Annotated in this window: 48 protein-coding genes (1 of these 48 running past the window's edge); 23 read left to right on the top strand and 25 right to left on the bottom strand. The window is 68.3% G+C overall.

Going from position 1 to position 57,671, the window contains the following annotated elements; all coding sequences use genetic code 11:
• Positions 1-811, bottom strand: partial view of a low temperature requirement protein A gene (locus tag P4R38_RS13150; protein ID WP_277192520.1) — the 5' portion only. It extends 428 nt beyond the left edge of the window; only the first 811 of its 1,239 coding nucleotides appear in the window; the start codon lies at positions 809-811; its stop codon lies off the left edge, out of view.
• 49 nt (positions 812-860) lie between these two features.
• The gene (locus P4R38_RS13145; protein ID WP_277192519.1) at positions 861-1,904 is read right to left on the bottom strand and encodes a hypothetical protein; all 1,044 of its coding nucleotides are present in this window, start codon (positions 1,902-1,904) and stop codon (positions 861-863) included.
• A gap of 67 nt (positions 1,905-1,971) precedes the next feature.
• Between P4R38_RS13145 and P4R38_RS13140 the strand changes: the two genes are divergently transcribed.
• Together P4R38_RS13140 and P4R38_RS13135 are read left to right on the top strand one after the other, a co-directional pair.
• Positions 1,972-2,394 carry a MarR family winged helix-turn-helix transcriptional regulator gene (locus tag P4R38_RS13140; RefSeq protein WP_277192518.1) on the top strand — a complete coding sequence of 141 codons (423 nt, stop codon included), beginning with the start codon at positions 1,972-1,974 and terminating at the stop codon, positions 2,392-2,394.
• A 130-nt stretch (positions 2,395-2,524) separates the two neighbouring features.
• Positions 2,525-3,334 carry an HNH endonuclease family protein gene (locus P4R38_RS13135; RefSeq protein WP_277192517.1) on the top strand — a complete coding sequence of 270 codons (810 nt, stop codon included), beginning with the start codon at positions 2,525-2,527 and terminating at the stop codon, positions 3,332-3,334.
• 96 nt (positions 3,335-3,430) lie between these two features.
• Here P4R38_RS13135 and P4R38_RS13130 read toward each other — a convergent pair whose 3' ends face one another.
• The 3 genes from P4R38_RS13130 to P4R38_RS13120 all read right to left on the bottom strand — a co-directional run bounded on the left by P4R38_RS13130 (position 3,431) and on the right by P4R38_RS13120 (position 5,477).
• Complete coding sequence (locus P4R38_RS13130) at positions 3,431-4,576, bottom strand: RNA polymerase sigma factor (RefSeq protein WP_409201265.1); 1,146 nt, start codon at positions 4,574-4,576, stop codon at positions 3,431-3,433.
• On the bottom strand, positions 4,573-4,980 hold the full coding sequence (locus P4R38_RS13125) for a YciI family protein (protein WP_275236824.1): 408 nt from the start codon (positions 4,978-4,980) through the stop codon (positions 4,573-4,575). The genes P4R38_RS13130 and P4R38_RS13125 overlap by 4 nt, the downstream gene beginning before the upstream one ends.
• 209 nt (positions 4,981-5,189) lie before the next feature.
• Positions 5,190-5,477: a hypothetical protein gene (locus P4R38_RS13120; RefSeq protein ID WP_275236823.1), complete on the bottom strand. Its 288-nt coding sequence runs from the start codon at positions 5,475-5,477 to the stop codon at positions 5,190-5,192.
• Positions 5,478-6,062: 585 nt separating this feature from the next.
• Here P4R38_RS13120 and P4R38_RS13115 point away from each other — a divergent pair.
• From P4R38_RS13115 to P4R38_RS13070, 10 genes are all read left to right on the top strand, one after another.
• Positions 6,063-6,518 carry a DUF6507 family protein gene (locus tag P4R38_RS13115; protein ID WP_277192516.1) on the top strand — a complete coding sequence of 152 codons (456 nt, stop codon included), beginning with the start codon at positions 6,063-6,065 and terminating at the stop codon, positions 6,516-6,518.
• Positions 6,515-8,422 carry a restriction endonuclease fold toxin gene (locus P4R38_RS13110; protein WP_277192515.1) on the top strand — a complete coding sequence of 636 codons (1,908 nt, stop codon included), beginning with the start codon at positions 6,515-6,517 and terminating at the stop codon, positions 8,420-8,422. The genes P4R38_RS13115 and P4R38_RS13110 overlap by 4 nt, the downstream gene beginning before the upstream one ends.
• Positions 8,423-8,809, top strand: coding sequence for an Imm7 family immunity protein (locus P4R38_RS13105; protein ID WP_277192513.1), 387 nt, complete (start codon positions 8,423-8,425; stop codon positions 8,807-8,809).
• A 223-nt stretch (positions 8,810-9,032) separates the two neighbouring features.
• A complete protein-coding gene (locus P4R38_RS13100; protein WP_277192512.1) occupies positions 9,033-9,491 on the top strand; it encodes a hypothetical protein in 459 nt (152 codons plus the stop codon).
• A 364-nt stretch (positions 9,492-9,855) separates the two neighbouring features.
• Positions 9,856-10,278, top strand: coding sequence for a ribonuclease HI (gene rnhA / locus P4R38_RS13095; RefSeq protein WP_277192540.1), 423 nt, complete (start codon positions 9,856-9,858; stop codon positions 10,276-10,278).
• A 224-nt stretch (positions 10,279-10,502) separates the two neighbouring features.
• Complete coding sequence (locus P4R38_RS13090; protein WP_277192511.1) at positions 10,503-11,396, top strand: peptidoglycan DD-metalloendopeptidase family protein; 894 nt, start codon at positions 10,503-10,505, stop codon at positions 11,394-11,396.
• A gap of 75 nt (positions 11,397-11,471) precedes the next feature.
• Positions 11,472-12,377, top strand: coding sequence for a peptidoglycan-binding protein (locus P4R38_RS13085; RefSeq protein WP_277192510.1), 906 nt, complete (start codon positions 11,472-11,474; stop codon positions 12,375-12,377).
• A gap of 268 nt (positions 12,378-12,645) precedes the next feature.
• Positions 12,646-13,809, top strand: coding sequence for a hypothetical protein (locus P4R38_RS13080; RefSeq protein WP_277192509.1), 1,164 nt, complete (start codon positions 12,646-12,648; stop codon positions 13,807-13,809).
• A gap of 174 nt (positions 13,810-13,983) precedes the next feature.
• The gene (locus P4R38_RS13075) at positions 13,984-14,607 is read left to right on the top strand and encodes a hypothetical protein (RefSeq protein WP_277192508.1); all 624 of its coding nucleotides are present in this window, start codon (positions 13,984-13,986) and stop codon (positions 14,605-14,607) included.
• 149 nt (positions 14,608-14,756) lie between these two features.
• Entirely contained in the window at positions 14,757-15,509 is a 753-nt protein-coding gene (locus tag P4R38_RS13070; RefSeq protein ID WP_277192507.1) for a hypothetical protein, read from the top strand.
• An 11-nt stretch (positions 15,510-15,520) separates the two neighbouring features.
• On the opposite strand, the gene P4R38_RS13065 is transcribed toward P4R38_RS13070, so the two are convergent.
• Together P4R38_RS13065 and P4R38_RS13060 are read right to left on the bottom strand one after the other, a co-directional pair.
• Positions 15,521-16,795: an ATP-binding protein gene (locus P4R38_RS13065; RefSeq protein WP_277192505.1), complete on the bottom strand. Its 1,275-nt coding sequence runs from the start codon at positions 16,793-16,795 to the stop codon at positions 15,521-15,523.
• 161 nt (positions 16,796-16,956) lie between these two features.
• Entirely contained in the window at positions 16,957-17,985 is a 1,029-nt protein-coding gene (locus P4R38_RS13060) for a restriction endonuclease (RefSeq protein ID WP_277192504.1), read from the bottom strand.
• 88 nt (positions 17,986-18,073) lie between these two features.
• On the opposite strand from P4R38_RS13060, the gene P4R38_RS13055 reads away from it, so the two are divergent.
• The 5 genes from P4R38_RS13055 to P4R38_RS13035 all read left to right on the top strand — a co-directional run bounded on the left by P4R38_RS13055 (position 18,074) and on the right by P4R38_RS13035 (position 25,888).
• Complete coding sequence (locus P4R38_RS13055; RefSeq protein ID WP_277192503.1) at positions 18,074-18,811, top strand: hypothetical protein; 738 nt, start codon at positions 18,074-18,076, stop codon at positions 18,809-18,811.
• Positions 18,812-18,954: 143 nt separating this feature from the next.
• Entirely contained in the window at positions 18,955-20,523 is a 1,569-nt protein-coding gene (locus P4R38_RS13050; protein WP_277192502.1) for a type I restriction-modification system subunit M, read from the top strand.
• The gene (locus tag P4R38_RS13045) at positions 20,520-21,722 is read left to right on the top strand and encodes a restriction endonuclease subunit S (RefSeq protein ID WP_277192501.1); all 1,203 of its coding nucleotides are present in this window, start codon (positions 20,520-20,522) and stop codon (positions 21,720-21,722) included. Before P4R38_RS13050 ends, P4R38_RS13045 begins: the two co-directional genes overlap by 4 nt.
• A gap of 3 nt (positions 21,723-21,725) precedes the next feature.
• A complete protein-coding gene (locus tag P4R38_RS13040; RefSeq protein WP_277192500.1) occupies positions 21,726-22,796 on the top strand; it encodes an ATP-binding protein in 1,071 nt (356 codons plus the stop codon).
• A gap of 11 nt (positions 22,797-22,807) precedes the next feature.
• On the top strand, positions 22,808-25,888 hold the full coding sequence (locus P4R38_RS13035; protein ID WP_409201264.1) for a type I restriction endonuclease subunit R: 3,081 nt from the start codon (positions 22,808-22,810) through the stop codon (positions 25,886-25,888).
• A gap of 59 nt (positions 25,889-25,947) precedes the next feature.
• Here P4R38_RS13035 and P4R38_RS13030 read toward each other — a convergent pair whose 3' ends face one another.
• The 10 genes from P4R38_RS13030 to P4R38_RS12985 form a co-directional block, all read right to left on the bottom strand.
• Positions 25,948-29,265 (bottom strand): DEAD/DEAH box helicase, encoded by a 3,318-nt coding sequence (locus tag P4R38_RS13030; protein WP_277192498.1) that lies wholly within the window; start codon positions 29,263-29,265, stop codon positions 25,948-25,950.
• On the bottom strand, positions 29,262-31,061 hold the full coding sequence (locus P4R38_RS13025) for a phospholipase D-like domain-containing protein (RefSeq protein ID WP_277192497.1): 1,800 nt from the start codon (positions 31,059-31,061) through the stop codon (positions 29,262-29,264). The genes P4R38_RS13030 and P4R38_RS13025 overlap by 4 nt, the downstream gene beginning before the upstream one ends.
• On the bottom strand, positions 31,061-32,248 hold the full coding sequence (locus tag P4R38_RS13020; protein WP_277192496.1) for a DUF6361 family protein: 1,188 nt from the start codon (positions 32,246-32,248) through the stop codon (positions 31,061-31,063). The genes P4R38_RS13025 and P4R38_RS13020 overlap by 1 nt, the downstream gene beginning before the upstream one ends.
• 150 nt (positions 32,249-32,398) lie before the next feature.
• Positions 32,399-33,061: a hypothetical protein gene (locus P4R38_RS13015; RefSeq protein ID WP_277192495.1), complete on the bottom strand. Its 663-nt coding sequence runs from the start codon at positions 33,059-33,061 to the stop codon at positions 32,399-32,401.
• A 9-nt stretch (positions 33,062-33,070) separates the two neighbouring features.
• Positions 33,071-33,865, bottom strand: a complete 795-nt coding sequence (locus P4R38_RS13010) for a J domain-containing protein (protein ID WP_277192494.1) — start codon at positions 33,863-33,865, stop codon at positions 33,071-33,073.
• Positions 33,862-34,647 carry a hypothetical protein gene (locus P4R38_RS13005; RefSeq protein WP_277192493.1) on the bottom strand — a complete coding sequence of 262 codons (786 nt, stop codon included), beginning with the start codon at positions 34,645-34,647 and terminating at the stop codon, positions 33,862-33,864. The genes P4R38_RS13010 and P4R38_RS13005 overlap by 4 nt, the downstream gene beginning before the upstream one ends.
• A gap of 154 nt (positions 34,648-34,801) precedes the next feature.
• Positions 34,802-36,448 (bottom strand): hypothetical protein, encoded by a 1,647-nt coding sequence (locus tag P4R38_RS13000; protein ID WP_277192492.1) that lies wholly within the window; start codon positions 36,446-36,448, stop codon positions 34,802-34,804.
• 537 nt (positions 36,449-36,985) lie between these two features.
• A complete protein-coding gene (locus P4R38_RS12995) occupies positions 36,986-37,462 on the bottom strand; it encodes a hypothetical protein (RefSeq protein WP_277192491.1) in 477 nt (158 codons plus the stop codon).
• On the bottom strand, positions 37,459-39,090 hold the full coding sequence (locus tag P4R38_RS12990) for a hypothetical protein (RefSeq protein ID WP_277192490.1): 1,632 nt from the start codon (positions 39,088-39,090) through the stop codon (positions 37,459-37,461). The genes P4R38_RS12995 and P4R38_RS12990 overlap by 4 nt, the downstream gene beginning before the upstream one ends.
• Before the next feature lie 56 nt (positions 39,091-39,146).
• Positions 39,147-39,536 (bottom strand): DUF6507 family protein, encoded by a 390-nt coding sequence (locus P4R38_RS12985; RefSeq protein ID WP_277192489.1) that lies wholly within the window; start codon positions 39,534-39,536, stop codon positions 39,147-39,149.
• 317 nt (positions 39,537-39,853) lie between these two features.
• Between P4R38_RS12985 and P4R38_RS12980 the strand changes: the two genes are divergently transcribed.
• Both P4R38_RS12980 and P4R38_RS12975 read left to right on the top strand, forming a co-directional pair.
• The gene (locus P4R38_RS12980) at positions 39,854-40,468 is read left to right on the top strand and encodes a DUF6318 family protein (RefSeq protein WP_277192488.1); all 615 of its coding nucleotides are present in this window, start codon (positions 39,854-39,856) and stop codon (positions 40,466-40,468) included.
• A 170-nt stretch (positions 40,469-40,638) separates the two neighbouring features.
• Complete coding sequence (locus tag P4R38_RS12975; protein ID WP_277192487.1) at positions 40,639-41,397, top strand: hypothetical protein; 759 nt, start codon at positions 40,639-40,641, stop codon at positions 41,395-41,397.
• 158 nt (positions 41,398-41,555) lie between these two features.
• Here P4R38_RS12975 and P4R38_RS12970 read toward each other — a convergent pair whose 3' ends face one another.
• From P4R38_RS12970 to P4R38_RS12945, 6 genes are all read right to left on the bottom strand, one after another.
• Positions 41,556-43,214 carry a RecQ family ATP-dependent DNA helicase gene (locus P4R38_RS12970; protein ID WP_277192486.1) on the bottom strand — a complete coding sequence of 553 codons (1,659 nt, stop codon included), beginning with the start codon at positions 43,212-43,214 and terminating at the stop codon, positions 41,556-41,558.
• Between the two features lie 156 nt (positions 43,215-43,370).
• The gene (locus tag P4R38_RS12965; protein WP_277192485.1) at positions 43,371-45,254 is read right to left on the bottom strand and encodes a gamma-glutamyltransferase family protein; all 1,884 of its coding nucleotides are present in this window, start codon (positions 45,252-45,254) and stop codon (positions 43,371-43,373) included.
• A 204-nt stretch (positions 45,255-45,458) separates the two neighbouring features.
• On the bottom strand, positions 45,459-46,265 hold the full coding sequence (locus P4R38_RS12960) for a hypothetical protein (protein ID WP_277192483.1): 807 nt from the start codon (positions 46,263-46,265) through the stop codon (positions 45,459-45,461).
• 244 nt (positions 46,266-46,509) lie between these two features.
• Positions 46,510-46,827, bottom strand: coding sequence for a protease inhibitor I42 family protein (locus P4R38_RS12955; RefSeq protein ID WP_277192539.1), 318 nt, complete (start codon positions 46,825-46,827; stop codon positions 46,510-46,512).
• A gap of 2 nt (positions 46,828-46,829) precedes the next feature.
• Positions 46,830-47,333, bottom strand: coding sequence for a hypothetical protein (locus P4R38_RS12950; protein WP_277192481.1), 504 nt, complete (start codon positions 47,331-47,333; stop codon positions 46,830-46,832).
• 29 nt (positions 47,334-47,362) lie between these two features.
• On the bottom strand, positions 47,363-48,496 hold the full coding sequence (locus P4R38_RS12945; RefSeq protein ID WP_277192480.1) for a C1 family peptidase: 1,134 nt from the start codon (positions 48,494-48,496) through the stop codon (positions 47,363-47,365).
• 250 nt (positions 48,497-48,746) lie between these two features.
• On the opposite strand from P4R38_RS12945, the gene P4R38_RS12940 reads away from it, so the two are divergent.
• The 3 genes from P4R38_RS12940 (at position 48,747) to P4R38_RS12930 (ending at position 52,672) form a co-directional block, all read left to right on the top strand.
• Positions 48,747-50,594 (top strand): sialidase family protein, encoded by a 1,848-nt coding sequence (locus P4R38_RS12940; RefSeq protein WP_277192479.1) that lies wholly within the window; start codon positions 48,747-48,749, stop codon positions 50,592-50,594.
• Positions 50,595-50,704: 110 nt separating this feature from the next.
• Complete coding sequence (locus tag P4R38_RS12935) at positions 50,705-51,253, top strand: GNAT family N-acetyltransferase (RefSeq protein WP_277192478.1); 549 nt, start codon at positions 50,705-50,707, stop codon at positions 51,251-51,253.
• 39 nt (positions 51,254-51,292) lie between these two features.
• Positions 51,293-52,672, top strand: a complete 1,380-nt coding sequence (locus tag P4R38_RS12930; protein WP_277192477.1) for an FAD-dependent oxidoreductase — start codon at positions 51,293-51,295, stop codon at positions 52,670-52,672.
• A gap of 260 nt (positions 52,673-52,932) precedes the next feature.
• On the opposite strand, the gene P4R38_RS12925 is transcribed toward P4R38_RS12930, so the two are convergent.
• A complete protein-coding gene (locus P4R38_RS12925) occupies positions 52,933-54,705 on the bottom strand; it encodes a CHAT domain-containing protein (protein WP_277192476.1) in 1,773 nt (590 codons plus the stop codon).
• An 837-nt stretch (positions 54,706-55,542) separates the two neighbouring features.
• On the opposite strand from P4R38_RS12925, the gene P4R38_RS12920 reads away from it, so the two are divergent.
• Entirely contained in the window at positions 55,543-56,163 is a 621-nt protein-coding gene (locus tag P4R38_RS12920) for a DUF5317 family protein (RefSeq protein ID WP_277192475.1), read from the top strand.
• Positions 56,164-56,527: 364 nt separating this feature from the next.
• Here P4R38_RS12920 and P4R38_RS12915 read toward each other — a convergent pair whose 3' ends face one another.
• Complete coding sequence (locus tag P4R38_RS12915) at positions 56,528-57,643, bottom strand: S8 family peptidase (protein ID WP_277192474.1); 1,116 nt, start codon at positions 57,641-57,643, stop codon at positions 56,528-56,530.
• Between the last annotated feature and the right edge of the window lie 28 nt (positions 57,644-57,671).

Below are 57,671 nucleotides of genomic sequence, written 5' to 3'. Positions count from 1 at the left end.
TGACGAAGTACGCCCACCACATCCCGAATGTCAGCACGACGCCGGCCGCGAGGACGATCACCGCGTCGGTGCTCCAGCCCACGTCCGGGTCGTGCACCAGCGCGGACATGGCCGCGACCGTCCCGAGGATCGTCTCGCCGAGCGTGATGATCACCAGCAGGCTGTACCGCTCGGCCACGTGGTGGGCGTGCCACGGCGTCCCGGTCAGGCGGCTCTCGGCGAGGTACGGGCCGGCGAGCTCGACCGCGGCGGGTACCGCTGCCAGCGCGAAGAAGCCGCCGGTCGACAGGTGCGGCACGAGCAGCAGCACCCACAGCACCTGCCCGACGGCGAGCGTCAGCACGTACGCCATCGCGCAGCGACGGCGAGCGGGGTCCTGCCGGGCGGCGCGCAGCCACTGCCCGATCAGGGCGACCCGCATCACGACGTAGCCGACGATCATCACGGTGCCGTCGAACTCACCGTGCGCGAACCCGGCGAACAGGTTCGGCAGGCCCAGCGCCATGACGATGACGCCGCCCATCTGCACCATCGTCAGCACTCGGAAGGCCCAGTCGTCCGTGTCGTACGCCGACGCGAACCAGGAGAAGTTGATCCACGCCCAGCAGATCGCGAAGACCGAGACGCCGAACGCGGCGAGCCCGCTGCCGACGTGGTGGGACGCCAGGGCGTGCGCGAGCTCGTTGCCGGCCTGCCCGAACGCGACCACGAACGTCAGGTCGAACAGCAGCTCCAGCGGAGTCGCGGCGCGGTGCTGCTCGTCCGGGTCGCGGCCACGCATCGGGATCAGCCGGTGGGCTGGGGTCGGCATGAGTCCGAGCCAACCACGCCCGCACTCGGATGCCGAGGGGTTCGGCCCCTCAGACGGCGACGTCCTCCTCGAGCTCCTCCAGGGTAGCGGCGTCCAGCTCCTCGCGGGTGGGTCGGGCGGCGACGGTCGCGCGCCGGCGCTCGACGGCGGACCCGATCGCGAGGCTCACCAGTCCGAGGGCGAACCAGCCGACGAGGATGGTGAGCGGGCCGGCGATGCTGACGTCGGGCAGGTACATCACCTGCCGCACGGACTCCACGAACCCGGAGCCGATCCAGAACGAGTGCAGCCACCCGAAGAACGCCGGCTGCATCGCGGGCGAGAAGACGCCGCCGCTGGTGGTGAAGTTCAGCGCGACGAAGACGGCCGAGTAGACCAGCGTGCTGAACCGGCCGATGAGCGGGTGCAGGCCGACGCCGATGAGCAGGACTGCCTCGGAGTAGAGCACCGACAGCCCCCAGACGGCCGCGGAGTCACCGGCGAACATGCCGAAGCCGAACCGGGCGACGAGGAAGCTCAGCGTCGGGATGAGCGCCCCTGCGACGGCGGCCAGCGCGGCGCGGCGGCGCATCGGGTGGCTCGCGGCGGCAGCCCCGATGGCGATGGACGTCGCGTACGAGCCGACCGTGAGAGCGACCAGGAAGAAGAAGCCGTTCTGGCCGGCGGGGTCGTTGTCGGACACGGGCGCGACGTCGACGGTCCGCAGCGGTACGCCCTGCTTCAGTGCGACCGCGGAGCCGATCTGGCCCACGACGCTGCGGGTCGTGTCGGAGGCGCCGGACGCGGTGAGCATCTCGGCGGAGGCCCTGCCGGGGACGTACGCGCCGGAGATGTCGAGGTTCCGCAGCTGCTGGGTGGCCTGGTCGACGGTCGGCACGATGCGGACGTCGACCTCGTCGCCGAGCTGGTGCTCGAGCCCGGCGGCGATGGGCTGGACCTGCTGGGTGGGGCCGACGACGGCGAGCGGGACCTCGTGCGGCGACGGCTTGTGGAACCCGCCGAGGTAGGCGACCGCCATCACCAGGCCCATGAGGATCGGCACGGCCACATGGGAGAGGACCGTCCTCATCGGTACGGGATGCTGGTTGCTCACGCGGGTGCTCCTTCGGGGGGTGTGTTCTAAAGTTGACCTATACAACTTCTAGCACGAAAGGGCGACGATGGCCAATCGGGACGGTGCGGTCGAGGACCTGCGCGTCGGACTCCGCGAGGTGTCGCGGCGGCTCCAGCGCGAGTGGGGCGAGCGGATGCCGGACGTCACGTTCGCCGAGTCGACCCTGCTCAGCGCGGTACAGGCACACGAGCGCGCCACGATGGTCGACGTCGCCCGCGCCCTCCGTATCGACAAGTCGACCGCCAGCCGCCAGGTGGCCGCGCTGGAGCGCCGCGGGCTGCTGACCCGACAGGCGCTCGCGGGTGAGCGGCGCGCCCAGCTGCTCGTGCTGACTCGCGACGGTACGGACGTGCTCGCCGCCGCCAGCGATTCGTGGCGTGAGTCGATCCGGCAGCGGGTGGATGGATGGACCGACGACGAGCTGTCCCAGTTCGTCCGGCTGCTGCAGCGGTACAACGATCACGCGTGAAGGGCAGCCACCGCGGCGCGCGGGCCGACCTCCGGTGACGTGACGTACGTCGCGGGTAGGGTCCGCGCGTGGACCATCGCCCCCTTGCCCCCGCCGTCGTCCGGAACGCTGCTCCTGCCGGAGCGCGGTCATGAACCGCAGGACGGTCCGGATGCTCGGGACCGCCCTGATCGCAGTCGCTTTCGCGGCCGGGTGGGCCCACCAGAACGACAACGGCGGCACCGTGCAGGACTGGTTGAACCAGGTCACGGACGGCAGCTCCGCCGTGGCGAACAGCGTGAAGGAGGGCGACGGCCCCGCAGGAGGCGACGGTGGTCGTGCCGGGACGAGCGTCGGCGTCACGCCCGCGCAGAAGGCGACCGCCCAGACCCAGCTCCGCGGGCTCAAGGTCCTGCCGAGTCGGCCGAAAGTCGCCGGGTACGAACGGGACTGCGCCCCGAGCCAGGGCTGCGTCTTCGGGCCGGCGTGGCACGACGACAACACCGCGCCGAGCGGTCACAACGGCTGTGGCACCCGCGACGACGTGCTGCGCGCGCAGCTGAAGAACCCTGTGATCAAACAGGGTTCGCGCTGCACCGTCGTGTCCGGCACGCTGAACGACCTCTACACCGGACGGACGATCACGTTCGAGAAGTCGAAGGCGCAGGCCGTCCAGATCGATCACGTCTACCCGCTGGCCCGGGCGTGGGACTTCGGCGCCTCCTCCTGGCCGATCGAGAAGCGGCGCAGCTTCGCCAACGACGTCGCCGCGAACCTGCTCGCCGTCGACGGCCCGACCAACACGGGCAAGGGCGACCAGGGCCCGGAGGAGTGGCTTCCGCCGAACAAGGCGTACCGCTGCGGGTACGCGGTGAAGTACATCGGCTCGGCCACGAAGTACGGCCTGGCGATCGACCGCGGCGACCAGCGCGTCCTGCAGCAGTCGCTCGCCGCCTGCTGAACCGGCGCATCACCCGCCCAGACGACTGCGACATTCGGGTCCGACCGCCTTGCAAGTGGGTCAGATTCGAGTGTCGCAGTCGTCTGGTGAGCGGGTCTAGGCGCTCGGGGACCAGTTGAGCCGGGCGGCCTGACGGGTGAGGTGGTTGACCTCGGCCTGGTTGGTCGCCGCGCGGGCGGCGTCGGCGTACAGGCGGGCGGCGGTCGTCCGGTCACCGGCCTTCTCGTGCAGGTACGCGGCGGCGGCGGTGTGGCGCGGTGTCGTCGGGTCGACCTGGGCGAGAGCGGCGAGCCCGGCGAGCGCTCCGTCCGCCTCGCCGACCGCGACGGCACGGTTGAGCCGGACCACTGGGCTGTCGGTCAGCGCCGCGAGCTCGTCGTACCACTCCACGATCTGCGGCCAGTCGGTCTCGGCGGCGTCGAGCGCGTCGGCGTGCAGGGCGGCGACGGCGGCCTGCGCCTGGTACTCCCCCAGTCGGTCGCGGGCCAGGGCCGCCTGCAGGACGGCGACGCCCTCGGCGATCCGGCTGGTGTCCCAGCGGCTCCGGTCCTGCTCGGCGAGGGGTACGAGCGCGCCGTCCGGCGTCGTCCGCGCGGCGCGGCGGGCGTGGTGCAGCAGCATCAGCGCGAGCAGGCCGTGCACCTCGGGCTCGTCGACGCCGGCGGCCAGGCGGCGGGTCAGCCGGATCGCCTCGGCGGCGAGGTCGACGTCGCCGGAGTAGCCCTCATTGAACACCAGGTAGAGCACCCGCAGGACGACGCCGACATCGCCCGGCTCGTCCAGCCGGTGCTCGCTGATGGTGCGTTTGGCGCGCGAGATCCGTTGCGCCATGGTCGACTCGGGCACGAGGTAGGCCTCGGCGATCTGCCGCGTGGTGAGGCCTCCGACCGCGCGGAGGGTCAGCGCGACCGCCGACGTCGGGGTCAGCGACGGGTGGGCGCACAGGAAGTAGAGCTGCAGGGTCTCGTCGGTGCCGCTGACCGGTCCGGGCTCGGGCTCGGTCTCCTGACGCAGCTCGCGCGCCCGCCGCGCTGACTCCGACCGGGTGGCGTCGAGGAACTTGCGCCAGGCGACGGTGACCAGCCAGCCCTTGGCGTCGCGCGGCCCGTCGGTCGCGGTCAGCAGCTGGACGAGCGCCTCCTGCACGGCGTCCTCGGCCGACGCGAAGTCCGCGCCGCGCCGGACCAGGACGCCGATGACCTCGGGGATGAGGTCACGCAGGTGCTCCGGGGCGATGCTCACTCGGTGATCGTCGGGGGGTTGCCGAGGAACGGCCGCAGCTCCAGCCACTCGTGGATCGGCTTGCCGTCGGCGCCGGGCGCCGCGGACAGCTCACCGGCCAGCGCGAGCGCGCGGTCGTAGGAGTCGACGTCGATGACCATCCAGCCCGCGATGAGGTCCTTGGTCTCGGCGAACGGGCCGTCGGTGACCGGCGGCTTGCCCTCCCCGTCGTACCGGACGAAGGTGCCCTCCGGCGACAGCGCCGCGCCACCGACGTACTCACCCGACTCGCGCAGCCGGTCGGCGAAGTCGTCCATGTACGTGCAGTGCGCCTGGAACTCCTCGGGCGTCCACTCGTCCATCGGCACGTCGTTCACGGGCCTGGGGTTGCCGCGGTAGTGCTTGAGCAGCAGGTACTTCGCCATCTCGGTTCCTCCTGGGTCTGCCGCGGGCCGGTGCCGCAGCTCGTACCGGGGACGCAGCCATCCTCGCGTTCTCGACATCGCCCGCGAAGACTTTCAGCGGGTCGCGTTTGAGGCCTGCTGGGTGCCGGTGCATCATGAAGGCAGAGCCGGTGACAAGAGGTCCAGGGGACCGCTTCTGGGAGACCAGATAGCCGGCTCGCACCATGCCCTCATCCGGTGGGATCCCACGGACGGTAGAACGAGCGCAACGACGGCTTGATGCAGGCTTCGTGCCACTTCACCGGCTTGCCGAGCAGCTCGCGCTGAGTGCTCCACAGGCCGTAGTCAGCCACCTGGATGCCCCAGGAGCTGGGCGCATCCCAGACGCACGCGGTGACCGACCGTCCTTCGGCGATGTCGGTGCACACCGCGCTGACCGCCTCGTAGATCGCATCGCGCTTGGCGTTCGTCTGCAGGTGACCCGCGATGTAGAAGACGTCGTCGCCGGGCTGCGACACCTGCTTCAGGATGACCTTGGCGTGCAGGTTGGACCGCGAGCTTGTAGAGGTGGACTGGGCCCTTGCGCCTGACGGCGTCGTATGCGGCGTCCTTCTTCAGGAAGGTGGCGTCGAGGCGCGGACGCTGCCGCTTGATGACCTCGAACATCTGAGCGCGGGTGCCGTTGCTGTCGTTCTTTGCATGCAGACCCTGCCGAAGTCGTACGCCACCGGCCTCCAGTGACGTCCGAAGTTGGAACCCCTCCCAGATCTGATCGCGATGGTCGTCGACATAGGTGGCCGTGCCGATGCCGAAGTAAGCGGACTGACTGTCGTAGCCGAGATCCCCGGTCTCGTCGGCGTACATGTACACGCGAGCCACGTTGCTGCCTCCCCCTGAGAACGACGCCGCTTCACGTCTATCAGGACGCGCCCGGCTGCGGGTGGTTGGCAGGTCGAAGATCTGTGGCGGAACCGTCCTCTCGCTGTTCCACGTGGCCCGTGGAACTCGTTATCCAGAGCCAGGTCGGGTTATCCACAGGAACCAATGCTGTTTGTCCACAGGTTCGTTCGTGCACCCCGTGGCGCACTTCGGACCTGCGCAGAATGGGCGAGCCCGCGGCGCTCGGGGAGGCCGCACCGACCGTACGTACGCGCATCTGGGGGTCAGCCGTGACGACGTGGGACATCGACGCGACGACCGCGCTGGGCATTCTCAACCGCGCCGGCACGAGTGTGGGCGAGTACAAGACCACGCTGGACGCACTCGACCGAGCCCTCGACTGCGTCGCCGACAGACTCGGCAACAGCGCACTCGTCCGTACCGGGGTCGGGCTCCTCGGTTCGCGGGTGGTCACTCCGACGGGTACGGCGATCCGAGGGGCGAGCGGGTCGGCGGTGGCCGGCACCCGGAACGCGGTCGGGCACTACCAGGGCGGGCAGTACGACATGGCCGCGCTGGCCCAGCGGCGGGCCGCTGGCCTGACGACCCCGGCGGAGCTGCCCGGCCGGCGCACGGGCGGAGCGCTGCGGCGTCCTGGTCGCGAGGTGGTCGAGCGGTGAGCCTGGCAATCGGGGGCGTCGCGGAGGTCGACGACGGACAGCTCATCCGCGACGCGGTGGTCGACCTGCGGGAGGCCGCGGGCGCCGTCCTCACCCACGCCGGCAACATCAAGCGGGCCTGGAGCGGGCTCGCGACCGCCTACCACGCGCCCGAGCAGCAGCTCGTGCTGCGCGCGATGGACCAGCCCGAGAGCAGGGCGGCCACCCTGCGGGACGCCGTCGGCAAGGCGGCCAAGGCGCTGAACACGTACAGCTGGGAGTGCGACCGGCTGAGTGGTGTGCAGACGCGGCTGGTCGCCGACCTCGTGACGTTCGATCTCGACCGGCAACGCATCCAGGCGGCGAACTCCGGCGACGGGTCGCACCAGACCGACCTGCTGAACAGGGAGAATGCGCTCGAGGGCCGGCTGAACCGGTTCCACGCGGACCTCGACCTGGCGCAGATCATCTGCCGCAACGCGATGAACGACCTCTGGGGCGAAGACGACTACCAGCGCGTCGGCGAGACCCATGTCTTCGACAAGACCGTCTACGGGTTCACCGGGGACGGTTACCACCAGATGACCCGGGCCGGTCGCACGCCGTGGGGCGCGCCGACGATGTGGCGGGACATCCACCCCTCGGTCATCCGGTTGCGGCAGAGCCAGGGGTCGCTCGAGAGCGGCAAGCAGTACGCCGACGCCTTGCTCTCGCTCAACGGCACGTACGGCCCGGGGAGGCAGGCTGCGGCGGGGTCCGGGTTCGCCCAGACCGGCCTGGACCTGCTCGTGTTCTCGGCCCAGATGAGTGGTATGCGGGTCGATCCCGCGGGCGAGTCGCGCGGACGGCTCTTCGGGATGCTGAAGTCGATGGTCGGCGTCGACACGGCGCGGACCGACCCGAACGGCACGGTCGGCGCGCTGTCCGTCGACCTGCTGCTGAGCCTGTCTACCGGCGGTGGAGGTTCAGCGGCGAAAGCGTTCCTCGAGACGGCCAGCCTGTCGCTGGCCGGGCGCGCACCTGCTCAGGCGACCCGGATCTCCGCGCTCGCGAGTGCCGACCGCGCGCTGACTCGTGGCGCCATGTCGTTGCTGCAGCCCGTGCCGGAGGGGACGTTCCGCGGGCTGGCCGACGCTGCGCGCGGCCGCTTCACTCCGCCGACCCAGCACTTCGCCGGCCGCGAGTTCGCCGCGTTCGGTGGGGATACCCGAGGCGCCATCTCGACCGAGATGCACATCCTGCATCAGGAAGCGACGGAGCCGGCGCACGGTTCGTCATCTCACGGGAGCACCGAGACGGCCGGCGGTCACGGATGGCCCACGGCTGAAGGCGCCGACATCCCGGGACTGGACGCGAATGAGCATGCCCGACGAGTCGGCCACCGCGTCTATGAGTTCGACAGCAGCAGAGCAGCAGACGAAGCGATCGCAGGCAAGCCGCCCCACGCCGAGCTCACCTGCCACGGCCTCAAATACTTCACGGATGAGTCCGGGGCTGTCGTCAGGACGCAAGGCTTCACCGGCGGCCACTGGATCGACGTCTCGGTGGGGTCCCACAGCGGAGCGCCCGGCCATGCGGACAGCCTCGGACATCTGGTGAAGGACTCGACACGAGACGCTGCCGCAGACTCCCTGGCGGCTCGAATGGAGGGCGTGTCGCGTGTCAAATTCAGCGACGGCCCCGCAAATGAATTCGACGTCGTCTCGAAGGATTATGTGGTGCAGTCAAAGCCCGCAAACTTTAGAATTGGCAAAGACTTCCGCGCTCAGGCGAAGGCGACGTTCGAAGTATCACTGGCCACAGGGCGGCGGCCATATTTTCATTTCGAAGGGACGCCAGATCGCGACGTCATCCGCGCGCTCGAGCGATATGCAGACAGGTACGCGATAGATTATGTGCTCGACACTGTTCCCTTGGGAGGATAGATGGTTGACGTTCACGGATGGATCGTTCTGTCCGACTCGACGTACGAGTCGGACTGGGACGCGGTGGACCCCAAGATCGAAGAACTCGCGGCATGGGTTGAGTTGCACCTGACCTGGGCGACCAAGGCTGCCTTTGACAATGTTGGTGGAGTTCGTGTGCTCACGTTGCATGCCGTCGCAAACCATGCCACAGCAGAGTTCGATTCTCTTCTTTCACTCGTACGGAGAATCGCCAAAGAGTTGCCTGGGTCGCATGGACTACTCCATTGGCGTGACGACGAATCACCCCTCGGAAACTCGTACAAGGTTTACGTTGTCAGGCGTGGACTTCTTGTTGAAGAGGCCGACCCATTCTTCTCGCCATGCAATCCGAAGATCGAGGACTGACATGTAAAGCCCGTCGATCGTAGATCTTCTCGACACGGCGTTCGTCGCGCAGTCGACATCGGAGAAGTGGGAAAATTGTTCGCGACCAGGTCTCGCGAAACTACTCAGCAATATCAGGGGGAGGGCGGAAACAGCGCTACGAGACGGAAATTGAAAGAGTTGTCTGGGTGTTCAAGATCGACAGCGGACGCATCGTTCAATTCTTTCCCGTGAGGAGCTTTTCTTGATTGACGTAGAGACACTGGTGACAAGAGACGGCGTCGCCTTCTCTGCAATTGATGAGCCGTTCGACTATGGATCCGAATGGTTGTACGTCAATGGTGCGATACGGCTCATTGCCGATGGAACAACGCTGCTCGACGAATCTCTCTGGGACGAAGTCGGACAGCTGTGGTCGACTATCGGTGATTCTCTGGACGGGCTCGAGTCATCGAAGCAGACTTTCATGGAGTTGCCGGGGCAACCGGTGGACGTTGTCTTCGAGCGCGACGGGGCCGACGTCGTGATCAGAGTTCTCGTCGACCCGATTCGGGAAGCGAGGGTTGACCTGATGGAGTTGTATCGTGCGCTGGGTCAGGCCGGGACGATGTTCTGGGCGCGCATGAAGACTGCTTTTCCGCGGGATGAGGCGCGATTCGATGAAGAAATCGAGCGACTGGGCCGCTATGCGGGAGGCTGGTGATTGACTCGCGGACGGTTCGTCGAATGTCCGAGTTGCGGCCAAGGGGCGGTGGAGACGAGGAAGATTGTGGCAACTGGCGAGGCGATCCAGGTGTGCGATGAGTGCGACGCCACGTGGCCGTCTGGCGTCGATCCGAGCACGCCGGACTTCGACGACCTCCGTCTCTTCATGTTGAAGCGTGGTCTGTCGGACGACTGGTCCGAGCTCGCGTACGACGACGACCCAGCGTCGTCCGGGAGATGAGAGGTGGGCTGCGGAAGCCCTCACCCCCCGTCCCGGTCCAGCCCTCGTCGTACACGCGCCGGCATCGAGCGCGCGCACGGATAGGGTGACCGCCGTGCCTGCCGACCTGCCGATCGTGGAGATGTGGACCGACGGAGCCTGCAAGGGCAACCCCGGTCCGGGCGGCTGGGGTGTGCTGATGCGCTCCGGCGCGCACGAGAAGGAGCTGTGCGGCGGTGAGGCGCTCACCACGAACAACCGGATGGAGCTCACCGCCGTCATCGAGGGCCTGCACGCCCTCACGCGCCGCAGTTCGGTCACGCTGAACGTCGACTCCACGTACGTGATGAAGGGGATGCAGTCCTGGATCCTCGGGTGGAAGCGCAACGGGTGGCGCACGTCGGCCAAGCAGCCGGTCAAGAACGTCGATCTGTGGCAGGCGCTCGACGCGGCGGTGGCCGGCCATGACGTCGCCTGGATCTGGGTCAAGGGCCACGCCGGCGACGCGGGCAACGAGCGCGCCGACGCCCTCGCCAATCGCGGCATCACCCAGCTGACCGCCTGACGCTCCGGCCCGCCCGCCGCTGTCAGGGTTGTCAGACGCCTGTCAGATCCGGGATCTGACAGGCGTCGCGTGGTCTGTCAGATCCGCGTCATTCCGGGGTCTGACGTCCGCTCGCGTTGTCAGGAGCGCTCCGGCTGGTACCGAACAGGGGTCTCGGCTCGTCACCGTTCTGCCATTGCCCGACGTGGTCGTACGTCCGGGCATCCGAGCGAAAGGAACGATCGATGCCGATCATCAAGCACCGCACTGCAGCCGGCCTCGGCGTGCTCGCGCTGACCGCCGCCACGTTCACGGGCCTGTCCATCTCCTCGCAGGCGGACGCCGCGGGGCGTAACGGCGCCTGCGAGAAGGGCGAGTTCTGCTACAACTTCAACTCCGACCTCAGGGGAGCCTGGTCCGACTTCACCGGCTCCGTCGGCGACTACGGCGCCACCCAGCCCGGCTGCTACGAGTTCAAGGGCAAGGGCAAGAAGGGCGCCGGCAAGTGCGTCAAGAACAACGCCGGCGGCTTCTGGAACCGGTCGTCCAAGCCGGTGACGGTCTACTTCAACTCCGGGTACGGCGGCCGCTCGGCCACCCTCAAGCCCGGCGCGAAGGGCAAGCTGCCCGCCGCGGTCTACAACAACAATGCCTCCCACCGCATCGGCAAGGGCGGCGGCGGTAACCCGCCGAGCGGCAGCAAGCGCATGTCGCAGGCGCTGTACGTCGGTGGCGGCGGCCGGCTGACCTGCAAGTTCGACGGGTACACCAGCCAGTCGGGCCGGCACGAGGGCATCGACTTCGCGAAGGGGTACGGCAGCTCGGTGCGCTCGCTGGTGAGCGGCACGGTCATCCGGGCGGGCGGTGACAGCATCGCGACGCTGGCGATCTACCTGCCCAAGGAGAACAAGACCGTCATCTACCTGCACTCCAACCCGAAGGTGCGGGTGGGCCAGAAGGTGACGCGCGGTCAGGTCATCGCGACCGAGGCCCGCAACGGCGCCGGCTCGATGACGCACACGCACGTCGAGTACCGCCCGGGCAAGCACCCGTACGCGTCCAAGAGTGTGAACGACCCGCACCTGGACAACCCGGACCCCACGCGGTTCTGGAACGCGCACGGCTACGTCGAGAGCTGACCGGACCCACCCCGTACGGCGGGCGCGTCGGCACTCCCGGCGCGCCCGCCTTCTCGTGCAGGAAGGACAACGACCATGAGCACCACCGATAACACGTTCAGTCGCCGCCGGCTCCTCCAGATCGCCGGGGTGAGCGCGGTCGGCGCGACCGCCGTGGCGGTCGCCGGCCCTGGTCAGTGGGCGAGCGCCGAGGCGGCGCACACGATCATCCCGCGGTCGAGGTGGGGGTTCACCGGCTGGCAGGCCGGCGGCCCGCCGCGGCTGGACAAGGGTGCCATCACCCACTTCGTCGTGCACTACCACGGTGCGACCGGGGGCGGCGACAGCGGAGCGCAGGTGCCGCGCAGCATCGACCGCGAGCACAAGGCGGACCCGAACAACGCGGGCATCCTCTACAACTTCGTCATCACCCAGAGGGGCGAGATCTTCGGCGCCCGCGCGTACGAGTTCAAGTCCGGGGCGACGCACGGCGCGAACGACTTCTCGATCGGCGTGCAGATCCACATCAGCGGCAGCCAGAAGCCGTCGAAGGCGGCACTCGCGTCGCTCGAGTGGCTGTACCGGCACTCGCACGCCGCGATGGGTAAGAAGAAGGCGCTGCGGATCACCGGCCACCAGGACCACACCGCGACCGCCTGCCCCGGTGGTCCGCTCAACCGCTGGGTGGACGGTCGCGGCCAGGAGCTCTACCGCGAGATGGCCAAGAAGCTCGGCAGCGGCGGCGGCTCGTCCGTGCCGCCGTACCCGGGCGCGTCGGCGTTCAAGGTCGGCAAGCGGCACCCGGCGGTGAAGACGCTCGACCAGGGCCTCATCCGCAAGGGCTACACCAAGCACCACGACGGCGACGGGTACCAGGCGGGCACGCTGTTCACCCGGTACACGCGGGCCAACGTCCGCGACTTCCAGCTCGCCCAGGGCTGGACGGGCTCGGGCGCGGACGGCTACCCCGGTCCCGAGACCTGGAAGCGGCTGCTCTCCTGACCGGGCCCCGCCGGTCGAGTAGGGCCGAACGAAGTGAGCGCCTGTATCGAGACCGCGGGTCCCCACCCGTCTGTCGAGCCGGATCACACCTCGCCGGTCGAGCCAGGCCCACACATTCGCCGGTCGAGCCAGCCCACACATTCGCCGGTCGAGCCGGGCCGAACGAAGTGAGCGCCCGTGTCGAGACCACGGTGACCGCGCGCGGTTCCCGCCCCACAGCCGCGCCTGCCCTACGGTCGCTGCTGACGCCGTACGTCGAGAGGACACGATGGACGCCAACCGCCGCCAGCTGCTCAGGGGAACCCTGCTTGCCGGGTTCGCCGCTGCCCTGACGGCGTGCAGCGACGACGAGTCGCCCACCGCATCGCCGCCCTCGGGCGGCGCTGGTCCCGCCGTCGCAGACCGTCCGGAGCGCTCTCTCGCCGGTCTGCTCACCCTCGTCCCGGACGCGGCGGAGCAGCGGCGCCGCGTCGTGCTCAACCGGTACGACCCCGCCTGGACCGCCTCCGGCGCCGACCGCGCCGCGACCGGCGACGCGCTGGACGACGCCTCGCTCACGTTGACCAACGGCTCGCGCAGCAAGGTCGCTGTGCAGGCGAGCACGTTCTTCGGCAGCCCGCGGATGCGTACGAGCGGGGTGCAGGTGGCCGTCGGGTACGACCCGCGCCGGCTGACCGCCGACATCACCGCGGGCGCCCCGCCGAACGTGGTGCAGGTGGCGCGCGGCTCGTTCGACCAGGGCGCTGTGCAGCAGGCGGTCCGGGCGTCGGTCGGCGCGAAGGCGTCGGTGGTCCAGCTCGCCGGAGCCTCGGTCGTCCGGTGGCTCGACGACCTGCGCATCGACGTCGAGCTCGCCGGCAAGGCGCCGTTCAGCGACATCGGCCAGGCCGGCCGCGTCGCCGTACCGGCTGCCGGGACACTCGTCCTCGCGCGCACCGACGCGGCGGTCACGGCACTGATCAAGCGGACGCACGGACGCGGGCGCTCGCTCGCGCAGAACGCGGGGCTGAAAGGCGTGGCCGACGCTCTCGACGGTGCGGGCGTCTTCTCGGCCGTGCTCAGCACCGAGCGGGTCACCGCCGAGTCGCTGACACGCGGGCGCCGGCCCTCGTCCCCGCCGTCGGACGGCGACGTCGCCCAGCCGCCGTACGTCGCGTACGGCATCGGGCAGGCGGTCGACGGCGGGCGCAGTGTGCTCGTGGTGGCCTTCGCCCAAGCCGACGACGCGGCGGCCAGGACCGGGGTCGAGCGGCTGAACGCGATGGTGGGCAAGGGTCAGTCCGCGGCCACCGCGCGGCCGTGGTCGCAGCTGCTCACGTCGCCGCAGGTGAAGGCGGTGGGCCGGGTGGTCGTCGGCCGGTTCGTGGTCGAGAACCCGAGGCTGTGGAGCGGGATCGAGCAGCAGCGCGACAGCCTGCTCCTGTCGACCTGAGACCGCCGGACCGGTCGCGCGCTTCGAGGGCTGTGGACAACGGCGGCGGGCCATCGGCGTTCCAGGCAGGATCGGGGTGTCGCGGATTTGGTCCGGCCCGCAACACCCCACGCGCGCCCGGGGGTCGGGATACTCGCGACGGCATCGACCCAGAATCCAGGGGGACCCTGACTCATGCTGTCTCGTTCTGCGCGCACCACTGCTGCCGCTGCCGTGCTGGCGGTCGCCTCGGCCGGCGTGCTGTCCGGTTGTGGCGGCGACGACGCGAAGGCGGGTGGCTCGCCCACGGCGGCTTCGTCGTCGAGTACGGCGTCTACGGCTAGCTCGTCGGCCGCGCCGGCGACGTCTTCGGCGCCGTCGTCGAGCGCTCTCGGACCAGGCCTGCCCGGCGTCCCCGCGAACGCCCGCGCCAACACCACCGACGCCGCCATCGCCTTCACCAAGCACTACATCCAGAAGATGGTTCAGGTCGGAGCGAAGCCCCAGAAGGGCGTCATTGAGCCCTACGGGTTGGCCGGCTGCAAGGCGTGCGACGGCTATTCCGACTACATCGGACGCCTGATCCAGGATCGCCAGCACGAGTCCGGCGCGGTCATCACCATCGTCGATGGCGAGCGGATCACCGGTGAGAAGGGCGTGGTCGTACGGACGACATTTGACCAATCCACCTACCGCATCGTCGGGTCGGACGGCTCTGCGGTGCGCACCGTTCAGAAGCAGCGCTTTGGAGTCGTCTACTTCCTGCGCTGGACTGCGGGTGGGTGGCGCGTCGCTGAATCGAAGTCGACATCGTCATGAGGCGGGCCTTGGCGGCAGCCGCGTCACTGGTGATCGGCGCGGTTGGCCTAGTCGTGGTGCCAGCGAGCGCTTATGCGCTCGGCACTCCGTGTGACGGGCGCGCGTGCACCGGCAGCGGTGGGGTGTACGTCGGCCTACGGGAGAACCACGTGTTCGAGAAGAAGGGCGCGTGGAAGCCGGAGGGGCGTCCGGCTCCGAAGAAGCCCAAGGTCGTGCCGTACGAGTACACGACGACGATGGCGTGCATGGGTGCTCGGCCGGGCCAGGCCAGCGGCGAGCTCGGTTGCTCGCAGGCGATGTCGTACTGCCAGACCACGGTGAACCGGCCGAGCACGTATACGCGGGTGTTCCGGCGGCTGCTGGGTCCGAACAACCAGAAGTCGGCGTGGGAGCAGGTCGGTGACACGTGCTGGCCGGAGAAGGTGCCGGGCAAGAGCAGGCCGCAGCTGACGATGGCGATGATCAAGGAGGCGTGGACGCACACGCCGTTCGCGAAGCCCACCCTGTCGATGCAGCCGGTGGGCAACCGCACGTTGGTGACGTTGCCGACGTACTTCCAGGTGTCGTGGCCGGCGGCAGGCAACGAGCCGGACGAGGTGCGGTCAGTGACGTTGGTGGGTCAGCGGGTGGAGATCCGGCCGCGGTTCAAGCAGGTCCGCTACACCTTCGGCGACGGCGCGAGCATGACGACACAGTCGTTGGGCGGCCCGTACCCGACCGGCGACGTCACGCACGCGTACGCGGGTGCGGGCACGGTGACTGCAGGCTCGACGGTGACGTACGGGGGCCAGTTCCGTCTGGGCGGGGGTGCGTGGGTGGACGTGCCGGGCACGATCGACATCGCGGGACCGTCGCAGCAGCTGCAGGTCCTGACCGCCAAGAACCGCCTCGTCAACCAGTAGCCAGCGACGGGTCAGGCGCCGATGGATCCGAGAGGAACGACGCCGATGCCGTCCCTCCGGCGATAGGCGTTCGGTCCGGTGTAGATCACGATCGCGTCCAGCAGGGAGTCGCCCAGCCGGTCCGCGAGCCACCGCAGGTGCTTGGTGTCCTGATCCGCCACCGTCGTCGCGAGCTTGACCTCGACGGCGAGCACCTTGCCGTCGTCGCGGACCACGACGAGATCGATATCGTGATCACCGTTGCGCGTGCGTAGATGTCCGACAGCTGCGTCCGCGGCTTGCGCGACGACCCGTACGCAGAGCGTGGCAAGTGACTCGAACAGGCGGCCGAGCATCGAACCTGCCTGCGGCCCGAGGGGTTTGCCGTCGCCGTCGAGCAGCGCGTCGACGGACAGACCGAGTAGTCGTGCGGCGAGGGCCGGATCAGCGAGGTGGTGCTTCGGAGTCTGGGCAAGACGGCTGAGCGGGTGGCCGGACGGCGTCCACGCGGGCACCGGATCGACCAACCACACCTGGGTCAGCGCGTCTCTGTAGGCGATGCTCGTGCTACGTGACGGCTTGTCGCTCTGCCCCGGTGTCGCCGCGTCGAGCAGGTTCGAGTAGCTGGCGGTGGAGGACGTTGCGGCCGCGTACGCGCGCAGCCAGGCGAGCATCGCATCCGGCTTGCGCACGGTGATCCCGGTCTCAGGGACATCTCTGTCGACGGCGTTGCGCAGGTAGGAGTCGAGCTGAAATCGCAGTGCGCGTGCGCTGAGGTGTCGCATGCCGGGATAGCCCGATCGGACGATCTCCTCGACGTAGTCGACCAAGCTCAACGAGCACAGTCCGTCCAGCGGCGGACGACGCCCGGTCAGCAGCTCGCGCGTGCTGACGGTCGGTGTGGTGACGCCGCGTTCGGTCAGTGTCATCGGGCGCATTCGTAGTCGTCCGATACGTCCGGCCCCCGAATGGGCGGTGGCACCTTCCGCTGGGCTGGCGCTGCCCGTGAGCAGAAACTGGCCACCGGTCGGGTCCGCGTCCACCGCGCGCCGCACGACATCCCAAACCTCCGGAACCTTCTGCCACTCATCGACCAGCAGCGGTCGGACGCGCCGCAGCAACAGCTCGGGGTCAGCCTGCATCGCCTCCCGGTTGGTCTTGGAATCGAGCTTGAGCAGTCCGTCGACGCGCTCCTCAGCTGTCGTCGTCTTGCCAACCGCCTTCGGGCCGTCGATCGCGATAGCGGCGATGTGCTCGAACAGGTCGTCCAGCTCGTCGTCGACAATCCTTCGTACGTAGGTGGACATGTCTGTACGCTACAACTAGCAGACTCTCTGCAAGTCAATCAGCAGAACTCGTAGCCGGCGAAGAGCAGCCCTGAGACGAGGCAGCCCGGATCGTGGTCGTCGTGGTCCTGCCCCGAGAGGCCGACGGCTAGGTGCCCGTGCCAGGGCCCGTGCCGCAGAGCTCAGCCGGCCTCGGGGGACTGGTCGACGACCAGGACGCGGCGGAGCGGGATCAGTGAGCGCCAGCGCGACGGCAGGTCGTCATAGTGCTGGAGGGTGAGGGCAGTGATCTCGGCGGCTGAGAAAAGGCGCAGGTTCTGCCGCTCGCGCTCCAGGTCGGACGCCTCGCGGCTGTAGCTGCCGAGGGTGACGAACAACCCCGCCTCGCTCGACGCGAGCGTGCCGATGAGCTGCTGCACCTCGGGCCGGCCCTGGGTGCTGGTCGTGTGCTTGCACTGCACCTTGATGATCGGGGGCTCGAGTCCGAGCTTGTCCTTGTGGGCGATGACGTCGATGCCACCGTCGCTGGTGAACCGGGTGACGCGCGCCTCGTACCCCATCGCGACCAGGAGATCCGCGGTGAACTGCTCGAACTGCTCGTGGCTGACGTCCTTCAGCAGCGTGCGGATGATGAAGTCGCGGGTGTGCTGGTCGATGCGGTCGGCGTTCGGCTGGTCCTGCGCGACGGTGTCGGTGACGACCTCGGCATCGGTCGTGGTCGCAGCCGTCTCGGGAGCCGGCGGAGTGGTGCCGGTCCGGAGGAACTCGGCGAAGACGTCCTCGTGCTTGCGGACCTGGAACAGCGTGAGCGCCGAGCCGATCTCGTACAGCGCGGGCTGCGGGAACTCGCCACGCGCGACGCCGACGTCGGTCCAGCGCACCCGTCGACGGTGGCGGTGCTCGCTCACGTCCGGGTGGTACTCGTACTCGCCCTCGATGACGCCGAAGTTGATGGTGCTGTCCGGCTTGTACGGCGCGACGACCACGTCACCCGCGCGCAGCTCGAAGGCGAACCGGCGCAGCATGCCCGCCCAGACCGGGATGGCGCCGGCCTTCGCGGACGAGTACGCCTCGGCCAGCGCAACCTTGATGCGCTCGCGGTCGTCGCCGATCGCGGTGAGATCGCCGATCCGGTCCCAGCCGACCGAGATGAACCCGCCGTCGACCGTCTCCGCGCCGAGCGCGTCGTTGTGGATCCCCCACATCGTCATGGCCGTCCCCCTTCGTCGCCGTGCTCGGCTCAGCATGCCGTACCTGGAAGTCCCCACGTCCGGCTGTCGTGCGAACTACCGTCACACCATGACTGACTCGATCGAGTTCGTGCTGAACGGTCGTCGGCATCGGTTGAGCCGCGAGCAGGTCGAGCAGGGACTGGCCGGGGTGAGCCCGGAGGGCATCCAGAAGCACGCCGTCCGAGTGAACGGGACGTGGTTCCCAGTAAGGCAGGCATTCGAGATCGCGCTCAAGGTGCCGCGCGCCCAGTTCATCTCGCACGCGGCGCGTCGCCACCTCGGGGCTCTGGGCTTCGAGCTGCGGGGCAAGATCGAGGCGCGGGACGAGGCGGCGGCCGTCGTGGCGGCTCAGCCACTTTCGCGCCCGGCCCAGCCCGACGAGAGCTGGCACACCGAGGCCAACGTCCAGGCGGCGGTCGTCGCGTTCCTAGCGGCGGACGGCTGGCGCATCTTGTCGGTCGCGAACACCGCCTCACGTGAGCGCGGCACCGACATCGTCGCAGCGCGCGACGGACAGACCCTGGGCGTCGAGGTGAAGGGTTTCCCGAGCAAGGCGTACGCCGACCCCGCGCGAGCCCACGAGACGAAGCGCGCTCAGCCCAGCACGCAGGCCGGTCACTGGTACGCCGGCGCGGTGCTGTTCGCCATGAGGCAACGCAACCGGGAGCCCGAGTGGCGCAGCGTGATCGCGCTGCCGGACTTTGCGCGCTACCGCAGCCTGTACGCCGAGACCACCGGCTCGCTCGAGACGCTCGGAATCGAGGTCTGGTGGGTCAGCGAGGACGGCACCGTCGCCGTCGGGTGACGCCAGGACGCGACGGCCGATGCGCCGCCGCCAATCTACGGAACGCGTGCTCAGCCCCTCAGGGACGCTTCGCGTGGCTGGGACCCGGTCACGATAGCGTCTGCCCCACCCATTGCACCGGCGGCCGCAGGAGACCTTGCTTCATGAACCCGACCACCAAGGAAGCCCAGCGAGCTGAGCTGCACAAGACGATCTGGAAGATCGCGAACGACCTGCGCGGCAGTGTCGACGGCTGGGACTTCAAGAGCTACGTGCTCGGCACGCTGTTCTACCGCTACATCTCCGAGAACCTGACCGCGTTCATCAACGACGAGGAGCGCCGTGCCGGCGAGGCCGCGTTCGACTACGCCGCCCTCCCGGACAGCCAAGCCGAGTTCGGTCGCAAGGACACGGTTGTTGAGAAGGGCTTCTATATCCTGCCGTCGGAGCTGTTCGCCAACGTCCGCAAGCACGCCGCATCCAACCCTGACCTCAACGAGACCCTCCAAGCGGTCTTCAAGAACATCGAAGGGTCGGCACTGGGCGCCGACAGCGAAGACGACATCAAGGGCCTGTTCGACGACCTCGACGTCAACAGCTCCAAGCTCGGCAACACCGTCGCCAAGCGCAACGAGAAACTGGTCAAGCTGCTCGACGCCATCGGCGACCTGCCGCTCGGCAACTTCGCAGACCACACGATCGACCTGTTCGGGGACGCCTACGAGTACCTGATGCAGATGTACGCCTCGCAGGCGGGTAAGTCAGGTGGCGAGTACTACACCCCGCAGGAGGTCTCCGACCTGCTGGCGCGGATCACCGTCGTCGGCAAGAAGACGGTCAACAAGGTCTACGACCCCGCCTGTGGTTCCGGCTCGCTGCTACTAAAGTTCGCCAAGGTGCTCGGCAAGAACAACGTCCGCAACGGGTTCTACGGTCAGGAGATAAACCTGACGACCTACAACCTGGCGCGGATCAACATGTTCCTGCACGACATCAGCTACGAGCACTTCGACATCGCCCACGGCGACACTCTGACCGACCCGCAGCACGAGGATGACGAGCCGTTTGAGGCGATCGTGTCCAATCCGCCGTACTCGATCAGGTGGGACGGGGATGCAAATCCACTGCTGATCAACGACCCGCGCTACTCGCCAGCCGGCGTCCTGGCGCCGAAGTCGAAGGCCGACCTGGCCTTCACGATGCACATCCTCAGCTGGCTAGCGGTCAATGGCACCGCCGCGATCGTCGAGTTCCCCGGAGTGCTGTACCGCGGCGGCGCGGAACGCAAAATCCGCCAGTACCTGATCGACAATAACTACGTTGACACCGTCATCCAGCTGCCGCCGGACCTGTTCTTTGGCACCACTATCGCGACGTGCATCATCGTGCTGAAGAAATCGAAGAAGGACAGCTCGGTGCTGTTCATTGATGCCAGCGGTGAGTTCACCCGCCAGGGCAACAAGAACAAGTTGACACCCGAGCACCAGGACAAGGTCCTCGACCTGTTCACCGACCGTGAGGACGTTGACCACCTCACGAAGCTGGTCAGCAACGAGGACGTCGCCGCCAACGACTACAACGTCGCGGTTTCCTCCTACGTCGACCAGAAAGACAAGCACGAGGTTGTCGACATCGCGGAGCTCAACGCCGAGATCGCCCGCATCGTCGTACGCCAGGAGGAGCTGCGGTTGTCGATCGATGAGATCGTGGCTGACCTGGAGGGCGCGAAGTGAGTCGGATCGATGATCTGATCGCGGAACTTTGCCCTGCAGGGGTTGGGCGTAAGCGGATTGGCGACATTGCCGTGAACAGTGATCGGCGCCGCAAACCAGTAACACGGTCTGCACGGGAAATCGGACAGTATCCCTACTACGGCGCGAATGGCATCCAGGATTACGTCAAAGATTACATCTTCGACGGTACGTTCCTCCTAATAGGTGAGGACGGCAGCGTCAAGACAGCAAATGGAAAGCCAGTTCTAAATTGGGCAACTGGAAAAATCTGGGTGAATAATCACGCGCACATTTTGCAGGCGCGGTCAGAGGATGAGCTTGACCTCAGGTATCTGTACTTCGCTCTCCAGGCCGTGGATATATCTCCGTACGTCACGGGTGGCACGCAACCGAAGCTTAATCAGGCGAACATGAACATGATTGAGGTTCCTGTCCCACCTCTCGAAGTCCAGCGCGAAATCGTCAGAATACTGGATCAGTTCGCTCAGCTGGAGGTGGAGCTGGAGGCGGAGCTAGACGCCGAGCTGGAGGCGCGGCAAGTTCAGTTTGACTATTACCGAGACACCCAGCTGACATTCCCAGAATCGCCACGGCTTCTTCTAGGCGACGTCGGATCGATATTCGGAGGCCTCACAGGCAAGAGCAAGGCCGACTTCGCGAACGGCAACGCGCGATTCGTGTCGTACGTCAACGTGTTCAACAATATCGCCGTCAACACTCGGGCCGATGACTTCGTCCAGGTGAGGGCACACGAGAAGCAGCGCACCCTTCAGCGTGGCGACATCATCTTCACGGGCTCATCGGAGACGGCCGCTGAAGTGGGCATGTCCTCAGTCGTGACAGCCGAGGTCAGCGAGCCCCTCTATCTGAACAGCTTTTGCATCGGGTTCCGACCAACCGATGACGACCTGATTGATCCCGACTTCGCCAAGCACCTCTTCCGATCGGACGAGATGCGGAGGCAGATCGTTCGTACCGCCAGCGGCGTCACTCGATTCAACGTGTCGAAGGCTCGGCTCGCGCAGGTCGAGATTCCAATTCCGCCGAAGGATGAGCAGCGTCGCCTTGCCGGTCTGCTCGACAGTTTCAAGGCGCTCGTCAACGACATCTCAACCGGGCTCGCCGCCGAACGTGGTGCCCGTCACAAGCAGTATGAGTACTACCGGGACAAGCTCCTGACCTTCAGCGAGATCGGCTAAAGCATGAATCATCACGAAACGATCGAGAGCCTGGCCGATGATGTATTGCAGGGCTTAGCCAGTTCGCGTAGCGGCTTGATTTACGCGTCAAACACGGTCGGTAAGACAAGGCTGGCGCAGCACCTGAAGGATCGCGATCCGGATGGTGTTGTGCTCTACAACTCGTCCGTTGAAGACGTATTCACGTGGGATAACGAACGAGTCGTGCTCCAAATGAGTGTAGTAGAATCAGAGCTATTAGAGATTATTGCGACACAGGGTCTCGATGGCGCGATCGTTAAAAATTTTCAGGCTTTCACGAGCGATAAAATCGAGCCAAGGATTGACTTCGAAAGTGGTGAGATTAGCTTCGGAATACACACGGGTGACGACCGTGCAACTGACGGCATCAAGATATCTCGCGCAGAGGAGAGCATTTTTGTCTGGTGTGTCTACTATTCGGTTCTGAGCGCCGCGATCGATACACTTAGCGATAGTCCCGATCTGCGTATATCGGCGGACTATGACAATCTAACGCTCGCTGTAATTGATGATCCAGTTTCGTCTATGGACGATGCGCGTATCGTCACGGTTGCGCTTGCTCTGGCTGATCTTATTAAGCGCGCGGCAACTCTCAACTTGAAGTTTTTAATAACAACGCACCATGCTCTGTTCTTTAATGTGCTATTCAATTCCTTTCGTTGGTCTAAGAAGGACCAAGCGTACATGCTTCAGCGCGGACCCACGTTGGGGTGGGTGTTGAAATCGCAGCCGCACGATTCGCCTTTCAGTTATCACCTCGGGATAGTCAAAGATATTGATTTAGCGATCTCCGAGGGTACGGTTCAGCGCAGTCATTTTAATCAATTTAGAACGCTCCTCGAAAAGACGGCAAATTTCCTCGGTCATACGGGGGGCTGGGGCGATCTGCTCACCGGACCTGACGCGGACCTGCTGACAAGGGTCTTAAACTTATATAGCCACGATCGGTTCTCGGATCTGGATCCTTCCTTGGTTTCTGAGGAATACATAGATGCTTTGAAGGGCGAGTTTCAGGAGTTTCTGAGGCTATTCAGGTGGGAGCGCACAGCATGACGGGTCAGCCCGTGAAGTACGATTCGGTCGCAATCAGTGCCGAGAGCACGGTGGTCGCGGAGTACATCCCGGAGCCAAGCGACAGCGCGTCGTATCAGTCCGAGGCAGCCCTGGAGCAGCAGTTCATCGCTCTCCTCGAGTCGCAGGCCTACGAGCGCCTGACACTCACATCCGAGGCCGATCTGGTCGCGAACCTGCGTACCCAGCTCGAGGCGCTCAACCACGTCACGTTCTCGGACGCGGAGTGGAAGCGGTTCCTCAACGAGAAGATCGCGGGCAAGAACGACGGTATCGCCGAGAAGACGGTCCGGATCCAGGAGGACCACGTCCAGCTGCTGACGCGGGACGACGGCTCGACCAAGAACATCTCCCTGATCGACAAGAAGAACATCCATAACAACCGTCTGCAGGTGCTCAACCAGTACGTGGTCGACAAGGGTGGCGAAGGTGGCGGGACGTTCGCCAACCGCTACGACGTCACAGTGCTCGTCAACGGTCTACCGATGGTCCATATCGAGCTCAAGCGGCGCGGGGTTGATATCCGTGAAGCGTTCAATCAGATCAATCGGTATCAGCGCGACAGCTTCTGGGCCGGCTCTGGCCTGTTTGAGTACGTGCAGCTGTTCGTGATCAGCAACGGAACACTGACCAAGTACTACTCGAACACGACCCGCGATCAGCACATCAAGGACGCGAATAGGACCAAGAAGCGGGGCAAGCAGACCTCGAACTCGTTTGAGTTCACCTCGTGGTGGGCCGATGCGACCAACAAGCCGATCCGCGACCTGACCGCCTTCGGGAAGACATTTTTCGCCAAGCACACCATCCTGGCGATCCTGACCCGGTACTGCGTGCTGACGAGTGATCGGATGTTGCTCGCCATGCGTCCGTATCAGATCGTGGCGACCGAGCGGATCCTTCAGAAGGTCGAGGTCTCGACCAACTACAAGACGCTCGGTTCGGTTGCGGCGGGTGGGTATGTCTGGCATACCACCGGCTCTGGCAAAACGCTGACGTCGTTTAAGACAGCGCAGCTGGCGTCGAAGTTGCCGTCGGTCGACAAGGTCCTCTTCGTTGTCGACCGCAAGGACCTGGACTACCAGACGATGCGCGAGTACGACCGCTTCGAGAAGGGCGCGGCCAACTCCAACACCTCAACCCGCGTCCTGAAGAAGCAGCTCGAAGACCCGGGTGCGCGGATCATCATCACCACGATCCAGAAGCTCGCAACGTTCATCAACGCCAACAACGGCCACTCGATCTTCGACGGCCACGTCGTGATCATCTTCGACGAGTGCCACCGCTCGCAGTTCGGCGACATGCACACCGCGATCACCAAAGCATTCAAGAAGTACAACCTGTTTGGTTTCACCGGCACACCAATTTTCGCCGCCAACGCTGGGAGTGGCGGCAACGTCAACCTGCGCACCACCGAGCAGGCGTTCGGCGACAAGCTGCACACCTACACGATCAAGGACGCCATCACCGACAAGAACGTTCTGCCGTTCAAGATCGACTACATCAGCACGATCAAGGTCGGATCGGTCATCGACAAGGAAGTCTCGGCGATCGACCGCGAACGCGCCCTGCTGTCGCAAGAGCGGATTCAGAAAGTTGTTGGCTACGTCCTGGAGCACTTCGACCAGAAGTCGAAGCGGGCCAGCGGGTACACCCACTCGATCATCACCAACGTTGCCGAGATGGCCGGCCAGCGACGCGGCGCCGTTGAGGAGCTGAAGCAGGCGCAGCGGGTCAAGGGCTTCAACGCGTTGTTCGCGACGGCTTCGATCAAGGCGGCTCAGCTCTACTACAACCAGTTCCAGATCCAGCAGATGGACGTGCCCAAGGACCGACAGCTGAAGGTCGGGCTGATCTACTCGTATGCGGCAAACCCTGACCTTGAGGACGGTGCGCTGGACGAGGAAGACTTCGACACATCCGAGTTGTCCGGTGATGCGCGCAGCTTTCTGGAAGATGCGATCCAGGACTACAACGACATGTTCGGCACGAGCTACGACACCTCGGCCGACCGGTTCCAGAACTACTACAAAGACCTCTCCTTGAGGATGAAGAACCGTCAGATCGACCTGGTCATCGTGGTCAACATGTTCCTGACTGGGTTCGACGCCACCACGCTCAACACCCTGTTCGTGGACAAGAACTTGCAGTCGCACGGCTTGATTCAGGCGTTCTCGCGCACCAACCGGATCCTCAACTCGGTCAAGGTAGCGGGCAACATCGTCACGTTCCGCGACCTGGAGGAGGAGACCAACGACGCCATCGCGCTGTTCGGCAACAAGGACGCCAAGGGCATCGTCGTCCTCAAGCCATACGGCGATTACTACAGCGAGTACGCCGAGGCAGTCCAGAAGCTGCTGGAACAGTTCCCGCTCGGGCACGTCATCGAGGGCGAGGCCGCACAGAAGGAGTTCATCCAGCTCTTCGGCATGATCCTGCGGCTGCAGAACATCTTGACCTCGTTCGACGAGTTCGAGGGCAACGAGATGCTCACCGGGCGCCAGAACCAGGACTACCGCAGCGTCTACCTCGACCTGTACGCCAACTTCCGCAAGGACACGACGCCGGAGAAGGAGTCGATCATCGACGACGTAGTCTTCGAGATCGAGCTGATCAAGCAAGTCGACATCAACGTCGACTACATCCTGATGCTCGTGCAGAAGTACCGCGACGAGCACGGCGACGGGGACGACAAGGAGATCCGCGCCGAGATCAGCCGCGCTGTTGACGCCAGCCCGAGCCTGCGCAACAAGCGCGACCTCATCGAAGACTTCGTCGACCAGGTGTCGCCGAAGGGCGAGGTCGACGACGAGTGGCAGACCTTCATCGCAGCCCGCCGCGAGGCCGAACGCGAAGCGATCATCACCGAGGAGAGCCTCAAACCCAAGGAAGCTCGGAGCTTCATTGAGTCGGCCCTCCGCGCCGGAGCCGTGCGGGCAACCGGCACGGCCATCACGGAGGTGCTCCCGCCAGTTTCGCGCTTCTCCCCTGATGGTGAGCGCGCGCTGAAGAAGCAACGCGTGCTCGCGCGGCTCTCCGACTTCGTCGAACGCTTCATCGGGCTCGGCTCCTGAGTCCTACCTGGGCGCCCCGGCCGGGGTGGCATCCGTCGTGCGGGCTCTTCGATGCTTCGTCACACGCTGTGCAGCTCGTCGCCTGGCGGGGTGAGGTCGATGCGGAGAGCAGCGACTCCGTCCTCGCTCAGCTGGCGCTCACGCAGTGCGTTCACCAGGTCCTCCTGGCGCGGCTGCCCCAGCGCGAGCCGGTATAGCGCGACGTCACGCCGCACGCTGTCGTACCTCGCTCCGTCCGTGCTGAACGCTAGCGGCGCGACGTGTCTCTCGATGCGCGCCGGCCCGGGAAAGACCCAGTCGGGCGTGAAGTCGCCGTACGTCTCGCGGAACTCCGTCGCCACCGAGTACGCGCGCGACCAGGGATTACCCGAGTCATCCGCGAGCAACGCCTTCCCGTGCCGATCGGCGATGTTCTTGCGCACCGCATGCCCGCGAAAGCGGTCGACCCGTCCCTCGCGCTGCTCGAAGTCGACCGGGTTGGCGGGCGTGTTCCAGTGGAAGATCGAGTGACACCACCAATGAAAGTCGATTCCTTCCTGCCCCACCGATGTCGAGGCCAGCACGAACGGCCAGAACGGTGAGTTGAACGCCGCCCGCACCTCCGGCTGACGGGCGTCTCCGTCCGCAGTCGCCTGCCGGGCGCCGTACCGCAGCGCGAAGCCCACACCCATCGGGATCGGTTGCTGCAGGTTCTGTACGTCGAGCGCCTGGTAGGGCACGCCACGCAGGCTGATCGACCGCCCTGCTCTGTCGATCAGCGCCGCCAGCGACTCGTCGGTGAGGGGCTGCCCGCCTCCGTCGGCCCAGAAGTGCAGCAGCCACTCGTCCAGCACCGCCTCGAGGTTGCCGTCGGCGGCGTACTGCAGGACCTGGCTCCAGTACGGCCGCCGAGAATCGCCCCGTGGATCGACAAGCTTGGTGACGTCCGGACGGTTGAACAACGAGCGCAGTCCGTCAGCCAACGTTGCTGCGGCGCAATGGATTCCGTCTTCGGTGACCTCTGCACCTCCCGCGGCCTCGGCGAGACGCCGGATGACGCGCAGGCTGATGCACCCAGGAGCAAAGAGCGCGACCCTTGCCAGTACGTCGAGGTCGTCTTCACTCGGCGCCGCGCGTGGCCCGTCCAACGCGTTCGCCGCTTGACTGACGTGCTGCTGCACACCGCTGCTCTGCACGGCGTCAGGATGGTCTCCTTCGTCCGACGGGGTCGACGAGCCGCGTACCGTCCGGAACGCTTCGACGACCGGATACACGCCGTCCGCAAGAGGCACGTCCTCGCTGCGGTCGACGTCGTCGATGTCGCCCCCGATCCAGTTCGCGCGGTCGCTGAACGCGACGCGCCAGACGTTCGGCCGCAGCGCGCCCTCGTCCGTGAGGTCAGTGTCCGAAGCGCCCTCGTCGCCGTCCGTGCTCCCGTAGGTGTCACGCAGCGCGTCCCGGACCACGGCGACGGCTTCAGGCGAGGAGAGTGCACCATCGTTCGCGCGTGCGAGCGCGCGCGGATCGCCCAATGACGCGAGGCGCGTCAGCGGCCACATCACCAGCAGCGTCGACATCCTGCCCGGCTTGCCGGCGCGCATCGGGAACGACAGCCCCTGTGGGATTCGAGCGCGAGCCTCTGTCGTGTTCGCCGTGTAGCTCGTACCTTCGGCGATGCGCCGCTCCGCCTCGTAGCTGAGGACCGACGCCACCGCGGTCGGCGTCGCCTGCCACGACGAGAACAGCAGCCGCTTCGTCATCGTCTGCGCGACCTCGTCTGCGTACACGCCGCCAGGCTGGAGGTACGGCAGCGACGGCGGCATCCAGAGGAACCGCCACCACCCCTGGTCGAGCGTGTCCCCGACCAGAGCACGCATGCGGGCGCCGCCGGGATCGAGTGGCTTGAACGCGCGGACGCCCTCCACCGAGATCGCCTGAGCGGCCCTGAGAGCCGACCGCACCTGCGCATCGTCGTCTTGCGTGCGCTCGTCCTGGAGCCGCGTACCCAGTCGGTATCCCTGGCAGAAGGAGGCGAAGTACGGAGCGCTCTTCCAGTACTCCGGCGTGACCAGCCCGTGGTCGCGCTCGTGCGAGACGAGGTCTGCGACGCGCTGAATTGCCACATAGCCGCTGAGATCGGACGCCGAGATGTCGCCCGCCACGCGAACGCACTCACGTGTTCCGGCCTCTGCGGTGATCACCGGCCGCTCCCAGCGGCTCATCACCTTGCGCAGCGAGTCGCCGAGTGCGCCGCGGACCTGCTCGACGTCGCGGCCGGAGCGCAGGGCGTCACGGTACGTGGCGAAGTCGCGCCTGATCTCGTCGACATTGATAACGGGGCGGTCCGCGCGCCCGAGGAAGTTCAGGAGGGCGTAAAAGTCGTCTGCGTGGTTCTCCTCCTCCTCGCCGTACGTGAACGGCTTGTACGGCGTCGCAGAGAGCAGCAGAACGCGCGCGTCGGGGTAGACGAACAGGTGATGGGCGAGCTCGCCCTGCGGCGTATCGGGGTCGAGGAGCATCCGGAAGCGCTGGAACTCATCCAGGATGATCAGGTCGGGCTCAAGCGTCGCGACCGAGCACTGCGCGAGCGTGGCGCGCAGCTCGCCCGTCAGGTGCGCCACGCGGTCCCACAGGTCGTCCGGCATCTTTCGCCGGCCCTCGAGCTCGTCCAGGACGCGGTCGACACGGGTCAGCAGACCGTGACCGCCGACGAGCGGGCGAGATCGAACGGCGCGGATGAACTCCGTGACGATGCGCGGATCTGGGCCCGACTCGCCGATTTCTCGGCGCAGGTCGCCGACGTATCGGTCCCTGAACCGTTGGCGGGTGGACACGCTTCCTTGCAGCATCAAGTACAAGGCGGACTCTCGCGGTTTGGTGAGCTGGCCGTGCTTCTTCGTCAGCGCCTCGACCAGCATCAGGAACACCATGGCGCGCTCTTCGCCCTTGCCCGCGCGGTTGCCGTGATCGAAGGATGTGCCGGGCGTGAACGACACGAGGTTCACCGGCTTCTTGGTGTTGCGGTCTGCGCTGCTCGCCAGCGTGCGAGAGTGCTTGGCCAGCAACGTGAGGCGGCTCGGGAACGCCGTCTCGCGTTCACCGGTGACGTTGAGCCGATTGAGGTTCTGCTTCGCAAGGTCGGTGTTGGAGCAGACATAGACGATGTCGATGCGATTGATGGATGGGTCATGCTCGAGCCGCTCAATCGTGCGAGCGATCACTCCCTTGGCGACGATGCTCTTGCCGAGTCCTGTCTCGTCGGCCACCAGAAAGTGCCTGCTGAGGGGCTCGTCACGGTCGTCGCCGTGGAAGCGGCGCATGACGTGGTCGACCGTGCGTCTCTGGAAGGTGGTCAGGCCTGCCAACACGGAGTCGGCGCTGAACGGACGAGCACTCATGATGCGCGCACCTGCCCTCTCGCCTCCCGCACCGTTTCCCAGAACGCCTCCCACCCGTCGGGCATCAGGGCGCGACCTCCATCTGTACGGCCGAGGCGGCGCATGATGTCGTCGATGCTGTCGATCGCCTGCGGGTTGCTTGCCAGCGCTTGCAGGACCATCTCGAGCTCGCCCGAGCGGCCAGCCGTCCAGGTGCCATCGGACTCTGCTTCGCTCGCGTTAGCAAACTCGGCGAGCACGGCAGGGTTCCCAAAATCGAGCAGCATCCGAATCAGCCGCATGAGCTTCTCCGGCGTATCGATCTGGCGGGCGATGACGTGGTCGAGCCGGTCCGTCGGCTCGCCGACGAGGTCGGCGACGACCACAGTGGAGACCTCGACACCCAGCGGTGCGTTGACTCGTACGGTGACGAACGCCGAGACGTCCGGTGTGGGTACGTCATCGAACTCAAGGTGCGGCGATGTGCCGAGATCGACGGACTGCTCTCGACCTGGGCGGCTGAGGAGGCCGACCTGGCAGGCCCAGTCCTTGCGGAGCGGATATGCGCCGGCCGCTGTGACCGTCAGCAGGTGGTTGGCCCCGGCGCCCGGCATCACCGTCACGGTGTGCTCCAGCGCTGCGATGGTGCGTAAGACGTACTCGACCTGAGCCTCGAGTTCGTCTCGGTCGCTGAGCGTCTTGCCGCCGGTCGCAGGATACGCGCTGATGAGCTTGCGCATCGGGGCCTCAGGTCCGAGCAGCGAGTCGATGCCTAACTCCTTGGTGGGGCCGACCATCTCGACCATGAGCTCGATGTTGTCGGCTAACGCGGCCGAGGTCGCGTTTGCCGAACCGATCAGGATCCGGGCGCGGGACCACCGGCTACCGGCGGGCTCGAGGACGACCATCTTGGCGTGCAGATCCGCTCGCATGCCGGCGAACACGGGCTTGTCCTGCGCTTCGTCGACGTCATCCGGACTCGTTGGAGCGGTCCCGGCTGCGGGGTCGAGGACGTACGTGGTCAACCCCGCGAGGGTGTCCGGGTTGAGCATGTCGAGCTGGTCCGGGCGGGCGACGAGGTGCCGCTCGTCGGCGTGCTGCGCGATCGTCTCGATGCCGAGGTCGTTGACGAACGGCGAGATGACGCACGCGCGAGTCGCCCGCCAGTCGAGCGGCGTGCGTCCGGGTGCCAGGTGGTGGAACTCCAGCGACTCGATCCCGTCCGGGCGCTCCCACTCGACCAGACGAACGTCATCGGCGAGCGCCTCGACCGTTGCGCGCCGGTCGGCAGACAACCCGTTGGTGCGCGAGAGGTACTGGATGAAGGAGTACAGCCCGTCGTTGCTGTCCTGTCTTCTCGTCGCGACGCCGGCCGAGTCGAGTCGCACGACGAGGTCCCACGAGCTGTCGTGCGTCAGGTTGCGGCTCATCACCAGAAGCCGGTACGCCGGCGTGCCGGCGTCGTCGACGAACTTGAGCAGCCACATCTTCGGGTGGAAGAGCCCGCCGCGTGGCGGGGCGATCTGGTGGACCATCGGCTCCAGGAACGTCACCAGGTCAGGTGCCTGCCGCGGGACGCCGATCATGCCGGCCTGGCAGAAGATCGTGACGCGGTCCGCCGCGCGGCGGATGGACTCAAGGAGCACCACCGGGTCGGAGGTGCCGTCCTCGAGACCGAACGAGGTGAATGCGAGCGGCGGGAGGAGTGCCGCGGTCAGGTCAAGGGTGAACGTCGTCGCGACTGCAGCCTCGACGTGCGAGCCCTGGGGCGGACGCAGCCCGTCGAGCAGCAGCTCGCGGAGAGTGGGGTCGAGCATCAGGCGTCTAGCCCTTCGAGGATGTCGCGGACGAGTACACGGATGGTCGCCCAGCGATAGTTGAGGCGCCCGACGGCCGACTCGCCAGACCATGTCTCGAGCATCTTGTCGTTGGTGAGGCGCGACTGCTGTCCCTTACGGCGCTCGCGCTCGGCGACCAGGTCGCGCATGGACTTGTTGTCAGCGACCTGGTCGACGCCGTACTCGCGGAGCAGGCGGATCCACTGCTCGACGAAAAGCCTTGTCAGATACGGGGGCTGGCCTGCCTGCTCGACATACGACCACATCTCGTCCAGGTCCCATGCACCGAAGCCGGCGTGGTTCCCGATGTCCTCGGCCCAGCCGTCGAGGTATTGGCGGTACTCCTCGACGCGGCCGCTGAAGCTCGTGAGTCTTGCGCTCTCGCACCGCTCGGCCACGAGCAGGTTGTACACAAGGTTCGCGCCTTCCATAGCGAGGCTGAAAAGGCCAGCCTGACGCACGTCGGGCCGCGCCGCGAGGCCCGGGACCTCCCACGGGCCACGCCTGCCTTCCAACAAGTGAAGATCGACATCCGGCGCCATGAGGTCGGCGAGGGCAGTGTCCGCACACGTGGCGAGGATGCGGTCGCGGAGCCATTCGGCCTCACCGCGCGTAAGAGCGAAACCGCCGTGGGTGGTGAATGGGAACTCCTCCGGTGCCTGAGGCAGGTCCGGTTGCCAGTCGGCGTCGGTGCGGTGCTCGAGCTCGGTTGCCATGTCGTGGGGCCGGGATGGCTGGCCGAGGAGGCTCATACTCGAGCGCGGGGTGATGCCCCACCGCGTGAGCGTGCCCCAGTAGATGGTGCTCGGAAGGTTACGGACTTCGCGCCCGACCCGACGGCCGATCACTCCAGCGCCCGTCGCGGGTTCCTCCCGGATGAGCGTCTCGACCAGATAGCGCTCGGACCGTGCCGCGGCGGCGATGTGCTCTGGGCCGCGCCTACTGGCGGCCGAAGGCGCCTGGAAGCACCAGGGCACGAAGAGGCAGTACCGCGCTCGCGTGAGCAGGACGCTGGTGCCTGGGAACAGCAAGTTGCTGAATGCGTCGCGCACCGTGCCGATGCCGAGCTCGTCCCGGCTCTCCAGCTGCGTGAACAACCGCGCGATCTCGTATGCCTGTCGCCGTTGCTCCGCCGACGTGTCGAGCCAGGCGATGGACGATGGCATGCGTTGGCCCTCCCGGAATTAGCGCGGCGAACGTTCGAAAGTCTATGGAAGACGGGCCAACTGCGAGGGGTTCCAGCTCAGCGCATCGTGACTCGGGTGCGGGACGGGGATGGGGCGATGGTGGGAGTGTGCAGCTCTCGTACGCCCTCGTCAGCTCGCGCCGCGCGGGAGGCCGTAGCTGCTCGCCCGGGCGCGCTCGTACCAGCCCTGCGGCACCCACGTGCGCGACACGTACTGGGGGTGCTGGGCGTGGCAGCGCCGGGCCCAGATCGTGAACAGCAGTGCGGCCCAGACGCTGTCGACGATCCAGGAGACCTGTCGCCCGTCATCGGTGGAGCCGGTGAACTGCATCTGGTGCGACGCCATGAGCTGCGCTGTCGTCATGGAGCCGTAGTCCCAGACGAAGAATTTCGCCGCGGTCTGGAAGCAGGTGCGGTGGGTGGTGACGTGCAGGTGGCCACTGCTGATCGGTGTCCAGCGCGGGACGGCTGCGGCTGCGGCTGCCCGCTTCCTCCGCGAGTTGCCGGCGATCTGCGATGCGGCGACTCCGAGGGTGAGCGCGGCGCCGAGACCTCCACGTGCGTAGAAGAAGCTGCTGTTGTGCATGTACGTGCCGTCGCCCGCGGCGAGGAAGTCGTACAGCGTGAACGACCCCTGAGCCAGGACGCGCTCGCCGTCCAGCAGCGGGAACGTGGTGGCGAGCCGCGGCCGGCGGTGGAGGCTGCCCTGGTCGAGGGCCGCGTTGATGTCGACGGTGTGCCAGATGGCAGCGTCCAGGTTGCTGAGGTCTGGCTGGTTCGGCGGCTGACGCATGCGACTCCCCTACCGTGCGGCATTTCGTGCGACCTGGCGTGCCCATGCCTCGACGGTCCAGACGTACAGCACGACCCAGATGCTCGCCATCACCGTCATGACCCAGCCGCCATCGACGAGAAGGAACAGAACACCGACCTTGAAGATGACCGCAGCGAAAATGACGTAGCCCTTGGTGATACGAGCCGACAGTGCGCGAGTTCGAGCCACGGTGTAGCCGATGACCCACACAGGCACGAGGAACATGCCGCTGCTCAGGGATGACCAGTCCGAGTTCAGGATCGACTCGCCGACGATCTCCCCGATCGTGTACGCGATCAGCAGACCCAAGGGCAGCAGGGCCCACCCGCGCGGACGACCCAGCCGAGGGAGAGGCGCGCCGTACGCCCCGCCCGGCTGCGACCAGGTGTGGGTCGGCATCGGTGGCCCCTGCGGCCACGCGGCCTCCTGTGGGCGGTGGCCGCCCCAGTCGTCGACGATCTCCGGCGAGCCGTCCACGATGACGTCGTCACGTGCCGTGAACGCGTCGTCACCGACTTCCTCACCCCAGTCGTCCTCTGGCAGGACCGACTCCTCCACGGGGTCGGGGTCAGCATGGACGGCGCGGGCCGAAAGCCCGTCGTCGTACGCGCGCCGACTGCCCGGCGTACCCAGTGCCTCCCACGCGCGGTGCAGCTCCTGGGTTCGGACGACATCGCCGCCGTCGCGGTCGGGATGGGCGTCCCGCATCTGGCGGCGGTACGCCTGGCGGAGCTCGGACTCGGTCGCGTCGGGCGCGACACCGAGCACGTCGTAGTGCGTCATCGGCCCAGCTGCGGTCGGGACGCCGGGGCATCGAGAGCGGGCTGTTCGGCGAACGCGTACGTGCGCTGTTCGACCTGCCAGTGCGTCGCGCCGTGCAGGAGGCTGCCCACCACGACGATCGCCTCGCGCCCGTCCAGCCTCAGCGCGCTGACCCGATGGGTCGGTGTGATGCTCCCGCGGTTGAGCCGAACCGCCTCGGCGATGAAGTGCTCCGGCGCGGGCGCACGACCCATCACACTGCGCCGCACCGGCTCCGGCAGGAAGGCGAGCTGGCTGAGCGCGCGCTCGTGTGCGCGGCTTGGCTTCTCGGTCGCACCGGTCGTGGCCGCGGCACCAGCCGATGCTTCGGCCCGAACGTGAAGGTCGATCGCGACCTTACCTAGCCGGCGACCGACCGGACCGTGAGGCCGGTAGGTCGTGGTCGTCGCAGGGCCGTACGGTCCGGTCACACCCATCGTTCCGTTGGCGCGAGGCGCAAGCGGCTGCTCCTGGACGGCGACCAGGATCTGGTCCTCCGAGGCGCGGAAGCCCACCCGCCGTCGGAAGTACGCGTTCGGATCCGTTTTGCGCCGCCGTACGAGCCCGTCGTCGCTGACCGCGTCGGCGAACCCGGCATCGGACCGGCCGAGCAGCGGCGCCATCTCGACGAACTCGATGACCGTGCCTTCCCAGCGATCACCCTCGGGCGCGCGCCCGGCGCCGACCGCCGTCTGAGGGCCTCGGCCCCGCGGCGCTGGGCGGTTGACACCGCGCTCGCGACGTCCGTGAATCAGTTCCCCCACGCCAGACTCCCCTTTGTTGGTGCAGCTCCCCATCCGCCGTGTGGATCGTACGCACGCTCGCCGACGTGGTGTGGCTTCCGAGGTGCGGCTTGTGGACAGCGGCTCGACTCGCTCGGGAGGTGTGGATAACGGGCGCCTCCGGGTCGTCAATCGTTCAGCCGGCGGGGATCGAGACGGACACCACCATCGGCTGGGCGAGCTTGAACGGCTTGGTCAGGATGCCGTCGGTGTTCACGCCCTTGACCGAGCCGCTCGGCTGATACTTCACCGTGCCGGTGGTGAAGTTCTCGGGCACCTTGAACACGACGGTCGAGTCCGAGCCGGCGTCGGCCTCCTCGGACACGCGACCCGCGCCGGTCTCCAGCCAGTACGCGGATCCGGCGACCTGGAAATCGGTGTCGGTGTCCGGCCGGTTGGTCACCGGGACCTCCAACCACGCCTGACCCTTCGGAGCCCACCCCATCCGGGTGTCGAACGGCGTCAGAAAGACGACCGGGACACCGCCGCCGAACGTGGCCGTCTTGTCGTACTCCTTGTACTCGGGGTCGAAGCCGACCTTCACCTCCTGCGAGGGCCACGTCACGTTGGTCTGCTGCTGCAGGTTCTTTCGGGTGTTACCGACCGTCGACACCGACCCGGTCGGGGCGCCGCCGGTGAGCGGGAGGGACAGCGCCTGACCGTCGACGGTCGCTCTGAGGCTGGCCGCCTGACCGTTCGCGGACGAGACGAAGAGGACGTACGACTGCCGCTCCGCACCCTTCGAGCAGGGCAGGCTCTTGCAGGTGATGGCGACGGTCGTCTGCTCGGACTCGTCGCCGTACGAGGTGTCCTCGCCGATCGTGGCGCCGTGGACGGACAGCCGCTGGCCCCCGACCGAGATCGACAGGCTGGTGGAGGCGTCCTTCGCCCGGGAGTCGGTGCTGTACCCGTAGCTCGTGCTCGCGTTCGGGTCCGGGTACGGGCCGCCCGGCTCGATCGTGACGCGGTACGCGCGCAGCTGCTGGCCCTCCGCGGCACGTGACGGCACCGCGGGAGCCGACGGCACCGGTGCAGGCGCCGTCTCGGTGTCCGGTGAGTCGGACTCGGACCAGCCAGTGTCGTCGTCGGCGGGTGTCGGGTGGTCGATCATGCCGGGCACGGTCGTGGGCTGGGCCTCCGCCTCGACCGTGATCGTCGCCGACGGCGTGACGAGGCGAGCGGGCGAGGTGAGGTTCTTGAAGGTGAAGCCTGTCTGCTGGCCCGCCTCGGGCAGCAGCGCCGCGTAGTCGCGCAGCGTGGACTGCGGGGCTTGCGGCTCGGCGAGCTTGCTGCCGTCGCCGGGGGTCGCGCCGTCGGGCCGGACGAGCAGACCGGGGTCGACCGTCGTGCTCTGCTGCACCCCGTTGCCGAGGACGGCGTTCGACTCCGTGGCGACGGTCGCGAGCACCGCGGGATCGTCCGTGGCCATCACGCTCGCGTCGTAGGTGTCCCAGACCTGCGAGGCGCTGCTACCCGCGCGCCGGATCGGCCCGCAGAACACCTTTGGCACGACGGTCTCGCTGCCCGCCGACTCCCGCCGGAAGAAGCACGAGGAGGAGTCGGACACCGACGCCGACTTGGCGTCGATGGCCGCCTGGTTGACCGAGAGGAACTGGGAGCGCGCACCGTCCAGCAGTGCCTGCGGGTTCGTCACCTCTGATCCGCCCATCACCACCTTCTTGATGGTGCGCGCGTCGTGGTCATCGCCGCCGCACGCGCTGACGCCGGCGCCGAGGGCGACGGCGAGCACGGAGGTCTGGAGTCGCTTGCGCGCGTTGAGCATCGTGAGTGTCCCCCTGGTTGAGCTGACCTGGCGCGAGCCACAGCCAACGGTCGTCGCCGCTCCCGTGGGTGCGTGGACCTCGATCCTTGACCAAAGCTTGACCCCGCAGCCACCCTGAAAACCGTTGATAGGCAACAGGGTCCGACACCAGGAGGCAGCACCCAAAGCGGCTCGGTCGGGCACGATCATGCCCGAGATCACACGACTGGACCCCTGCCCATCCACAGCTGTGGACAACTTTCACGGACGGTTCGACGTTCCGGGCAGGATCGGGGCGTCGGAGATTGGTCGGGCCCCAAGACCGCACGTCGCGCGCGTCCTCGGCGCACTCACGGCGGCTGAGACCCAGACTTCAGGGGGCTTCTGACTCATGCAGTCTCGACCTGCGCGTACGGCCGCCGCGGCTGCCGTCCTGGCCGTCGCCTGCGCCGGCGTGCTGTCCGGCTGCTCCGAATTAAAGGTCTCCGGCTACGAGTCAGCAGCTACAGGTCGTGCCGGCAAAAAACCGTCTGCTCGACCAGCAGTTGCATCGGACGGTCACGCTGATCGAAGATCGCGCGCACGTTTCACGAAGCCGCGAGATCGCTCGATCTCCCACTGCACCCGATCGGCATCCTTGGGGTACTCCTCCAGCATGCGTTCCCAGAACTTCACACCGCCGCGGCCGAACAGCTCGTACAGATCGGATTCGCCGACGACGGCACGCCGTCCCGCCTCGCGCTCCAGGCTGACATCGATGTACCGTTCCCGAACTCGCTGAAAATTCAGGTAAAGTTCTTGCCCAGGGAAGCCCATTCGGATGTGATCCGTGGTCACCAACTCGGAGAGGGCTCCACCCAGAGCGGTCCACAGGAGGCCGACTTCATCCCAGGTCTCATCGTCCAGGACGACAACGCCGCCCAACTCGAGGTCGATGGTGCCACTCAGCGCGTACCAAGAGTGCTTGCGCGGCAGGGAGTCCGACAGGTCCGTGAAGGTTTTTCCGTCGACGGTGAATCGCGACGCGATCTTCATAGTGATTTCTCTTCCGGGTAGAACATTCTGATGTATCCGTTGTCAATCGCCATCACCCATGTCGCTCCGTCAACCCGGGCCTTCAGTTTGCGGTAGTCGCTTCCGGTGGTGGCGATAATGTGTCGGTTCGCGAAGAGAGTCGCCCGAATCAGTCGCTCCATCTCTTGAAGTGAGGTCTCGGGGTCCACAAATGACTGACGCTTCTTGACGCTGCCGTCCCAGTACTGAGGATGATGCCGTGCAAGGAAGTGGTGCATCCGTTCGCGCGTTAAGGCAATGGCGTCGTGTCCCACGGTGACGTGCATCCCGTCCCAGTTCTTCAAGACAGCGTCCAACGCCGTCGTCCGGGCCTTGACGGTCTTCCTTGCGTACACGCCCGGGTCCAACCTGCCATGGGTCGGCCCTGTACGGGTGTCCGGGCGCGCAGCTGCCGCCGGCTGGTCGGCCTGGTGGAGCCAGACGCCGTCGTGCTGCGTGGGGCCGGCCGGGGTTCGCCAACCGCTGCCCGCTGCCGCGTGAGCGGGACGCGGACCGGAGGGCAGCCGCTCGCTCAGGTGCGCGACCTGGTCAAGGGATCGCGTGTTCAGACGCCCCGCGCTGCTGGCCAGTGCGCGCTGCGCCGAGGCGAGCCGCTCGATGGAGGTGGCTCGCGCGGGCAACCGCCGGGCCGCCGCGCTCAGCGCGCCCTTGAACGCCGTCCGACCGGCGACGGCCGTGCCGCCGGTGGCGTACGCGCTCAACGCGTCGGGCAGGAAGCCGCCCGCGGTGTAGTACGGAGAGGTGCCCCATGTGTCCCAGCCCACGCCGGCCTTGGCCGTGCTCCAGAGCCGGCCACGCGCCTCGCCCGCCGGGCCGACGCCGAGCAGCGTGGCCGGCAGGGCGGCCGGGTTCGCCACGGTGCCGAGGTCGGTGGTCAGCTGCCACAGCCCGGACCAGGCGGCTCGCGACTCCCTGGTCGTGCCCACCTGCGCGAGGTCGCCCACGAGTCCGACCAGCCCGACGACGCTGTCGGCACCTCCCCGACCGACCAGGTAGACCTGGGTGAGCGTGCCGGCGTGCTGCCACGCGGCCGGTGTGCCCCACGGGGTGTCGCCGGCACGCGCGAGCTGCCCGTACCCGTCGGCGGTGAGTCCGTACACGGTCGGGTCGGTGACGGTGGTCTGACCGACGGGCTCGTAGTGCGCGCCGACGGAGTAGAGCCGGCCGAGCGCGTTCGCGCAGGTGCGTTGCGCCTCGTCCAGGTCGGCCTGCAGCTGGTTGCACCGGTTCAACAGCGCTTCTTCAACGGCGAGCCGGCCGAGCTCGTCGATGCCGGTCCAGCGCGCGGCCTTGTCCAGCAGTGAGCCGCCGTGATCCTCGGGACGCGCGTTGTGGTCGCGAATGTCCTTGGCCAGCACGGATTTCGTGCGGCGCAGCTCGTCGCAGCGATTTGCGTACGTGATCAGCGCGGACCCGGCCTTGCGCGCGAGCGACTCCGCGTCGCGCGCGTGGGTCTCGGCGGGGCTCATCGCCTGGAGGACGAGGTGCTGCTCGGGCGCGTGATAGCTGTGCGCCAAACCGGTCCACCCGCGGGTGATCGTGCCGGCGTGGGTGTGGATCGCACCGGCGGCTTCGGTCAGGTCGATCACGGCGTCGCGGATCGGCTGGCCCGCATCGATGGGCGGCAGCCCGCACTCGGTCAGACTCACTCGGGCGCCTCACGGCCGGGGCGGCGCAGGGCTTTCGGGGTCGTACGGCGTGAGCCGGGCGGTGTGGGGCAGGGCGCGAGTCCGGCGTTGCGCTGGGCGTCGGCGGCCATGTCCAGCTGGCCGCGCTCGTAGAACCCGATCGCGGCGTTCGTGCCGCGAATCGCGCTGCCGGTCCTCCCGGCGACCTCGTCCAGGTGCGGCACGACAGCGGAGGTGGTGAGGTCCGACAGGGCCTTGGCGACCAGCGGGCTGTACGTCAGCGCCGATCCGAGCGTGCCCGTCGCCGTCTCGTAGCCGCGGAACTTCCCCTGGTACGCCAGCGCGCTGGTGGCCGCGCGGCTCACGACGCCCAGTGCGTCGACGTGCGCGATGTTCCACTGCGTCATGCCCTGCCCCCGTCATGCCGCGCGTCGGTGCTGTCGGGTCGATCCTGGGCGAGGTCACGACGTCGCGCGCGGGTCCATCCACAGCTGTGGATGACGCGAACCTCGTTGGTCCTGAACGCCTAAGGTGCACGGCCGGCCCCTGCCGACCGACCGGCTCACCTGTGGACGACTCGCACGGGGTGGTCGGCATTCCGGGCAGGATCGGGGCGTCGGGGATTGGTCAGGCTCGCAACACCCCACGTCGGGTGCGGGCTCGACATACTCACGACGGCTTAGACCAGATCTCAGGGGGCTTCTGACTCATGCTGTCTCGACCCGTGCGTACGGCCGCCGCGGCTGCCGTCCTTGCCGTCGCCTGCGCCGGTGCGCTGTCCGGCTGCGGGGGTGACGCGGACGCCGGCGGCTCGCCGACCGCCCCCTCGTCGTCATCGAGTACGCCGCTGGCCACCTCGACCTCGACCGCCGTACCCGCGAGCTCAGCCGCTCCCACATCGAGTGCGTTGGGGCCCGGCCTACCCGGTGTTCCGCCGGACGCTCGCGCCAACACCGAGCCCGCTGCGATCGCCTTCGCCAAGCATTACTACGACCAATTAAACCGGGTGCGGATGTCGCCCAGCGCTGGCTTGCTCGACGGGTACGGCCTAGGAACGTGCAAGCCGTGCTCGGGATTCGCCGCCAACGTCAAAAAGATGGCCTCATCGGGTGAGCGAAATTCTGGGCCGGCCGTGCGCGTTCTTGACGCCCGGCGCCTGACCGCGGAGCGCGGCATGATCATTCAGGTCGACATTGACCAAGAACCCGTCTCGGTCCTCGCCCGTGACGGTTCAGTGGTTCGGAGCTACCAGTCAGTGAAGGGGGTCCAGACCGTCGTCTTCCTGACCTGGTCGGACGGGGGCTGGCGAATTGCGAACATTCAGATCGGAACAGCATGAGAGATGCAGCGCCGTTACGCTCTCGGTTGCTATTCGTCCTCGTCCTGCTTTTTGGATGCCAACTCTTGGCGAACATCCCAACCGCAGTCGCCGACGACTGCGGTGACGGTGGCGTGATCGTTAGCTGCGTCCGAAACGGCGGGGTACATGTCGGGCTCCGACAGGACCACGTGTTCGAGAAGAAGGGTGAGTGGAAGCCAACGGGTAACGGCAGCGGCAAGGGAACGGGGGAGCCCATGCTGGTGCCGTATGAGTACACGACAACGCTGGCGTGCGCGAACGCCGACCCGGACGATCCCGATGCGTTGGGCTGTGCGAACGCACTCACCGCGTGCACGACAGTCCCGAACGCGACCGGCCCCTACTCGCGCGTGTTCCGGAGGCTGCTCGGACCTGGCGGGGACAAGTCCAGCTGGGAGCTGGTCGGTGACACCTGCTGGCCGGAGAAGGTGCCCGGTGACAGCAAGCCGCAGCTCACGATGGCGATGATCAAGGAGGCGTGGTCGCACACAGCGTTCGCGAAGCCTGCCTTGTCGATGCAGCCGGTGGGCAACAAGACATTGGTGACGTTGCCGACCTACTTCCAGGTGTCCTGGCCGACCGAGGGCTTTCAGCCCGACGAGGTGCGGGCGGTGACGCTGCTGGGGCAGCGGGTGGAGGTCCGGCCGCGGTTCAAGCAGGTCACCTACTCCTTCGGCGACGGCGCCTCGACGACGACCACCTCGCTCGGTGGGCCGTACCCGACGGGTGACGTCACGCACGCCTACGCCAAACCGGCCACGGTGACGGTGTCGTCGACCGCGACGTACGGGGGGCAGTTCCGGCTTGGCGGCGGGGCCTGGGTGGATGTGCCGGGCACCATCGACGTCGCCGGCCCGACTCAGCAGCTGCAGGTGCTCGCGGCCAAGAACCGGCTGGTCAACCAGTAGCCGGCCGAGTCTCCCTGTGACTCACGGGGTCTCGATACGCGCCTCCGCACGCTCCGGCGCTACTCGACCAGCGGAATGGCAAGCTCCGGCGCTACTCGACCGGCGGAATGGCAGGCGCCTCCGCGCGCTCCGGCGCTGCTCGACCGGCGGAGCAGCGGCTACCGGACGGTGAGGAGGTCGTTGTCGACCACCGCCTGGAGTGACAGCGTCCGGTAGCCCTCGCGCTCGAACAGCACCGTCAGCCGGTCGTCCTCCGTGCCGAGCACGACGCCCTCGCCCCACTCTTGGTGCAGCACAGGCGTGTTCGTCGGGAACACCTCACCCGCGCGGTCGACCTCGGGCACGTCGTCGACCCCGCCCTCGCACTGGTCGCAGTGGCCGCACAGCTCTTCCAGCTCTTCACCCAGGTAGCGCAGCAGGAACTGTCGCCGGCAGCCGGCGGTCTCCGCGTACCCGCGCATCATCTCCACCCGCGTCTGCGCGACCCGCTCACCCGCGTCGGCGATCTCGACGGCGAGCCGTACGGCCTCGGCAGGCTTCACGTCGCTGGCGAAGGCCCGCGACCGGCGTACCCGGACGACTCCCGCCTGCTCCAGCAGGTTGACCGACTGGGTGACCCTTCGCGGCGAGGCGTCGATGTCGCGACGCAGGTCGGCCGTCCGGACGCCGTCGGAGCCGGCCTTCCGCAGCGCGTGGTAGACCGAGCGCAGCGTGTCCTCGTCGCCGCCACCGCCGGCGTGGAAACGGTGCAGCCCGAAGTCCTCCGGCCGGTAGAACAGGATCGCCTCGGCCGGCTCGCCGTCGCGGCCCGCGCGCCCGACCTCCTGGTAGTAGCTGTCCACCGAGTCCGGCACGTCCGCGTGCACCACGAACCGCACGTCCGCCTTGTCGATGCCCATCCCGAACGCTGACGTCGCGACCACCACGTCCGCCGAGCCGCTGGTGAAGTGCTCGTGCGCCGCCTTCCGCTCCGACGCGCGCATACCCCCGTGATACGCGACCGTCTTCAGCCCGCGCTCGGCCAGCGCCTCCGCGTACGCGGTCGTGTCACGCCGCCGGGAGACGTACAGCAGCCCCGGCGTCGGCAGCCCCGCGACCGTGTCGAGCACCGCGTTCCGCTTGGCCGCCTCGTCCATCGAACGGCGCATCTCCAGGCGGATGTTCGGCCGGTCGAAGCCGCGGACGATGACCAGCGGGTCGCGCATGCTCAGCCGCTCGACGATCTCGTCCCGCACCAGCGACGACGCGGTCGCGGTCAGCGCGAGCACCCGCGGGCGACCGAAGCGCTGCACCGCCGCCCCGAGCTGCAGGTAGTCCGGCCGGAAGTCGTGCCCCCACGCGGTCACGCAGTGCGCCTCGTCGACGACGAGCATCACCGGCCGTAGCGCCGCGAGCCGCTCGACGACCTCATCCCGGGCCAGCTGCTCCGGCGCGAGGAACAGGACGTGCCGACCGCCGCCCTCCAGCGCCGCCCAGATCTTGTCCGTCGCGCGGACGCCCTGCGTGGAGTTGAGCGTGGACGCGGTGACGTCGGCCCCGAGCCGACCGATCGCCTGCGCCTGGTCACGCTGCAGCGCGATGAGCGGCGACACGACAATGGTGAGCCCCTGGAGCAGGATCGCCGGCAGCTGGTAGAGCGCCGACTTGCCGTGTCCCGTCGGCATCACCGCGAGGACGTCGCGTCCGGCCATCGTCGCCTCGAGCGCCTCGCGCTGACCTGGCCGCAGCGTGCCGAAGTGCAACGTGTCGCGTGCTGCCCGATCGATGTCGAACTCGACGTCCTCGACGAGGATCGCCGAGGTCTGCTCAGACGGCACGAGCCGCGTCCTGGTCCATCACGCGGAGAACTTACCCGGCTGCGGGGCCAGTGATGCGCCAGTACGCCGAAGTCGAGTCTCCCTGTCCCGCACCGGGTCTCGATACGCGCCTCCGCAAGCTTCGGCGCTACTCGACCAACGGGTGTGCCGGGCCTGTCAGCTCGGTATCACCACGCGGGCGGCGCCGCCGTCGCCGCGGACGGTCTCGGCCGCCGCGACCAGCCGGCTGCCCTCGAATCCGATGCCGGACGCGTTCCCGATCCACGTCTGCGACGACAGCCGGTGCCCGCGTGCCGTCAGCGCCTGCCCGACGGGCGAGGTCGCCAGTCCGAGGTCGGCGCCCTCGGACGAGCCGTTGCGCGAGCTCAGCCGCGGAGCCGCGATCGCGTCCACCAGGTCGAGGTCGCGGTCCAGGTACCCCACCAGGATCTGCGCCACCGACGTGATGATCGTCGCCCCGCCGGGCGTCCCGGCCGCCACCACCGGACGCAGTCGACCACCGTGTCCGCCGCCGTGCCGACCCCGGCCGCCGCCGTCCGAGGAGAACACGATCGACGGGCTCATCGACGACCGCGGTCGCTTGCCCGGGCCGGGGAGGTTCGGGTCGGGCACGCCGGCCTGCAGCGGCACGAAGTCGAAGTCGGTCAGCTCGTTGTTCAGCAGGAACCCGTACCCCGGCAGCGTGATGCCCGACCCGCCGGTCTGCTCGATCGTCAGCGTGTACGCCACGACGTTGCCCCACCGGTCTGCCACGTTCAGGTGCGTGGTCGAGCGGCCCTCGTTCGGCGCGCCCAGCTGGCGCCCACCACCGGGTGAGCCGGCGGAGTCGCCGTCCGGCGAGCCGAACGGCACCGGCCGAGCCAGCGCCCGATCGGGGTTGAAGAGCAGGGCCCGCTCGCGCGCGTACGCCGGCGACAGCAGCTCGCGGACCGGGACGCCGCGCACGTCGCCGACGTACCGGTTGCGGTCGGCGAACGCGAGGGCGGACGCCTCGGAGAACCAGTGCAGGTAGTCCACCTGCGACAGGGAGGCGACCGAGCGGCCGGTGCGCGCGGCGAACGCGTCCAACAGGTTGAGGATCTCCCCGACCGCGATGCCGCCGGACGACGGGATCGACATGCCGCGCAGCTCGTACCCGCGGTAGCGACTCGTCGTCGGCTCCTGGATCGGCGCGCGGTAGCGGGTGATGTCCCGCAGCCGCATCTCGCCGCGCAGCACCGACACGCCCGGCGCGGTCGTCGGGTCGGTGACCTCGTCGACGATCGCCCGCGCGATCCGCCCGTAGTAGAACTCGCCGACACCGCGCTGCCGGATGAGCCGATAGGTGTCGGCCAGGTCGACGTTGCGCTGCGTCGCGCCCACCGCCGGCACCTGCCCGCCCGGCAGGTAGACCCGTACGGTCTCGGGGAACGTGCGGAAGCGCGCCTCGTTCTGGGCGGTGAGGCTCCGGTAGTACGCGTCGACCACGAACCCCTCCCGCGCCAGGGCCTCCGCCGGAGCGAGCAGGTCCGCGAGCCGCCGCGTCCCGAACCGCGCCGCCGCGACCGCCCACGTCATCAGGGTCCCCGGGACGCCGACGCTCTTGCCCGAGCTGACCACTGTGTCGAAGTCGAGGGCGTTGCCGTTGCCGTCGGTGAACTCGGTCGAGGTGTACGTCAGTGGCGCGGCCTCCCGGCCGTTGATCGTGTACGTCCGCCCCGACCGGGCGTGGTGGAACACGAAGAAGCCGCCCCCGCCGATGCCGGAGGAGTAGGGCTCGGTGACGCCGAGCGTGGCGGCCATCGCGACCGCGGCGTCCGCGGCGTTCCCGCCGGCGCGCAGCACCCGGATGCCCACGTCCGCGGCGTACGGGTCGACGCACGAAACGGCGCCGCCGGTCCCGATCGCCTCGGGCACCTTGACCGGTTCGCGGACCACAGCCGGCGGCATCACCGCCGGTGCCGCCGCGTGTGCGGGTGGGCTCGCGGTGCCGAGCGCGGCGGCTGCACCGCCCACGGCTCCGGCGAGAAGGACCGATCGTCTGCTGAGCTGCGCGTCCATGGGGGTGGCTCCTTGGCTCGGGGTGACGGCCCGGCGCCGGAGCCCAGCCCGCGAGGAACCAGTCCTCGGTGCCGCGGTGCTGCCACCGTACGGCGCCGGTGCCCTCGCCACGCCGAAGCGCACCCCGCGGATCTCGTCTGCCCGGCCGTGCATGGAGTGCCGGACAGACGAGATCTGCGGCAGGGACAGCCGGTCGGGCCGGGGCTAGCGCCGGGGTGGCGTCATCTGACGCGGCAGGCAGACGTTGGCGAGGTCGGTGCCGCGCTCCACGAACGTCGCCTCGCACCAGGCCTGCGCGGATGCCTTGTCCGGCAGGTCGAGGTCCAGCAGCGCCACCCAGGTCAGACGGTTGCCCTGGGAGATGCGCTTGCCGAAGTGGTCGTCGCGCACGATCCGCACCTGACCGCCGAACCGCGGGTCGCTGATGACGTTCTGGAACCGATTCCAGATGTCCACGGCGGTGAACGGCGTCGGCTGCTGGCTCAGGTCGCGCACGCCGACGTACTTGCTGTCCAGCTGCACCACCCACAGCCGGTCGATGGGCGTCGCGCGTTCGTCTTCGTCGGCCCGCTGGTTGAGCGACACGATGGCCTGTGCGTCGTCGGTCGGCTCCGACGGCGGCGGCACCGAGAACGTCGCCGCCGGCGGGGTGGACGTCGTGAACGTCCGCGGCGTCGGCCGCCGGCTGGTCGAGGTCGGGCTCGGTGTCGACGGCGCGGGTACGGGGGTGGACGCCGGCGGTGTGGGCGTCGTCCGGGCGGTCGAGGACGTCGGTGACACGACCGCCGCCGTCCCACTCGGCTCGCCGTTGCGGGTGAGGGCGTACGCGGTCACCGCGGCCGAGCCGAGCACGATCCCGATGAGCGCGCCGGCGACCAGCGTCCGCGGACGGATCCCCCGCCGGGGCGGCACGTCGTAGTCGGGGTCGTCGTACTCGCCGTACGGGGCGGACGCGTACGGATCACTGGCGTACTGGTTCGGCGGAGGTGCGTCGAGATCGCGTCCACCCACGTCGGTCCGCGCGCCACAGGCAGCGCAGAACCTCCCCGTCACCGGACTCCCACACTGTCCGCAGTAGGCCATGGCGTCCCCTCGCTCGCCCGTCCGCGTCCCTTCGGACACTAGCCGCGCGAACGCGTCATGGGTACCGCCGGACGTGGCCGGACTTCCCGCGCGAGTCTCGTCCGGCCGGCGCTCCATGCGGGGCCGGGCAGACGGACTTCGCAAGGAGCGCTCGGGGCGGGCGGCCGAGCGCTCAGCTCACCGCGAGCGTCAGGGACACCGTCTCCAGCGGTGTGTCCTCCCACGGGCGCTCCAGCGCCAGCCGGACGACGGACTCACCGGGCGAGGACGCGACCAGCTCGACGACGCTCGTCCGGGCCTGACCCGGTGCCGACGAGGTGCCCGCCTCGACCTGGGCGTCGTCCCCGCCCACGACGACGCCCGGCGGCAGGTCGGTCACCGTCCAGCGGTAGCCGGTGCCGGACGGGTGACGGAGCCTGACCTCCAGGCTGTCGCCGGCGGCCAGCGGGATGCGCTGGCCGTCCTCGGGCGACTCCACGACGTGGTGCATCGTCACCACGCGTACATCGCATCGATCGTGCCGGCCGGCGTCTCGACGAGGGTCGGTGCGATGCCGGTGGCTCGGGCGTGCGCGGCGAGGATCGTCAGCACGGTCGAACCGAAGTCCGTGCGCGTGCTGAGCTTCTTCCAGCCCGCGGTCTGCAGGTGCACCGAGGCCTTGCGGCTCGTCTGCTCGGCCCACAGCGCGGTGATCCGCTGCCCGGTGATGGTGGTGCCGGCCGTCGCGGAGTCCGGGTCGGCGGTGGCCGACTCGGCGCCCTGCGCGGTACCCCGGACGCTGGGGGGCATCAACGTCGGTGCGTCGTCCTCCGCGTCGGCCACGGGTGAGCTCGGCAGTGGCGACCCGGCGTCGCTGATCAGCTGGAGCTCCTCCTCGCTGAGCTCGTGCGGCTCGGTCAGCACCTCCAGGGAGGGCGCCGGGGTCGCGGCGGCCGGTGCGCCGTTACGGCTCCGGGTCGTACGGCTCGTACGTCGGGTGGTGGTCTTGGTGGCCATGTCGGGTCTCCTTCGTCGGCTCGGCCGGGTCAGTAGGCGTAGGTCTGGGCGATGACGCCCTCGTTCTCGTACGCGTTGACGAACGCGCCCTTCTCCTTGGCCGTCAGCAGGTCGGCGAACATCGCGACGTGGGCGGTGCCGGTCAGGCCGCCGACGCTCACCCAGCCGTGGTCCTGGACGTGCACCCAGCCGCTGCGCTCGCTCCCGGAGGCGTACCCGCCGAGCACCTTCTTCGGTGTGGTCCAGGTGCGCAGCCGCACTCCGGTGACGCCGACGTTGGCCCAGGTGTCGATCAGGCACTGCCCGTACCCGATGTACGCGTACCCGCCCATGCCCCAGCCGGTGCCCCAGCTGTTCTTGATGATCCAGGCCTGCTTGGTGTCGTCGTACCCGACGATCGCGACGCAGTGGCCGCCCTCCTCGCCGCCGGTGACGTGCTTGTAGACACCGGAGCTGTAGCCGTAGAAGTCGGTGTAGACCACGAAGCAGCCGGTCACCGGCCCGACGGTCGTGAGGTGCTTCTTGATGTCGGCGACCTTCTCGGTCAGGTCGACGGTGCCAGTCGCCCGACCGCGGTGCCACTCCCACCCGGTCGGCGCGGTCTTGCCGCCGGGGTTGCCGGCGACGTACGGGAAGTCGCTCTCGTAGGTGATGCCCTTGGACGTGCAAAAGGTCAGCGCCGGCATCGGCATCCAGCCGGTGTCGCAGGTGACGCCGACCGTGCTGCCGTGCCCGTAGAACAGGTGCGCCTCGGAGAGGTCGACGGCGAGCGACGGGGTCTTGCGGCCGAAGCGCGCGGTGCCCTCCAGGACGGCGACGCTGCCGAACGACACGCAGGAACCGCAGCTGCCCTGGTCCCGGACTCCGGCGACGTAGCTCTGACCGCCGACGTTGCGCAGGTCGAAAACGGTTGGCAGTGAGGCGGACTCGGCCTTGGCGCGAGCCGCTGCCTGAGGCCCGGACGCGTGGGCCGACCGTACGGCGGCGGCGGCTCGTTCGAGACTCTCGCGCACCGGCTGGTCGGGCACAGGTACGCCGAGGCGGACTCGACGTTGCTCCTCGGGCAGGCGGGTGATGCGGTTCTCGGTGGCGTCCCAGCTCGCGTCCGGCGCCTCGGCGACCGCTGCCTGGACGGCCTTGATGTCGATCTTGTCCTTGGCCATGTCCGACCCCCTGTGTGCGGTGATGACGAAGGAGAGGAGCCCGCGCGGCGGGTGCCTGATACCGCGCCGGCCGTCCGGCTCTTGACCATCACGTGACCAAGGTCAGGAGATGGTCAACCGCCCGATCTACCGACCGGTCGCCACTAGCGTCTGCAGGCATCAGACATCAGACGTCCGATGTCGCCTCGCCGAGTCGCTCGGTGCGGCGGTGCCGATCCGGGCGTCCCCGTACGACCCGAGGAGCTCCGTGATGCGCCACACCGTTCTCGCCGCCGTCGTCAGCGCAGGCCTGCTGGTCCCGGCCGCCCCCGCCGCGCTCGCGGCTCCGACCGCCACTTGGAAGGCCGCGTCGACCGCCTCACTCCGGCCGCCACAGCCGCCCACCGGCGCGATCGACACCGAGGACCTCGCCCGCCGGTACGACCAGGGCCCGCAGTACCGGATCCCGGCGCTGACCACGAGCACGAAGGGCACCGTGATCGCGGCGTACGACCGGCGCCCGACGATGGCGGACGTCCCGTCGAACATCGCGATCGTCATCCGGCGCAGCACCGACGGCGGCAGGACGTGGCTGCCGCAGCAGGTCGTCCGCGAGAGCCCGGCGCCGGAGGGGCACGGCGACCCCAGCCTGCTCGTCGACCGCGAGACGGGACGGATCTTCGTCTTCTACGTGTCCAGCATCAATCAGGGCTTCGGCGGCGGGGCGACCGGCAACAGCGACACCGACCCGAACGCCACGCAGATGGACTACAGCTACTCCGACGACGACGGCGTCACCTGGCAGCACCGCCGCATCACCTCGATGGCCAAGAACCCCGCCTGGGGCGGTCTGTTCGCCGCCAGCGGTGAGGGCATCCAGCTGCGGCACGGCGCGCACGCCGGCCGGCTGGTCCAGCAGTACGCGATCCGCTACAACGGGCAGAACTACGCGGCCAGCCTCTACAGCGACGACCACGGTGCGACCTGGACGTTCGGTCAGCTCGTGGGTCCGGGCGCCGACGAGAACAAGACCGTCGAGCTGTCCAACGGCGACGTCATGCTCAACTCGCGGACGGCGCCGTACCGCAAGGTGGCGATCTCCCACGACGGCGGCGAGACGTACGGACCGTTCGAGGCGGACCCCGAGCTGCCCGACTCCGGCAACAACGGCTCGATCATGCGCCTCTACCCCGACGCGCCGGCCGGCGATCCGCGCTCGAAGTTGCTGCTCTTCAGCAACACCCCGGACCCGAGCATCCGCCGCGAGGCCACCGTGCGGATGTCCTGCGACGACGGTCAGACCTGGCCGGTCAGCAAGGCGATCACGCAGGGCTCGTCCGGCTACTCCACCCTCAGTCACCTGCCGGACGGGCGGATCGGGCTGCTCTGGGAGCGCGAGGGGTACGAGTACATCACCATGTCGCGCTTCGACGTCTCGTGGCTGGCGGGGCTCTGCGCTCCGCTGTCGCTGACCCTGCCCGCCTCGCACCAGGCGGGGACGAAGGCGAGCGCGACCGTCCGCCTCACCAACCAGACCAGCGGCACCCTCGCCCCGGGGAACGTCACGCTCGAGCCGGGTACGACCTGGGCCGCCGGTTCGGTGCGCGTGGCGCGGCTGGCGGCGGGCGAGTCTCGGACGGTCTCGGTGCCGTTCAGCGCGCCCACGAGCGTCGTCGGGGACAAGCCGATCACCGCGCGGTACACCGTGGATGGGCAGTCGTCGAGCACGCGGAGCATGCTGACGGTGACGCCGGCGGCCAATCCGCCTGCAGCGCCTGCGGTATTGGGGGAGCTCTACCCCGACAGCACGGTGCCGCTCGGCGCCGCGGGCTGGGCGGACGACCGACTCGCGTTCTGGATGCGCGTCGGCAGCACCGGCAACCAACAGCTCACCGACGTCACGGTTACCGGCAACCTGGACAACCTGGCGTCGTGCCACTACTCGGCGCTGGCCGCCGGTCAGAGCTACCTGTGCAAGACCGCCACGCACACCGTGACGGCCGCCGAGGTCGCGGCCGGGCAGTACGCGCCGTCGGTCACGGTCACCGGCACGACGCCCTCCGGCCGGCGCGTGTCGCAGACCGTCACGCCGCAGCCGATCGTGGTCCGCAACCCGTGAGCGAGCGGTCCGTCTCACCTGCTGGAGCGACATCACGAGGGCATCACGGTCTGGTCTGCGGCGAACCATGACAGTCCATCGCCCCGCTCACGGGTGGGACGATGGGGAGCATGTCGTCGAACGCCCTGGCGATCCGTTGCCACGTCCTCGAAAGCGCAGACCTCACAACGGATCTCACCGATGCGGCCGCCCTGCTCCTGCAGCGCCTGGTCGCGGACGGCGCTGCGCTGGGCTGGACGGCGCCGCCCGGCCGCGCCGAGGTGGCGGACCTGCTGTGGGAGCTCGTCGACGACAGCCCGCAGGACGCGTCACTGGTTGTCGCGATGGTGGGCGACGACCTCGCCGGCTTCGGGTTCTGGCGGCGCTACATCCGGCCGACCTACCGTCCGCACGCCGACCTCGAGAAGCTCGCCGTGGCGAAGGAGTTCCAGCGGCGCGGCATCGCCCGGGCCCTCGTCACCGAGCTCGCGCGGACGGCCCGGGAGGCGGGCGTGGAGATGCTGACGCTGGACTTCCGCGGCGACAACGAGGGCGCCGAGCGGCTCTACGTCTCGTGCGGGTTCCGCGAGTACGGGCGGCTGGAGGAGTTCGTCGCCCCGGACGCCGAGCACCGGTACGACCGGGTCCTGCACGTCCTCGATCTGCGCGAGGCGGACTGACACACTGGGCGCCACTCGTTTCCGCCCGGGAGGCTCGTTGTGGAGCAGCTGCAGGTCGACGTACTGGTCATCGGTTGGGGCAAGGGCGGCAAGACGCTCGCCGGCGCGCTGGGCCGCGCGGGCCGCAGCGTCGCCGTGGTGGAGCGCTCGAACCGGATGTACGGCGGGTCGTGCATCAACATCGCGTGCGTCCCGACGAAGGCCCTGGTCCACCGGGCGGAGCAGCGGCGGTTCGCCGACGACGCGCAGGCCTGGTTCGACGCGGCGGTCCAGGAGCGCGACGACCTCACCGGCCGGCTGCGGGCGCGCAACCACGCCATGCTCAAGGAGGTCGACGCGGTCACGCTGATCGACGGGGCAGCCAGGTTCGTCGGTCCGCGCGAGGTGGAGGTCACCGCCGGCGGCGAGCGGCTGCGGGTGTCGGCCGAGACCGTCGTCCTGAACACCGGCACGGAGCCCGCGCGTCCGCCGGTCCCGGGCGCCGACGGGCCACACGTGTACGACTCGACCTCCCTCCAGCACGTCTCGCCGTTCCCGCGCCGCCTGGTCGTCGTGGGTGGCGGCTTCGTGGGGCTGGAGTTCGCGGGCATGTTCGCGCGCTTCGGCTCGCAGGTCACCGTGCTCAACCGCGGCGAGCGGCTGCTGCCCGAGGAGGACGCCGACGCGGCCGCCGCCGTCGAGCAGAGCCTGGTCGACACCGGGGTGACGTTCCGTCACGGCACGAGCGCGACCGCGTTCGTCGACGCCCGGCCCACCGTCGTCGTCCAGGTCGACGGACCGGGTGACGCCACCGACCTGGAGGCGGACGCGGTGCTGTGCGCGACCGGACGGCGCCCGGTGACAGCGGACCTCGATCTGTCCGCCGCGGGTGTCGACACCGACGAGCGGGGCTACATCGTCGTGGACGATCACCTGCGGACCTCCGCCGATGGGGTCTACGCGGTCGGTGACGTCAACGGCGGCCCCCAGTTCACCTACATCTCCCTCGACGACCACCGCGTCGTGCTGAGCGCGCTCATCGGCGACGGGTCCCGGACGACGAAGGACCGGGTCGCCGTACCGCGCACCACGTTCATCACGCCGCCGTTCGCGCGGGTGGGGATCAACGCGACTCAGGCACGCGACCAGGGACGTGCGGTGCTGGTGACGAGCAAGCCGGTGGCCGACATCGCCGCGATGCCGCGCCCGAAGATCGTCGAGGAGACGCACGGCCTCATCGGGTTCGTGGTCGACGCCGAGAGCGACGAGGTGCTCGGCGCCACCCTGTTCTGCACCGACGCCCAGGAGCTGGTCAACCTCGTCGCGCTCGCCATGCGGGCCGGCGTGACAGCGAGCCGGCTGCGCGACGGGATCTGGACCCACCCGTCGACGACCGAGGCGTTGAACGAGGTGCTGGCCGGCCTGCGGCCCCTGGCCTGAACGAAGAGTCCGGAGCCGGGGCACGCCGGAGGGCGCGGCCCCCTCCAGTAGCCACGCCCTCCGTCGTACGGCGGCGGCTCCCCGATCCCCCAACCCGGGAGCCGCCTTCCTCGGCGGGCGAAGCGAGTGCCAGGCCGAGGCGTTCCTGCGTCACACGCGGTGACATGACGGAAGAGCGCGAGCGGCCGACGCTGATACGTCCCCGGCCGCGCCCGTCTCGCCTGATGAGACAACGGCGGTCAGGCGGCGGGTGCGCGGATCTACCAGCCCGCGCCGAAGCACATGAACGAGCTGCGCGCGCCGAGGCCGAGCGCAGCGGTCGCGTCCGCGAGGGCGTACGCCGGCGCGCGCCCGGCCGCGAGCCGGACGTGCGTCTCCGCCAGCACCTCGCAGGCGACGTCGTCGTCCACGCTGGCGGGCGACGCGATGACCGTGCACGCCCCGGCGTGCAGCCACGCCTGGGTCATGCCGACGGTCTCCTCACCCCAGCGGACCGTGGAGCGGCCGAGCTCGCACGCGGAGAGGACGACCGTGCGGGGGACGGCGCTGAGCCGGTCGATGTCGTACCCGAACCACGGCCCGTCGGCGAGCTCCAGACCGGAGAACAGCGGGTTGTCGGCGGAGTGACGCCCGTGCGCCGCCACGTGCATGACGTCGGCGGAGTGGGCGGCCTCGGTGACGTGCGCAGCGGTGGCGTCCGCGCTCGCGACGACGGCCGCGCGCTCGCCCCAGGCGGCGGCCGCGCGCCGTACCTCCTCGGCGGCCCGCTCGACCCGCGGACCGGCGACGAACGCCGCCCGCCGTCGGGGGTGGTCGGGCGCGTGCTGGTGGGCGACCCAGAGCGAGGCGGACCGGGGCATCGTGACGGGACGGCCGCGCAGACCGGGCAGCATCGTCCACGGCGTACCGGCGAGGCGTCCGGTCGGCACGATCAGCACCGGGCGGTCGTCGCCGACCAGGTCCGCGGCGGGCGCGACCAGGTGCCGTGAGAGCGTCGCGAGCCGGTCGTCGAGGCTGTCCAGCACCACCTGGCGCAGCGGCGGGGGGAGGTGCGCGGCCGAGACGTCGAGGTCGGCGCGGAGTCCGTCGAGGATGCGACCGACCGGCGCCCAGTCCCCGAGGTCGAGCACGCGGGTGTCGTCACCGGTCGCGACGAGCAGCCGCAGTCGGCCGTGCGTGACGACGTGGACCAGCATGACGCCGTCCTGCTGGCCGAGCTGTGCCTGGAGCTGGTCGAGCGTCGTGGGTTCGGTGACGAGGCCGGACCCCGGGTCGTGCCAAGCCCGTTCGCGGATCTGCTGCTGCAGGCGGGACGACTTGCGCACGAGCGCGACGACCGGCCGGCCCTCGGCGTCGGCGGCCCGGATCTGGGCGTGCAGCTCACGCAGCTCCTGGAGGCGGGCGGCGCCGTCGGGGTCGTCGGGCGGCCGGACCGCAGCGACGCGGCTGGTCAAAGCCCGGGCACGCTCGGTCCACTCGAACACGACCTCGGGCCGCCCGTCCTCGACGGCCATCCGCAGACCGGCGACCGCCAGACCGCGGCCGTGCCCGACGAGCGAGCTCTGCAGGTCGAGGCTGCCGAACGAGGACTGCCAGTCGTGCAGCGAGGCCAGCCCGTCCCGTACGTGCTGCATGGCGTCCTTGCGCCGGCCACCGGCGAGCGACAGCTCGGCCCGGACCTCGTGCTGCAGCAACCGGTTCTCCAGGGGCGCATCCGCACGCTGCCGTACGCCGCGCACCCGGCCGCGCGCGGTCGGCAGGTCGTCGAGGCGTACGGCGACGCGGGCGGACTGCAGCAGCACGGCGGACGCGTCGTGCACCAGACCCTGGGTACGCAGGCGGCCGGCGATGTCGGCCGCCTCGTCGAGCAGGGCCGGCCGACGCGAGCCGTTCATGACCTCTGCGGCGAGCGCCACCGCCTCGGCCTTGGTAGCCCATGCGTCGCTACCCCGGTTGCTGAACAGGCGCGCCGCCCGACGCGCCACCTTGCGTGCCTCGCGTGCGTCCTGACGCAGGTTGAGCCTCGCCAGCACCAGCAACGCTTCTGCCTGACTCTGCCTGAGGCCACGTCGGGCAAGGACGACACTCGCTTGACGGAGCGAGTCGGAAGCCTGGTGCGGCATCCCAGCAGCAATCAACGCTTCCGCGCGGTCCTGAGCACTGACCGCCTCGTACACGGGTCCCAGCGCCTTCATGCCAGGTCGCGCCTCATCGAGCAGGCTCAGGGCTCCTGCGATGTCCCCGCCGACGAGCCTCGCATAGCCCATGTTGTGAGTCGCTTTGACTCGGCCGCGCTCGAGGCCGGCCTTCCCGTACTCGAGCGAGGCCGCAGAGAAGTCGTGCTGAGCCGATCGGGCATCACCGCGTTGGAGGTAGACGTTTCCTCGATTGAGGTGCAGGTTGCCCAGCGCCTGATGTGCATCCGAGCTGATCAGGCTCTCGGCCGCTGACATCGCGGTCAAGGCCGCTGCTCCATCGCCCGCACGCATGTGGAGTAAACCGAGTTGAGACTGGATGAGTCCGCGGACATGGCCGGACACGCCGCTCAGCTCCAGGGCGAGGCGGCATCGGGCGATCCCGTCGTCGAAGGTGCCGAGCTCTGACTCTGTGTAGGCGAGGCTGAGATCGATGTGCGCGATCATGTCCGGTGTATCGGCCCTGTCGCGGGCGCGCAGGAAGGCTCGCCGGGCAGTCGCGTGCCGGCCGGCGTTGCTATGGGCGAGGCCCCGCTCGTGAAGCTGGAGGGCGTTGAGCACACTCCATCATGGCGAGTACCCGGTCACTCCTGCTATCCAACCAGTAGAAGGCACCGAGATGAATCTCGTCCGGTGACCTACTCGCGGCGGCCTGTTCGTCGATACGGTTGATCTGTGCCGGGGCCCAAGATGCTGATGTTGATGCTCCTTCCTGGGTTCGTCATTGCTGCCTTCATCCTGGCCGCTCCGCGACGATTCGAGTACGAGGGAATTCGTGTACGCGCCTGGTGGCTCATCCCCGTTGCCGCTGTGACGATGCTGGTGTACTCCGAGTCCTGGTATCCGCCCGTCGTCGGGGACCAGTGGGCTCTTCGGCTCGCCGTGACCATCACGGTCGTGATCGCCATCGCGTTCTGCGTTCTCAACTGGAAGCTGAACGGACGTGTTGCGAGAGTCGGATTGGGCCTGATCGTGGTGGGAGCGCTGTGCAACGCGCTACCGCAGTGGACCTACGGCGCGATGCCGTTCTCGGTGAGCGCCGCGAGAGCCGCCGGATTCGGAGACGCCGAACTCGCGAGGATGGCGCGCAGGTCGGTACGAAACCTCCCGATCACCGACGAGCCCTGGTGGGTGGTCGCACTTTCGGACGTCATCCCGTTGCCGCCCCTCTTGAAAGTGCTCAGTGTCGGGGATCTCCTGCTGATCGTTGGTGGGGTGGTAGCCGTGCTGGGCATGTTCGTGATCCGCCCGGATCGGTCACGTCTCAGCACGAGAGCTCGGGCGGTCGAACCGTGACCGTCCGCCGTTTGACGGACTCAGAGGGGAGGTTGAGATGCAGGACTTCAAAGCACGCGCCTACGTGGCGGCGGCTGCTGTCGTTGCCACGGGGCTGACGATCTACGCACTCGCGGCACCGGTCGAGCACGGCAACTGACGGTGACGAGCAGGAAGTCTCAGAGGGGAGGTTGAGATGCAGGACTTCAAGGCACGCGCCTACGTGGCGGCGGCTGCTGTCGTTGCCACGGGGCTGACGATCTACGCGCTCGCGGCACCGATCGAGCGCAGCAACTGACGGACGGGCTGTCGCGCTCTTCTCGAGTAACGACAGCGCAGGAGGCCGGCGTCCGTCGGACGCCGGCCTCCTGCTCCATGTCTGTCGCTAGCGCATCTCAGGCACTGCGGCGCGAACCGCTGCTCGTGAGCGAGCCACAGCGGCCTCGCGGGAGTCGCCGCTCGAGGAAAGCTGATCGACGAGCGCGTCGGCGATTCGGCCGGCGACCAGAGGTGCAGCGAATGACGTCCCGCTCCACAAGGCGAAGCCGCCGGTGTAGTCGTCCGGGTCGATGGTCTCGCGTTCCTTACCCTCCGCCACCGTGCGCGCGATCGGCTCGAATCCGCCTTGGAAGGGCGGAAGGGTGCTCAGGACGGCGGCGCCGGGCGCGTACGTGCGCACCCAGGGCCCGGCATTGCTGAACATGGCGACCGATGCGCCGTCCGGGTTGAGCGCACCGACCGAGACGACAGGAACGCGTGTCTCGCCGGTCAACCGCGCGCTGAACGCTGCCGGGTAGAACTCCCGAGACGTCGCGTCGTTGCCGACCGAGCACACGACGGTCGTGCCTGCTTCCGCCAGCTGATCGAGCACCTTCGCCAGCGTGGGGTCGAACAGCGCATCGTCAGTCGTCTCGTGGTAGTAGCCCATCGAGAGATTGAGGACGTCGACGGGGTGGCCGCCCTCCTCGCCGTCGGCATGACGCCGGACGAGTTCGGCGATCTGCGTCAGCACGGTGAGCCACTCGGACTCCACGATGACACCGCCTGAGCTGACCGCGCGCCACGACACGATGTCCGCATCAGGACAAGCCTGATGGACAAGACCAGCGATGAACGTGCCGTGCCCCGCGAGGGTGTCGATCCCGCCGTCGAGGGGACCGCCCTGGTCCGGGTGGCGCTCCGGATCGGTGGCCGCGTCGGTGTCTCCGATGCTCTGTCCGTCCAACGTGACATCGGTCCGGACGATGTCACGGAGCCACGGATGGTCTCCGCAGCCGGTGTCAACGATCGCCACCACTGGACGACGACCTGCGATGTCGTCGTCCGGTCGGCGGTACGGACGACGGCCGACAAATGCAACCGGCTGGCGCCCGCCGCTGCCTGCCTGCCCGTACGAGGCGACCGGCCAGCTGCCAGCGCTCGCGGCACCCGGGTTCGACTCATGGGTGGGGTTCGACTCATGGGTGGGGTTCGACTCGTGCACCGGGTTCGACTCGTGCACCGGGTTCGACTCGTGCACCGGGTTCGAC

The organism is Luteipulveratus flavus (assembly GCF_029439465.1).
In the GTDB taxonomy this organism is placed as follows: Bacteria; Actinomycetota; Actinomycetes; order Actinomycetales; family Dermatophilaceae; genus Luteipulveratus; species Luteipulveratus flavus.
Note: the sequence above shows the minus strand (reverse complement) of the source record. Positions and strands in the feature narration are given on the sequence as shown.

Coding starts and splice junctions, on each gene's coding strand:
- P4R38_RS13140 (WP_277192518.1), top strand. CDS start 1,972: ATGGCCAATCGGGACGGTGCGGTCGAGGACCTGCGCGTCGGACTCCGC.
- P4R38_RS13135 (WP_277192517.1), top strand. CDS start 2,525: ATGAACCGCAGGACGGTCCGGATGCTCGGGACCGCCCTGATCGCAGTC.
- P4R38_RS13125 (WP_275236824.1), bottom strand. CDS start 4,980: ATGGCGAAGTACCTGCTGCTCAAGCACTACCGCGGCAACCCCAGGCCC.
- P4R38_RS13115 (WP_277192516.1), top strand. CDS start 6,063: ATGGGCGAGCCCGCGGCGCTCGGGGAGGCCGCACCGACCGTACGTACG.
- P4R38_RS13105 (WP_277192513.1), top strand. CDS start 8,423: ATGGTTGACGTTCACGGATGGATCGTTCTGTCCGACTCGACGTACGAG.
- rnhA (WP_277192540.1), top strand. CDS start 9,856: ATGTGGACCGACGGAGCCTGCAAGGGCAACCCCGGTCCGGGCGGCTGG.
- P4R38_RS13090 (WP_277192511.1), top strand. CDS start 10,503: ATGCCGATCATCAAGCACCGCACTGCAGCCGGCCTCGGCGTGCTCGCG.
- P4R38_RS13085 (WP_277192510.1), top strand. CDS start 11,472: ATGAGCACCACCGATAACACGTTCAGTCGCCGCCGGCTCCTCCAGATC.
- P4R38_RS13080 (WP_277192509.1), top strand. CDS start 12,646: ATGGACGCCAACCGCCGCCAGCTGCTCAGGGGAACCCTGCTTGCCGGG.
- P4R38_RS13075 (WP_277192508.1), top strand. CDS start 13,984: ATGCTGTCTCGTTCTGCGCGCACCACTGCTGCCGCTGCCGTGCTGGCG.
- P4R38_RS13065 (WP_277192505.1), bottom strand. CDS start 16,795: ATGTCCACCTACGTACGAAGGATTGTCGACGACGAGCTGGACGACCTG.
- P4R38_RS13060 (WP_277192504.1), bottom strand. CDS start 17,985: ATGACGATGTGGGGGATCCACAACGACGCGCTCGGCGCGGAGACGGTC.
- P4R38_RS13055 (WP_277192503.1), top strand. CDS start 18,074: ATGACTGACTCGATCGAGTTCGTGCTGAACGGTCGTCGGCATCGGTTG.
- P4R38_RS13050 (WP_277192502.1), top strand. CDS start 18,955: ATGAACCCGACCACCAAGGAAGCCCAGCGAGCTGAGCTGCACAAGACG.
- P4R38_RS13040 (WP_277192500.1), top strand. CDS start 21,726: ATGAATCATCACGAAACGATCGAGAGCCTGGCCGATGATGTATTGCAG.
- P4R38_RS13030 (WP_277192498.1), bottom strand. CDS start 29,265: ATGAGTGCTCGTCCGTTCAGCGCCGACTCCGTGTTGGCAGGCCTGACC.
- P4R38_RS13025 (WP_277192497.1), bottom strand. CDS start 31,061: ATGCTCGACCCCACTCTCCGCGAGCTGCTGCTCGACGGGCTGCGTCCG.
- P4R38_RS13020 (WP_277192496.1), bottom strand. CDS start 32,248: ATGCCATCGTCCATCGCCTGGCTCGACACGTCGGCGGAGCAACGGCGA.
- P4R38_RS13015 (WP_277192495.1), bottom strand. CDS start 33,061: ATGCGTCAGCCGCCGAACCAGCCAGACCTCAGCAACCTGGACGCTGCC.
- P4R38_RS13010 (WP_277192494.1), bottom strand. CDS start 33,865: ATGACGCACTACGACGTGCTCGGTGTCGCGCCCGACGCGACCGAGTCC.
- P4R38_RS13000 (WP_277192492.1), bottom strand. CDS start 36,448: ATGCTCAACGCGCGCAAGCGACTCCAGACCTCCGTGCTCGCCGTCGCC.
- P4R38_RS12995 (WP_277192491.1), bottom strand. CDS start 37,462: ATGAAGATCGCGTCGCGATTCACCGTCGACGGAAAAACCTTCACGGAC.
- P4R38_RS12985 (WP_277192489.1), bottom strand. CDS start 39,536: ATGACGCAGTGGAACATCGCGCACGTCGACGCACTGGGCGTCGTGAGC.
- P4R38_RS12965 (WP_277192485.1), bottom strand. CDS start 45,254: ATGGACGCGCAGCTCAGCAGACGATCGGTCCTTCTCGCCGGAGCCGTG.
- P4R38_RS12955 (WP_277192539.1), bottom strand. CDS start 46,827: ATGCACCACGTCGTGGAGTCGCCCGAGGACGGCCAGCGCATCCCGCTG.
- P4R38_RS12950 (WP_277192481.1), bottom strand. CDS start 47,333: ATGGCCACCAAGACCACCACCCGACGTACGAGCCGTACGACCCGGAGC.
- P4R38_RS12945 (WP_277192480.1), bottom strand. CDS start 48,496: ATGGCCAAGGACAAGATCGACATCAAGGCCGTCCAGGCAGCGGTCGCC.
- P4R38_RS12940 (WP_277192479.1), top strand. CDS start 48,747: ATGCGCCACACCGTTCTCGCCGCCGTCGTCAGCGCAGGCCTGCTGGTC.
- P4R38_RS12935 (WP_277192478.1), top strand. CDS start 50,705: ATGTCGTCGAACGCCCTGGCGATCCGTTGCCACGTCCTCGAAAGCGCA.